Genomic DNA, 57,671 nt, shown 5'->3' with positions numbered 1-57,671 from the left:
CAAGCTTGTGCAGCAAATGCTTCGTTGGCTTCAATCACATCCATCTGCTCAAGCGTCAGACCAGCTTTTTCTAGCACTGCGCGTGATGCAGGCACTGGGCCAATCCCCATAATGCTTGGATCCACACCTGCATGAGCGTAAGCAACCAGACGCGCCAGTGGTTTGACACCACTCGACTTCACAGCTTCACCGCTCATCAACATCAGTGCAGCTGCACCATCGTTAATACCTGATGCGTTACCCGCAGTCACCGTACCGTTTTCTTTTACAAAGACTGTACGCAACTTGGCCAGCGACTCCATCGTGGTACCTGCACGTGGATGCTCATCTTTATCAAAGATCACTTCACCCTTGCGCGTTTTAATCACGACAGGCACGATCTGTGAATCAAAACGACCTTCTTCCACAGCACGCACAGCACGCTTGTGAGATTCAACGGCCAACGCGTCTTGATCTTCACGGCTGATCTCAAACTGTTTAGCTACGTTCTCAGCGGTCACACCCATATGCAAACGACTAAATGGGTCTGTGAGGGCTGCAACCATCATATCGCTGACTTTGGTGTCACCCATACGAGCACCAGAACGCATGGCTTCGGACAAATAACCGCCGCGGCTCATGTTCTCTGTACCGCCACCGATAGCCATTTCTGTGTCGCCCAACAAGATGGACTGTGCAGCTGAAACGACAGCTTGCAAGCCAGAACCGCACAAACGGTTGACGTTAAACGCCACGGATTCCTGAGGCAAACCAGCGTTCAGAGACACCACGCGTGACATATACAAATCACGCGGCTCTGTAGGCACAACTTGACCAAATGCCAGATGACCGACATCTTCACCAGTGACACCGCTGCGCTCAAGCACAGCCTTCACCACGGTTGTACCCAAATCAATTGGGCTTACATCTTTCAGACCACCACCAAAATCACCTACAGCTGTCCGTACGGCCGCCGTTACCCAGACTTCACGCATAATTTGCTCCTTGCCTTTAAGTTTTCAGACTCTGTCTATCGAGCGAAGACACTACTATATGACATCATAAAACATTCATCTGCTTGTCAGCAGACAATCCTTTCATTTCTGAATGCATTTCTTGATCTGAGCGTCGTCCTTGTCTTACTCTATCCAAATCAGATCGACCTCAGAGATATTTACAGATCGACATCATCATTCTCTGAGCATAACGCAACCTTTAATGTTTTTTAGGAAATTCATGTCCATTCCCTATTCAGTTCTGGATCTTGCACCCATCCCGGAAGGCCTGAATGCTGCTGATGCCCTCAGGAACACAAGAGATTTGGCCCAACATGCCGAAACACTCGGCTACAAACGATACTGGCTCGCCGAACACCACAACATGATCGGTATTGCAAGTTCGGCAACCTCTGTACTCATTGGCTATGTGGCCGCCGCTACGCAACACATTCGTGTTGGATCAGGTGGGGTCATGCTGCCAAATCACGCGCCTCTGGTCATTGCTGAGCAGTTTGGTACCTTGGCTACACTCTATCCAGATCGGATTGACTTGGGGCTTGGTCGCGCACCGGGGACAGACCCAGGTACCGCGCGCGCCCTAAGACGCGATTTACAGTCCAGCAGCGATCAGTTCCCTCAGGATGTTCTTGAACTCATGCATTACCTCGGCCCCGAAGAACCGGGACAGCGCGTTCGAGCCATTCCAGGTATGGGTACACAAGTACCTGTTTGGATACTTGGCTCTAGCCTATATGGTGCTCAACTAGCGGCGCACTTTGGGCTACCTTACGCCTTTGCATCGCACTTCGCACCCGCTGATTTGATGGACGCATTAACCGTCTATCGACAAACCTTTAAACCCTCGGCTTATTTGGATAAACCCTATGCGATGGTGCTTGTCAATGTGGTCGCAGCAGAAACTGATGAGGAAGCGCGTTACCTATACACGTCACTTCAACAACAATTTGTTCGGATGCGTCGCAATACCCGCGGAAAACTTTCACCACCGATCGACGACATCAATACTTTCTGGACCGATAGTGAGCGCGTCATGGTCGAGCGCATGTTGGCGTGTTCAGTGTATGGCTCACCGGAAACCTTAGAAACGGGCTTACGCAGTATCTTGGCGCAAACGTCTCCACAGGAATTGATGATCACAGGACAGATTTTTGATCATCAAGCACGTTTAAGATCTTTTGAAATTGCGGCTCAAGTGATGCAAAAAATCACCTGAACCGCAAAATTATATTAAGGTTTTGTATACATGTAATCACGACGCCACGGGTAAGCGAGATCAGTTGGCAGATCAAGCTCATCCGCGCGCGCCGTATGCGGTAAAGATTGACCAACAATTTGATACAGCGCCATCCAACCGTTTTCAAAACCAGCCGCACTACCCGCCAGATACAAACGATAAGCCCGCAATGATTTCAGACCTTGTGGTGTATTGAGTATCTCGCGTGCCGCATCCAGATTCTCTTCCAGCGCATCACTCCAAGCCCAGAGTGTGCGCGCATAATGAGGACGCAAGTTTTCAACGTCCACAGACTCCAGTCCAGCATTACCCATTGCAGTCAGAACGCGACCAATATGTACAAGCTCACCGCCAGGGAAAATATACTTCTCAATAAAATCCCCCATACCATGACCTAACTGGGTGTTTTCCACACCACCTGCGGTAATGCCATGGTTCAGGATGAGACCACCCGGCTTGAGTAAACGTCGGAGTCGATCAAAATACTCCACAAGTTGCGCACTTCCAACGTGCTCAAACATTCCGACAGACGCAATCTTGTCGAAAGGTTCGTCTTCGGGCAGCTTTCGATAATCTAGCAATTTCACCCGAACTCGACCTGATAAACCTTTCTCTTCAATGAGCTGTGAAACTCGGGCATGTTGGTTGCGTGACAACGTAATCCCTGTGGCATCGACGCCATAATTTTCCGCAGCCCAAAGTAGCAAACCACCCCAGCCAGACCCAACATCAATAAATCGCTCACCAGGCTGTAGGCGTAACTTGCGACAGATGTGATCTAGTTTGGCTTCTTGTGCTTGAGCCAGTGACATCTCAGGTTCTTGATAGTACGCACACGAATAAACACGACGCGGATCGAGCCACAACGCATAAAAATCATCAGACAAGTCGTAATGAAACTCAATCTGTTGTGCATCGCGCTCGATCGAATGACGCCAAACCGACACAAGTCTTTTAACCAGCTGTCCCCATGCGCCCTTACTGGCCGCCTCCACTGGCGAACTTGGTAGTATCGCAGCGGCAGCTGCCATCAGATCGCGCATGTTGCTCTGTATATCAATTCGACCCTCAACATAATCCTCGCCGATCTTACCGATATCGCCAGTCGACAAACTTCTTAGAGCCCCCATGTCATGAACAGCGATGACCACTTTGGCATCGGCTGGCCCCACCGTTGCCCCATCTTTGAGTATCAATCGCACGCCAACCGGCAATTCGGCAAGTTTCTTTTCAACTAAGCTGATCACGGGATTCAAAACACACCTCTCCAATTGAATGAAAATTGATGTCGGTCACGAAGAATCATCCTAAGTAACCTGTTTACAGTCACAATCCAGTCACATTCTACCTAGGCTTATCACTTTACCGACAAAAACAAGGTAATTACTAAACTCTTAGTCACTAAGTTTTATAACCATTCAAGCTTTAATGCAACCAACTTTGAACGAGAAAATCGAATTTTCAAATCAATTATTTGTCTCAAATGCGTAATTCGATATATACTTCTCTGTTTCCCGGATCTGCGGTTACGAGTAAACGCACACATCGTTTTGTGCTGAATTAGCTCTATCCCCTGTCAATGGCAGGTTTGACTACAGATCTGAAGCTCTAACGCATAGTGAATTCTTAGAAAGGTGCAACCATGGCACGAGTCTGTCAAGTTACTGGTAAAGGCCCCATTGTGGGCAACAATGTTTCCCACGCAAACAACAAAACAAAGCGTCGTTTTCTGCCAAATCTGCAGTCACGTCGTTTCTGGGTTGAAAGCGAAAACCGCTGGGTTCGTCTGCGTGTGAGCGCAAACGGTATCCGCACGATCGACAAACTCGGTATTGATACCGTGTTAGCAGATCTGCGCGCACGCGGCGAAATCGCGTAAAGAACAAACTGAAATTAGCGCACCTCGATCTGAACAAGAAACTGCGCTATTTCAACGTCGTGCTGAACCCAACACGACCGCCTATAAACATCGACCCAACGGAGTCATCAAATGGCCACAAAAGGTACACGAGAAAAAGTTAAGCTTGCTTCCACAGCAGGCACCGGTCACTTCTACACGACCACAAAAAACAAACGCAACAACCCCGACAAACTGTCCATGATGAAGTATGACCCGGTTGTCCGTAAGCACGTCGAGTACAAAGAAGCAAGACTCAAGTAATTTCAGCACAGCGGTCATCAGACCCGTCTGATATTCCTGTGCGAGAGGTCACCGAAGCCGATCATCCTTTAAAGATGATCGGCTTGTTGTGTTTGTCCTTACACTTCTCTCCTGAGTCTCTTCTGAATCTAAACGCATCCATCATCACCATCTGTCCACACAGGCATCCATCCATTTAAATCCATTCAGAACAAACAAACTGTTCGCATCTTCTATAATGACGGATTACTGTCTACCTTGATGTGGACAAATTCTTATTCCAACGATTACTGGTATCCATACGCATGCAGGAACGCTATCAGCCAAGCCTCGTTGAGGCTAACGCCCAGAAACACTGGTCAGAAAACGACGTCTATCGGGTCACCGAACACGCCAAAAACAAAGAAGGCCAGCCCAAGCCCAAATTCTACGCCTGCTCCATGCTGCCCTACCCTAGTGGGAAGCTGCACATGGGTCACGCTCGAAACTACACCATCAACGACATGATGGCGCGTCATCTGCGTATGAAGGGCTATAACGTTCTGATGCCAATGGGGTGGGATGCGTTCGGCATGCCCGCCGAAAACGCTGCCATCAAATCACAGGTCCCGCCTGCCCAATGGACCTATGACAACATCGAATACATGAAAGGCCAAATGAACGCCATGGGATTGGCAATCGACTGGTCTCGCGAGATGACGGCATGTGATCCCAAATATTACAAATGGAACCAATGGCTGTTCCTTAAGATGCTGGAAAAAGGCATTGCTTATCGCAAAACACAAGTAGTGAATTGGGATCCGGTTGACAACACCGTGTTAGCTAACGAGCAAGTGATTGACGGCCGTGGCTGGCGATCCGGTGCGCTAGTCGAAAAACGTGAAATTCCTGGCTACTACTTACGCATTACCGATTATGCGCAAGAATTGCTCACCGATGTTCATGAACGCCTTCAAGGCTGGCCCGATCGTGTTCGCGCCATGCAAGAAAACTGGATTGGTAAAAGTGAAGGTGTCCGGTTTGCGTTTAACCACACCATTCGCAATGCACAAAACGAGCTGGTTCAAGACGGCAAAATGTACGTCTTTACAACCCGTGCCGATACAATTATGGGTGTTACATTCTGCGCAGTTGCGCCAGAGCACCCATTGGCCGAGGTGGCTGCAGCCAACAATCCAGCCATTGCAGAGTTTATCGAACAATGCAAAAAAGGTGGGCAGACCGAAGCTGAAATTGCCACGCGCGACAAAGAAGGGATGGACACCGGTCTGGTGGTCACCCACCCGTTGACCGGCGAAGAAGTACCTGTCTGGGTCGGAAACTATGTCTTGATGAGCTATGGCGATGGCGCAGTGATGGGTGTTCCAGCTCATGATGAACGCGACTTTGCATTTGCCAACCGATATCAGCTGCCAATCCGTCAGGTCGTTCAGGTCGGCGATCAAGTATTTGATGACAAAGTCTGGCATGACAGTTATGCGGAAAAAACAAACAGCCACCTCGTCAATTCTGGTCGCTTCGATGGCTTAAGCTCTTCTGAAGCGATTGAGCAAATTGCACAAACATTGCAAGACATGGGGATTGGTGCTCGACAAACCACCTGGCGCTTGCATGACTGGGGGATTTCACGGCAACGCTACTGGGGCACTCCTATCCCCATTATCCATTGCGATCATTGCGGCCCCGTTCCAGTCCCTTATGAAGATTTGCCAGTTGTTCTACCTGAACAATTAATCCCAGATGGTTCCGGAAACCCGTTGACCAAAGACGAGGCTTTCTTATCCTGCAAATGTCCGACATGTGACCGACCTGCGCGTCGTGAAACTGACACCATGGACACATTTGTGGACTCCTCTTGGTATTTCATGCGCTACACCAGCCCAGACAACGATCAAGCAATGGTCGATGAGCGCAATGATTACTGGATGCCCATGGATCAATACATTGGTGGGATCGAGCACGCAGTCATGCACTTACTCTATGCCCGCTTCTGGACCAAAGTCATGCGCGACTTGGGCATGCTGTCGTTTGATGAGCCCTTCACACGTTTGTTGTGTCAGGGCATGGTGCTCAATCACATTTATTACGACCGCACTGAGAAAGGCGCTTTGGAGTATTTCTGGCCTGAAACCGTCCAAAACACTTACGATGAACGGGGAGCAATCACGGGTGCCAAACTCAAAGCCGATGGTCGTGAGATTTGCTATGGCGGCGTGGGTACCATGTCGAAATCCAAAAACAATGGCGTCGACCCTCAAAGTCTGATCGATACGCAAGGTGCGGACACAGCACGTTTATTCGTGATGTTTACCAGCCCACCCGAACAGACTTTGGAATGGTCTGACTCTGGGGTGGATGGTGCACATCGTTTCTTGCGTCGTTTATGGACCTGCGCATGGCGCAATCGCGAAGTGATTCAAGCGTCTGTTGATCAGTTTGAAAAAACAGATTGGTCGCAGATCGATCGTGAAGTCGCCAATATGCGTCGCGAAATGCACACCTGGCTTAAACAGATCAACTTTGACTACGACCGGATTCAATACAACACCGTCGTTTCAGGCACGATGAAGATGTTAAACACCATCGAAGCTGCAAAATTCAAAGATGAAAAAGGTGCTACCGCAGCGCTGACAGAAGGCTTTAGTCTCTTGTTGCGTGCGCTCTATCCAGTCGTGCCGCACATTACTTGGCAGTTGTGGCGCGATCTCGGATTTGAAGCTTTAATGGGCGACATCCTCGATGCGCCTTGGCCTGAAGTCGATGAGCAAGCATTAATTGCCGATGAAATCACCTTGGTGTTACAAGTCAACGGTAAAGTTCGTGGCAGTCTGCAAGTACCCGCACAAGCTGATAAAGCAGCCATTGAGGCTGCCGCTGTCGCACAAGAAGCTGTCCAAAAACACCTGAATAGCGGTGAAGTTAAACGTGTCATCGTTGTGCCTGGACGGCTCGTCAACGTTGTAGGTTAAGACCAATCAAAGCAGTCTGCTAGATCGCTTTGATCAATGGGAGAGAGAGTTTTATGGATCGTACGGACAACACGCCTCAAAGCAGTCAGACGCAAGATACAAAAGCAGTCCAGTCTGCACCAGACGAGATGACGGCGGTTTGTACGGGTGGCGCTTGCCCTGCCCCTAATCTCCCATTGCTTTGGCACTTGCCACGGGGCTGGTGTCAATGGCTCATGGTAGGAACAATGGTTTTATTGCTGAGCGCATGTGGTTTTCATCTGCAGGGGGCAACGCCCTTACCTTTTGACACTTTGTCGATCACGATCCCTGAAAACACACCGTTTGGTGCCAGTGTGCGTAGAGCTTTGCGTGCTAACTCTCCAAATACCGAGATTGTCACGGCAGAAAAAGGACCCGATGGCAAGGTCAATTACCAAGCTCAACTTCAAATGATTTCATTGGATGAAAACCAGCGAGAAGTGTCACTGAACCCGCAAGGTCGCGTCGAAGAGTACGAGCTCACTCTTAACTTTACGTTTCGCCTTGTTGATGCGAAAGGTGGCATTATTTTGCCTGACACGACATTAACTGCTGTGCGTGATCTGCCCTATGATGACTCGGTTGTACAAGCCAAAGAATCCGAAGCGCGCAGCATGTTTGATGAAATGTTACAGGGCCTCACAGACCGCTTGATTCGTCGAATCACGGCACCCGATGTCCGTGACAACTATCTACGTCTGCAACAAGCCAATGATTAAGCATTCTTCTCACCTCAAAACTAGACGCTTACGGGTATTGAGTTGAAACAGAACGCGCCGCTGCCTGCTCTGATTTTGATTGAAGGCGCCGAAACGCTTATGGTGCTTGAAGCCGCAGATGCTGTGCGTGCGCAGGCTCGTGAGCAGGGTTTTGTGGAACGTCATGCGTTTGTCATGGATGCAAGAAGTGACTGGCAGCCCGTGTTCAACAACATGAACGCAAACTCACTGTTCGGTGACAAACCGCTCATTGAGATCACTCTGCCCACCGGTAAACCTGGCCGTATAGGGGGTCAAGCAATCGAATCCATCGTCAAAACCATTGGTTCAGCGCCTGCGCACGATGTGATGATTGTTTTTAAATTGCCGGTTTCAGACCGTCAAACCCAAAACACGGCCTGGTATAAAGCCTTACGCGCACAAGCACATTTCGTAGCCTGCCCGTCGATCGGACGCCGCCAACTCCCCGATTGGATCGCACAACGCCTTGGCCAGCAGCAACAAAACATCGATGCTGAAGGACTGGCTTGGATGGCCGAACACGTTGAAGGCAACTTACTTGCTGCGCATCAGGAAATTCTTAAACTTGGTTTGCTGTATCCTGAAGGTCACATCGACACCGCCGCTGTCCAAAATGCAGTCATGAACGTCACACGTTTCGATATCAATGACTTACGTGAAGCAACGGTTCAGGGTGACAGCGCAAGACTATTGCGTATTTTGAATGGGTTAAAAGCCGAGGGGCAGGCATTACCGCTCGTAGTCTGGGCACTCACGGATGATTTGATCCAACTCGATGCGTTATTGCAATCAGTCGAAAACGGCACACCTCGAGATCAAGCAGTCAGAAATCTCCGTTTATTTGGGATCAGGCAACAAAACGTATTCACTTTAGAGCGTCGCTTAAACGCCCAACAAGTCAGTCGTTTACTTGAGCACGCCCACGAAATTGATCGCTTAATTAAAGGTTTTGCAACACACGGACGTTTAAATGATGCTTGGGCAGAGCTTGAACGTCTGGGTTTACGGATTAGCCAAAGCCGAAAGCGCTAAACTAGTCACTATGAGCAGACTCACTCTGCACCAACACCGTTCAGACGTTGTCTGAACATCCATCTGATTTTTGATCAGATCCTTATTTGGGTATTGTTATGTCAGATTTAAAACACACTCTGGATACCATTGGTCAACAAGCGCGTATTGCTTCACGTGAAATCATGAAAGCAAGCGACGCTGTTAAATCCAAAGCGCTGCTGGCCATCGCACAACGGCTAGATCAGTCTCATGAACAACTCCTGCAAGCCAATGAAAAAGATCTCGTGGCCGCACGTGCGCGTGATCTGGACGCACCACTTCTGGACAGACTGACCTTAACCACCAAAACTTTAAACAGCATGGCTGAAAGTCTTCGCCAGATTGCCGCAATGCCAGATCCAATTGGTGGCTTAGGTCCAACTCAAGTCCGTCCAAACGGCATGCGTGTCAGTCAAATGGCTGTGCCCTTGGGCGTGATTGGAATTATTTATGAATCCCGACCCAACGTCACAATCGATGCCGCCGCCCTGTGCATCAAATCGGGGAATGCCGCCATTTTACGAGGTGGTAGTGAAGCATTCCACAGCAATAGCGCTTTGGCTGCCATCGTCGCTGAAGGGCTGACTGAAGCCGGTTTACCCGCTCACACCGTCCAGTTTATTGAAACCACAGATCGAGATGCCGTTGGCTATCTGATTACAATGACAGAGTTTGTGGACGTCATTATTCCCCGAGGTGGAAAAAGCCTGATCATGCGCCTGTCCGAACAAGCACGCGTCCCGATGATCAAGCACCTAGATGGCAACTGCCACGTGTATATCGACGAAGCAGCTGATCTGCAAAAAGCGCACACGATTGCTTTGAACGCTAAAACCTACCGTTATGGCATTTGCGGCACCATGGAAACATTGCTCGTGCATGAAAACATTGCACAGGCTTTCTTACCCGCCTTTGCCCAGACACTGCTGGCCCATCAAGTTGAGATTCGAGGTTGTGAGCGCACCTGTAACATTGTGGCAGGTGCTACCCTTGCGACTGAAGACGACTGGGCAGAAGAATACCTTGCCCCTATTCTCGCCATTAAAGTCGTATCTTCCATCGATGAAGCGATTGATCACATTGCACGCTGGGGCTCTAGCCATACAGATTCCATCGTCACACAAGACATTGACATGGCAACCCGATTTGAGCGTGAAGTCGACTCCAGCTCCGTCTATGTCAACTTGCCCACTTGTTTTGCAGATGGGTTTGAATATGGTTTAGGCGCAGAAATTGGTATTAGTACAAACCGTTTACACGCGCGAGGACCGGTTGGATTAGAAGGACTGACCACGAAAAAATGGGTGCTGCGCGGTGAAGGCCAGTTAAGAGGCCAATAACGTATGGGTTATCTCTGGGTCAAAACCTTTCACATTCTGTTCATGGTGTCCTGGTTTGCCGGATTGTTCTATTTACCAAGAATTTATGTCAATTTAGCGCAAGCTACGGACCCCAAAAATCAGGCCCTACTGTTAGGCATGGCAGGTCGACTTTATCGCTTTATGACACCGTTGGGTGTATTAGCACTGATCTTCGGATTGTGGCTTTATTTGTATTACAAGATCGGTTGGGGCGACAATTGGATGCATGCAAAACTCCTGCTAGTCATTGGTCTGGTGATTTTTCATGGGGTTTGCCGCCACTATCTGCGACAGTTCGAGCTTGGCAAGATGCAACACGGCCATGTGTTTTTTCGGTGGTTTAATGAAATCCCAGTCCTTATCCTGCTCGCGATCACGGCATTGGTCGTCATCAAACCGTATTTCTGACTTTCACAGCAACCATTATGAGCGACACTGACTCTAAAAAAACCCTGCGCTTATCGATTAAGAAAACGCCGGAAACGACCACAGGTCGCCCCAAAAAAAGTCTGGCAAGTGGTGCCAGAGCGCACCGTAAAGCTCGTCAAGCGCTTGAGGAACAAAAGCAAACGCCTGCACCACTAGCAGAAAGGTCTGGCGGTCGTACGCGTACCGGTGCGCGTGATGATGCGAGAACTGGCTTTCAGCGTAGAGATCGGCCACATACACGCTCCGAACAATCACCTCGCCGCAATGGACCACCCCATTCAGGCACAAGACAAAGACCAGACCGAACTTCGACACGCCCCACACCACAAACATTTAATCCTTACGCAGGACGGCATAAAGCCTTTGCATCCTGCCCACGAGGTTTAGAAGCCGTTCTTGAAGAAGAACTCATCCAGATTGGTTTGGATCGAGTGCAGGCTGCTAGTGGTGGTGTGCAGTTTGAGACCGATTGGCCAGGTGTCCAGAAAGCCAATCTCTGGAGCCGAATTGCCACTCGCATTCTTGTTCAAGTCGCTCACGCACCCGTACGCTACGAATCAGACATTACCCGACTGACATTAGCGACCCCTTGGGAAAACTGGTTTGGCCCAGACCACACCTTGAGAGTGGATACATCGGCCATCCGCAGTCCCATGAAGAGCCTACAGTTCTGCAATCTTCTGGTTAAAGATGGCATTTGTGACCGATTACGCGATCGTGAAGGCGCTCGCCCTTCAATCGATACCGTTCGCCCCGATGCTCGGGTTCACCTCTTTCTCTCTGAAACTACCGCGACCTTGTATCTAGACACATCGGGCGAATCTCTGTTTAAACGGGGTTGGCGTTTCAATAAGGGCGAAGCCCCCATCCGAGAAAACCTAGCAGCAGGCTTACTTGCGCTTGCTGGTTGGACACCTGAGGTCCCTTTGCTCGATCCATTCTGTGGCAGTGGCACAATTCTTGTTGAAGCCGCCTGGCAGGCTTTAAATGTCGCACCAGGCATTAACCGACCATTCGCTTTTGAACGACTGCGTCATCACGATCACGCCCAATGGCAAACGATGCGCCAAGAGGCCACAGAAGCGATTCTGACACCGCAAGACATTCCTCACGTTCAAATCAGTGGCTATGAGCTTGATGTGACGAGTCTGGACAACGCCAGACGGAATTTAAAGCGTGCCCATGTGCCCGATGGCTTGATTCGTTTAAAGCAAGCTAATGCCTGCCGTGAACCCGCACCGGGCGCGAGCGGTTTAATTCTGACCAACCCACCCTATGGCATTCGTTTAGAAACCGAAGACACACTGATGACCGATTGGGCAGCACAACTCAAACAACATTTCTCTGGTTGGACAATTGGCGTGATCAGCGCAGATTTAGACTTACCCCGTAACCTGCGCCTAAAAGCAAAACGACGCATCCCCGTGTTTAACGGTGCGCTCGACTGTCGCTTATTTATGTTTGATCTCGTCAGCGGTCAGTATCGCAACTAGCCGCAACGAGTCACAATGGCCTTCATAATGAAGCCCACTGAACAACATCCCAGTGAGCTTCATTTTTTCTTTGTTAGAAAACGCAATGACCGATTACTGCAAATATTTAGAAAAATCTGTGTTCAGCTTTTGTTGAGCCTGATCAATCGCTTGTCGGCTTTGAGTAATCCAGACTTGATCGCGTGCAAGGGCCTCACGGCTACTGACTAGCATACGCTGCATTTCAGAGAGTTGTGGTCCACCTGCTGTCGCACGACTCTCCACAATGCTCTGGGGGTTCAAGGCATTTCTGAACTCCACTTCTGTCATTGGAAGGGTTTGCGGATAATTCGTTCCTTGAACGATTTCAGCATAAATACGTTGTGCTTCGCTATACGGGAAATCTAAGGGTTTGATGTTATTGGCCTTGGCGTAGCTCGTGACTTCAGACGCAAAATGGTGGCCTGTTCGAAACGGCAACAAATGTCTTTGCATCAGTTCATCGGCCAACTCTTGAGACGCTGTCCAGTCACTGTTTAATTCTTCCAGCGCGCGCTCCTGACTGATCACGAGCGCTTTCAGAACCTTGTCCCAATTTTTAAGGGCGGTGGTTCCACTTGCCACCATGGTGGAGTTGGTTTTGACATTCTTGGGATCGACCATGCCTGGCGTAATGTTGTGTGCTTGAATTACAGGTCCAAGCGCTAAGCTCACCGCGGTTGATGCACTGCTACGTGTGTTGTTGAGCAAACCTGGATTGCGCTTTTGTGGCATGGCGCTGGACACATACGTGTTGTCACCGCCTTCTTGTAAAAGAATCCACGGTCTGGGCTGAGCGTACTGCGTCAACAAATCTTCCACAAAATGCCCTGTATGCAACCCAATGCTCGTCACAATCGAACCGACTTCAACAGGATGCTCCATGGAAGAAATTTGCGAAGCATCATACGCATTCTCCACTGGCTTCGCAAACCCCAGATAATCAGACATGCGTTCACGGTTCAAAGGCCATCTCGTGCCATTTAAAACCGTTGTCCCCATGGCCGATCGGTTGATTCGATCATAAGTCTGCTGAATTCTTTGTGCATCTCGGGATAGGCCTGCAGCATGACCTAACAAGTAGTGGCCATAACTATTGGGTTGAGCAGCCACACCATTGGTGTAGTTAGGCACAACCGTTTCTGCATGTTTTTCTGCCAGATCAACCAGCGTCTTGCTTGTGTCGTGCAACTGCTGCGCAAGCGTCAGCAAATCGTCACGCAAAATAGCCGCTCTATATGTGGCGTGCATATCTTGACTGGAGCGACCCGCATGCAACAATGTAATTTCTGGCCCAGCTTCTTCGATCAATAGTGGTTCAAACCGAATGACCGCCGCAGGCCGTTTTCCGCCTGGTTGGTTGCCCTGATCAATCACAGCTTGAATGGCTTTGGCAAACTTTGGAGCATCTTCTACATTTAACAGCCCTTCATCTGTATTGATCACCAGAGTCGCTTTATTGATCTCGCCCAACCAATAGAACTGATCCCGAACCTCATCGGCCGCCATGGCCGTCGAGGCCGATACAGCCGTGGCCAAGGCCGTACACCGTAATGCTTGCTTCATTCTCATGGTCTTCTCCTTTTTGACTACATAGAACAACCTAGCCAAACCCAACCCACGCAATGACGCATCCCGGTTCGTGAATGATCATCGAATGCGCCCAGTTCCGCACATTAATTACACATTGAATATCGTACAAACTGCACTTTTATCACAGAAACTCACAGGTCAATTTGATCTTTAGTGAATTGGGGCTTGAAATATCCTAGGGTTTTCCCTATAATAAGGGTATTCCCTAGGTCGGAAAGAAATGGAAACGAATCAGACACACGGATCGAGTCACGCAAATTTAGCTAGACAGATTTTTCACCGTGTATTTGCTTTCAGACCTCAATCAAAAATTTTAAAAGGTCAAATTTCATGAACTACGAATACTTTAATTACGATGTGCAACCACAAATTTCTGCCACCAATGTCGCGTACCGCGTCAACCCACACTTGGCAGAGCGTCTCATTCGTGCCAAAGCACAAAAGCATTTGATTCAATCAGTTGCGCGCTCAGTGCACTCAGGCTTGAGATTCATTCGTGCTGTGCTGTCTGATGCTACTTTGCTGCAAAGAAAACACGGCACACAGATGTATCACAGCATTTAAGCTACTCAAAGAAATAGACAATGGGCGCCCTGTGGGCGCCCATCTGTTTTTAGCGTGCTTTTGCTTGGCAAGCAAGAATTATCCGAATCGCCGATAATGCTCTATTAACCAGTCACATTATTGGAACGTTCTACTTCATGACAACCCTCTCATCTGCGGATCAAACGCCTTTCATCAACGCATCACGTCGCAAACGTTTTGCCGCCATGATGTATGAAGGCGCACTCTTGTTTGGCGTTGTTTTTATTGCTGATTATTTATTTGATGCACTCACGCAGAGTCGTCATGGTCTTGTTTTACGTGAGGCAAGACAGCTGGTTATATTTTTAGCAATCGGTCTTTACTTTATGGCGTCATGGCGACGCGGCGGTCAAACTTTGCCGATGCGAGCATGGCACATTCAGTTAGTACGACCCGATCAAAAACGGTTAAATTTTGGTCAATTGACATTGCGATATATACTTAGCTGGATTATACCTCTGGTTGGTTTCGGAATTCTCCACTGGATTGTCATGGAAACGAACTTTAAAGCCGCATATATGCTGGCTGTTGGCGCGCCGTTTCTGATTTTCATTCCAACCTGGTTCCGACGCGATGGTCAGTTCTTACACGATATTTTCAGTGGAACCCGCATCGTTGACATCCGTCATCTGACCAAACGCTGACATAGCGCGCTGTAATCGAAGCATAGATGCAATTGTAAGTTGCTAAGTGACTCAAACTGCGTCATGCTACAAAGAAACTTAAAAGGACATCGGCATCAGGCTCACCCGAATGACAGATCAGTATCGCTCACTTGTAGACGAATATGCATGGCATATACCCCGAGATTTCAATCTGGCGCACGCCTGTTGCTTTCAATGGGAAGATCTCCCATCGCACAGCAAATCCGTCGCCATCGAAATCGTTGGACCAGACGGTTATGCACAAACATTAACCTTCCAAGGTTTGGCTCAACTCGCCAATAAACTTGCACTCGGACTTGACCGAATGGGCGCCCGTGTCGGCGACCGAGTCGGCATTATCATGCGTGAACGCACAGAAGCGCTCGCACTACTGATGGCATGTTGGCACCGTCAATGTATCGCGGTCCCGCTGCCATCGACGGAGCACGGTGATATTCTGACGCAACGGATTCGTCAGGCTCGCTGCCGTTTGGTCTTTATCGATGACAGTGAACCCGATAAGGTTTTAGGTGCATTGCAACGCTGTCAACGTGTTCAGCAAATTGTTGGCCTGGATGTACGTGCCGACAATGTCATGGATTGGCACGGTTTGCTATCACGACAGTTGCATCGGATCTCTTCCGAACCAACTCGCCCACAGCAACCTGCGTTGCTGGTCTGGCCTAATCGGGCTGATGACATCTACCCACCCCAGACGGCTTATCTGCTAGCGCACCAATCCTTAATTGGTAATTTGCCAGGTTTTGTTTGCACAAACAACTGGTTTCCAGACAATGCCACTGGCATGCTGACAACGCATGCAATGATGTCTGAGTCTGGGCTTTTAGGGACTATTTTGCCATCACTGTATTTCGGAGTTGGAGTGCGCGTACAAGCCACTCTGCCGCACGACCCAGAAATTCTAGAGTCTAGTCACTTCGAACTCTCGCACCTCAACACCAACGTCGGATTGTTGTGCCACTGGCTTAAACATACAGAACCGTCGGAACCCTTTGCATTTACTGGCGTGGGTATTTTAGGCGAACACCTGTCAGAACACTGGCGAGAACGTGCGAAGGAACGCCTAGGCGTTGAAATTAATCTATGTTCGTTTATTTCAGGTTGTGGTCTACTTTGGGGAGACAGTCAGGTCATGTGGCCTGCAAGCTCACACCACAGTGGACGGGTCTTTCCAGGTCATCAGATTACACAGGCACCTGAACCAGAAACTGACGAACCAGAGATTCATCTCGCAAACTGTGACGCAATCTATGCGCATCGAACCGATCCAGCTGGTGATACCGATCCAGCCATGTATGTCGGTGTCTGGCCCTTGAAAGAGCCTGCTGACATTCTGGAACCCATTGAGATTGCAACCCGCCATCCTGTGGGACTCTTTGGCAAGCTCGAAAAATCCGGTGATATCCAGCTAATTGGCTGGAAAGAAGACGCCTTACAAGTCAATGGGCGTTGCACGCATCCGCTCGTCATTGAACAAGCGGTCATGGCGATGCCCGAGATTTCAATGGCAGCAGCCATTCAGCCACAGACAAAAGAAGACCCTCAAACCATTGAGTCTCGTGAACTTTGGTTGATTCTGGAGCTTGATGGCTCTCTAAATTTTGCGCAAGCTGTTCGGCAGAACTTGGCGACTCAAATACTGGAACAAATTGCACCGCTCATTGAAACGCAACCGATACAAATCGGTGTAATTTCACGGATCTCCATTGACAATCAAGGTCACCCCCGACGCGATTTATTGCGACTGCGCCATGGTCTCAGTGGCGTACAACTATTACCGATCGGCGAAGACGACGACGCCGACTCTTGAGGTTTTGATATGGCTCTCTATCAGCTTGATGATTTGATTCCACAAGTTGACCCCGAAGCATGGGTTTTTGAAAACGCGATTCTTATCGGTGATGTACGTGTGATGGCAGGCGCCAGCATTTGGCCTAATGTCACAATTCGCGCTGACAACGCACCGATTCATATCGGTAAAGGCAGCAACGTTCAGGAAGGCTGTGTCATGCACGTTGATCCAGACACGCCTCTCACAGTTCATGATCGAGTCACCGTAGGCCATCAGGCGATGCTACATGGCTGTACGATCGGTGAGGGCTCACTCATCGGCATGCAGGCCATCATTCTAAACAATGCCGTTGTCGGCAAGAACTGCTTGATCGGTGCTGGCGCAATTGTGCCTGAAGGTCGTGTGATTCCAGACGGCAGTCTGGTGCTCGGTGTCGGTAAAATTGCTCGCACCTTATCGCCAGAAGAAATTGCGCAAATGCAGCGCAACAATCGTACTTACGAAGAGCGTGGCAAGCATTACGCCAAAGTTCTGAAGCGCATCGATTAAGCAAACGACCGATCTAATCATCTGATTCCGAGTTACGCCCTATATTCCAAAAAATTTGTCACATGTCCGATCAAATCAAAAAATTTCTACTTGAAGATCGTAGCGTGCGTGTTAGCGCTGTCGAACTTCAAGACGTCTGGCAAGCTGCCCTTTTGCGCCAAACCCATGCGCCTGCCATTGAACACTTGCTAGGTGAATTGATGGGTGCTGCAGCACTCCTGACCTCTAGTATCAAATTTGATGGTTCACTGCTTTTGCAGCTTCAGGGTCAAGGATCTGTTCGATTGATCGTTGTTGAATGTCGGGCTGACATGAGCATGCGCGCAACCGTACGAGCTGGTTCTGAACCACTAGCCGACGAAGAAGGTTTGCGAGATATTATCAATCCAGATGGTCAGGGTCGGTTTTCTGTGATCATTAATCCACCTAAAACCGAGGCAGGACGCCTTCAGCAACCTTATCAAGGTATCGTTTCAGCGGACACAGAGAACGTCGCTCAGGCAATCGAGCAATATATGACCCAATCCGAGCAATTGGATACTCGTTTGTGGTTACACGTGAGTTCCGAATGCGTTCGAGGTTTGATGCTTCAACGCATGCCAGTCTCAGGTGGGATCGACAGCACCACTGCAGAACAGGCACTCGAAACTTGGGAGCATGCACTAGCACTGTGCTCAACACTCACGCCTCAGGAAATGGCAGAAACAGACATCGAAACACTACTGCAAAGACTCTTCTGGGAGCGGCCTGTTATCAGTCTTGAAACTAAGGACGCGCACTGGCATTGCGGATGCACCCGTGAGCGAGTTCAGACGATGCTGAAGTCTTTAGGACGCTCAGAAGTCGATGACATTCTCGATAAAGAATCCATCGTCGAGATTACCTGCGAATTCTGCGCCGAGCGCTATACATTTGATGCACAGCAAGTCGCAGACCTATTTGCGTCAGACACGCCTATTTCAGGCACACTGCATTAAATCGCACATTCATGGAGCTTTAACAAAGCTTCAAAAAGCTTTAAGCGGGACAAAGCTGTCTCGCTGCCACCACCTGTTCTCTTAAAACACACGTAATATCGCTGGACATTGATCTGTCCAACGAAGTGCAGTTACGTCACTGTCAGAGTTCACGTTGAAGCCCCTCTCCCACTTATCACCTTTTCATCGACCCACAAACAAACCTGTTATTTTGTCGTGCCAAGGCCAAGCCATCGTCGAATGGTTGGTCACCGCAGCGTCGGTTCTAATGCTCTTGTCTGTCTTATTTGAGGTCACGCACTGGTTTGTGCTGAAAGAGCATCTACTTTTACATAGTCAACGGGCAACTGAACACGCCGCCATGCTTGGTGGTCAGCCCAGTGCTGCACAAGCACATTTACGCAAACACCTGAGGCCACGCACATTACGACTTGGTACGGTATGTGTCCTCGACAATGTGAACCTACTCATGCAAGACTTTAAAGATCCTGCGCTCAGTCAGCGACTCAAACGATCTGTCATTCGTCATAACCATGTCGCTGCACAACATCAGCACTTTGTCGCAAGGGGATGGTCAGGCGGTCGAGGTAGACAGTCCAAACGCACAATTTCTGAAGCCAACATCCTGTCATTAGAGACTCGGGTCAATTACCCTTTGGTTCTGCCCTGGCTACAAGCCATTCTCGGGCCGAACCTTACAATCCGAACTCGGACTAAGGCTGTCATGCAAAGTCCCCGCGAAGAGCCTGATAAGCAGTGTGCGGGTGCAGGAATGATACACAATCACTTCATACCGACTGATTGGCGTCGTTTAAAATGATCGAACTTTAATCAGCTGGTGCGATTTGTATAAAAACTTCGCGTTCGTGCATCAAGCCCAATTCGGCACGAGCTCTTTCTTCTGATGCTTCAGTGCCGCTGCGCAAATCTTCGACTTCAGCACGCATGGCTTCATTTCTAGCCCGCAATCCTTCATTCGTCTGATGTTTTTGTGCAACTTCTTCCCTCAACTTCAGCACTTCAAACCAGCCACCACGACCCATCCACAGAGGATACTGAATCAACACAAACAAGATTAGTACACCGATGAAGATGAGTCGCATGGGCTTGGCCTGAATTAACGCAAGTTGTAGAATGCGTCTCGACCTGGATAGGTCGCGACTTCAGACAACTCTTCTTCAATTCTCAGAAGCTGATTGTATTTAGACATGCGATCTGAACGCGACATTGAACCAGTTTTAATCTGCATGGCATTGGTGGCCACAGCAATGTCGGCAATGGTGGAATCCTCGGTCTCACCTGAACGATGTGAAATCACCGATGTATAACCAGCACGCTTAGCCATTTCGATCGCTGCAAAGGTTTCGGTCAACGTACCAATCTGGTTGATTTTAATCAGAATGGAGTTTGCGATACCTTGGTCAATCCCTTGCTTCAGGATTTTTGTGTTGGTCACAAACAAGTCGTCACCCACCAACTGAACTTTCTTGCCCAAGACATCGGTCAGTGTTTTCCAGCCCTCCCAGTCATCTTCGGCCATCCCGTCTTCAACAGAGATAATCGGGTACTTGTCACACCAGGTGGCCAGCAGATTCGCAAAATCTGTCGATGACAGCCTCAAGTTACCTTCACCACGCAAGTGGTACAGACCGTCGCGATAGAATTCGGATGCGGCGCAATCCAGCGCAAGCGCCATTTGTGTACCGGGCTCATAGCCTGCGCGTTCAATGGCTTGCAAGATCAATTCAATGGCGGCTTCATGGCTGGCCACGTTCGGCGCAAAACCACCTTCATCACCCACGGCAGTCGACATACCTTGTTCGTCAATCAAAGCTTTAAGCGCATGGAATGTTTCTGCACCCATTTGCAAAGCCTGACGTAAAGAAGTTGCACCGATCGGCATGATCATGAACTCTTGCATATCCAGTGAGTTATTGGCGTGCGCACCCCCATTGATGACGTTCATCATGGGCACAGGCAGACTCATAGGACCACTGCCACCAAAATAACGATAGAGCGACATACCGCTTTCTTCTGCTGCTGCTCGGGCAATGGCCATACTGGCAGCCAAAATAGCATTGGCACCTAAACGCTCTTTGTTCTCTGTACCATCGAGCTCAATGAGAACATGATCCACAAACGTTTGTTCTTGTGCATCAAGACCGATCAGCGCTTCGGAAATTTCGGTATTGACATTTTCAACAGCCTTTAGCACGCCCTTACCCAGATAACGGCTTGCATCACCGTCACGAAGCTCAACCGCTTCACGGGTACCTGTGGATGCACCGGACGGTACGGCTGCGCGACCCATGGCTCCAGACTCTAACAAGACGTCACATTCAACGGTTGGATTACCACGTGAATCCAGAATCTCACGTCCAATGATGTCAACAATAGCGCTCATAAAAGAATTCCCAGAAGTAAAAAACAATCAAAATACAAATTAAACAATCAATCGAATTGCAGACCCGTTTGCAAAGCCCCTGAAGACTTAACCACCTGATCGATGGCCTGTAAAGACTGCAACAAGGCTTTCATCTGATGCAAAGGCACCGCATTGGGCCCATCAGACAAAGCCTCTTCGGGGTTGGGATGGGTTTCCATAAAAAGCCCAGAAATTCCGGCTGCCACAGCTGCTCGCGCCAAGACAGGCACAAATTCACTTTGACCACCTGAAGACGTCCCTTGTCCACCGGGCAACTGAACCGAATGCGTCGCATCAAAAACCACCGGGCAGTCTGTCTCGCGCATGATGGCTAATGAACGCATATCGGATACAAGGTTGTTATACCCAAAAGAGACGCCACGCTCACAGACCATGATTTGTTCAGGCAAATTTGCTCGTTGCGCCGCCGCACGGGCCTTCGCAACGACTTGCTTCATATCACCAGGTGCCAGAAACTGCCCTTTCTTGATATTGACCGGTTTACCACTCACTGCACAAGCTTCAATAAAATCAGTCTGGCGGCACAGAAATGCTGGCGTTTGAATTACATCCACCACATCTGCTGCGGCTTTCACCTGTTCGATATCATGCACATCTGTTAGCACTGGCACATCAAATGCTTCACGCACATCGGCCAAAATACGTAGACCTTCGTCCATCCCAGGCCCTCGATAGGAAGCACCCGAACTGCGATTGGCTTTATCAAACGAACTCTTGTAGATAAAAGGAATGCCCAATTCGGCCGTCAGTTCTTTAAGAGCCTGCGCGGTTTCAAACGCCAATTGGCGAGACTCAATCACACATGGCCCAGCAATCAAGAAAAACGGCTGGGTTAGACCCACTTCAAAACCCGCTATTTTCATGATGATTGACCTTTTTTCAAATGATAAGCAGTAGCCGCCTCCACGAAGCTGCTAAAGAGTGGGTGCCCATCACGAGGTGTTGATGTGAACTCTGGATGGAATTGCACGCCCATATACCAAGGATGCTCAGGCAGCTCCACAATTTCAGGCAGATTCTCAGTCGGTGTGCGTGCACTAATCACCAGTCCAGCCTCTTCCAAACGAGGTGCGTAGACGTTATTCATTTCAAAGCGGTGACGGTGACGTTCATTGACCTCATTGCCATAAATACGATGTGCCAATGTGCCAGAAACGACTGGACAACGCTGCGCGCCTTTGCGCATCGTGCCACCGAGTGCGGAATCCTCATCTCGAATCTGTATTTGACCTTCACCATCTTGCCATTCAGAAATAAGCGCAACAACTGGGTGAACTGTATTCGGTTCAAATTCGGTACTGCCTGCACCTTCCAGACCGGCCACATGGCGTGCGAACTCCACCACGGCCAATTGCATGCCCAGACAAATCCCCAGATAAGGCACTTGATTTTCTCGGGCGTATTGAATCGCTGAAATCTTACCTTCTGTCCCACGCTTACCAAATCCGCCAGGCACTAGAATCGCATCAAAACCACTCAGTAAATCAGTCCCCTGTGCCTCGATATCCTCCGAGTCAATGTAACTGACATTGACGCGTGTGCGTGCATGAATCCCTGCGTGCACCAAGGCTTCGGCCAGTGATTTGTAAGATTCTGTCAAATCAACGTATTTACCGACCATCGCTATCTGAATTTCACGCTCGGGATTATTTAAGGCCTCAACCAGCTCTTCCCAGACGGTCAGATCAGCAGGTGGTGGACTCAAGGCCAGCGCATCACAAATCAAACTGTCGAGTCCTTGCTCATGCAACATGCCTGGAATCTCATAAATCGAGCCTGCATCCCAGACAGAGATCACAGCATCCAATGGCACATTAGAAAACATGGAAATCTTGGAACGTTCATCGTCCGGGATAGGACGATCTGCACGACACAACAAGGCATGTGGCGTGATTCCTATTTCACGCAATTTCTGAACAGAATGTTGCGTGGGCTTGGTTTTGAGTTCACCTGCGGTGGCGATATAAGGTACCAATGTCAGATGTACAAAAGCAGCTTGATTACGTCCCAAACGTAGACTCATCTGGCGCACGGCTTCCAAAAACGGCAACGATTCAATGTCACCAACCGTACCACCAATCTCAACAATCGCAACATCTGCCTCACCGTCCCAGGCCGCGCTAGCACCACGAACAATGAAATCCTGAATCTCATTGGTAATGTGTGGAATTACCTGAACCGTTTTACCCAGATAATCGCCACGACGTTCTTTACGCAGCACCGATTCATAAATCTGGCCTGCTGTAAAGTTGTTAGATTTGCGCATCTTGGCGGAGATGAAACGCTCATAATGCCCTAGATCCAGGTCAGTTTCTGCACCATCTTCGGTCACAAAAACCTCACCATGCTGGAACGGGCTCATGGTGCCGGGATCTACGTTGATATACGGATCCAATTTCATGAGGGTGACATGCAGTCCGCGCGACTCTAAAATCGCGCCTAAAGAAGCTGCTGCAATCCCCTTACCCAGTGAAGAAACCACTCCACCGGTTACAAAAACATATTTGGTCATAGAAGGCACGCCACTTAAGGGCGCTCGTGGGAAATTGAAATTATACCGATAGTGGCTGCGTTCTTTCCAGCAACCACTCTAAAGCATCATCACTCACTAACGATTCAAGCTGACCCCGTACTTCAGCATGATAGGCATTTAGCCACTCAATCTCATCAGGGCGCATCAATTCGGGCAATAAACAGCGCGTATCAATTGGGCAAAGCGTCAGCGTTTCAAACTCAACAAAACTACCAAACTCACTGTCACCTGCAGCCTGGCAGTGCAGCAGATTTTCTATCCGAACACCCCAATGGCTCACCCGATAAAGACCAGGCTCATTGGATGTCACCATACCTGGTTGCAAACCTGCCTCAGGCACGATCGGTGCCCGATACGAAATACTTTGTGGTCCTTCATGAACATTCAGGAAGTAACCGACACCATGACCCGTTCCGTGACCATAGTCCACCAATCGTGCCCATAACGGTGCACGCGCAACGGCATCGATCAATCCAGCCGGTGTGCCTTGTGGTACTCGCAAACGTGACAACGCAATCATGCCCTGCAAAACCGCTGTGCAGTCCTCTCGCTGCGCGCGAGACAAATTGCCAACAGGCACCATCCGTGTGATGTCAGTTGTACCGCCCTCGTACTGCCCACCGGAATCGATGAGCAACAAGCCATGGCCGTGAATACGCGTATTCGACTTCTGTGTCGCCATGTAATGAGGCATCGCAGCATTGGCCCCAAAAGCCGCAATCGTCGCAAAGCTTCTAGACACAAAGCCAGGCTGACTCGCCCGACAAGATGTTAAAACCTCATCCACCATGATTTCGGTAAGCCACTGTTGACTACGCTCAGCAATGGCATGCTCGAGCCACGCAAAAAACTCACACAGTGCCGCACCATCGTGACGCATCACACGTCGCCAATTGGTCATTTCAGCCGTTGTTTTACGGGCCTTGAGCGTGGTTGTTGGGTTTAATGCATGCACTGTTTGCGCACAAACCGCGTTCATGAGCGATGCCACAACCTTATTCGGATCGACCAGCAACACGTCATCAGCCAATAACTGTGACAAAACCGAATGAATGTTTTCATAGGGCTGCACTTGAACACCATCAGCCGCCAATTGCTCAATCAACGCCGGACTCAATTTACTGAGCTGGGTAAACAAAGTGGCCGATTGCGCATCAAGCAACACGTGTGACAGAAAAACTGGATTAAATGGCACATCACGGCCACGCAGATTCATCAGCCAGGCGATATCATCCAACGCGCTGATTAAATGATGTGTCGCACCTTTAGTCTGCATTTTGGTGCGCACCAATGCAATTTTGTCTGCGCGACTTCGCGCGGCCACTTCTGGCGTTAAGGCATAAATCGGCTGCTGCGGTAATTCAGGACGATCAGTCCAGATGTCAGCGAACAAATCCACATCTTTGATTTGTCCCTCGATTGGCTTTAACTGATCGTTTAAATGAATTTGTTGCGCAAGCGTCAGGGTTTGCGCATCAATTGCCACAACCCCTTGATTGCCAAGAGACTGCGTTAACCATTCAATCGCAGCTTGTTGCGGATTGCCTTGGGCTTTTTCCATCACAAATCCGCTACCTGATAGGGCTTTTTCAGCTGCAATCCAATAACGGCTATCGACCCACAAGCGGGCTTCCTGCTCAGTTACAACGGCAGTTCCTGCCGAACCGGTAAAACCTGTTAACCAAGCGCGGTTCTGCCAAAACTCAGGCAAGTACTCTGATGCATGTGGGTCAGCAGACAGGATCAGACAGGCATCAGCACCTGCCTGAGCCATCGCCTGACGTAAACAAGTCAGGCGCTCACGGTACAGATTTACGTTGGGCATACTGAATTAGGCCACCGCACTAACATCTAGTTTTGCGGACGTTTTTTGTTGAATTTCTTCAACCGTCACGCCTGGCGCCAATTCGACCAATTTCAAACCATTGTCTGTGACTTCCATCACCCCCAGATCCGTAATGATGAGATCCACAACACCCAAGCCAGTCAAAGGCAATGTGCATTCGGGCAAGATTTTAAGATCAACTGTGCCGTCTTTTTTCGCGGCCACATGATCCATTATCACCACCACACGACTGACACCAGCCACCAGATCCATGGCACCGCCCATGCCTTTAACCATCTTGCCAGGAATCATCCAGTTGGCCAGATCGCCTTTTTCTGAGACCTGCATACCGCCCAGAATCGCCAAATCAATCTTGCCACCCCGGATCATGCCAAACGAATCGGCTGAAGAAAAAAGTGACGAGCCAGGTAAAGTCGTCACTGTCTGCTTACCGGCATTAATCAAGTCCGCATCAATTTCATCTTCAGTTGGGAATGGGCCAATCCCCAGCAAACCATTTTCCGATTGGAGCCAAACCTCAACCCCATCAGGTACATGGTTTGCCACTAACGTTGGCATACCGATTCCTAAGTTGACATAAAACCCATCTTCCAACTCACGGGCTGCACGTGCAGCCATTTCATCCCTTGTCCATGCCATGTTCTTTACTCCTGTGAATTGCCAGTCCGAATCGTGCGCTGTTCAATGCGCTTTTCAGGATTGGAGTTCAGCACAATTCGATTGACATAAATACCTGGCAAATGAACGTGATCCGGGTCAATCTCGCCGTTCTCCACAATCTTCTCGACTTCAACGATCGACACTTTGCCAGCCATCGCCACATTCGGGTTGAAGTTACGCGCTGTTTTACGGTAAATGAGGTTGCCACTGCGATCAGCCATGTAGGCTTTTGACAAAGACACATCAGGCACGAGTGCACGTTCCATCACGTAGGTCTCACCATCAAACTCTTGCGTGGGCTTGCCTTCTGCCACAATGGTTCCGACCCCAGTCTTTGTAAAAAAAGCAGGAATCCCACAACCTCCGGCTCTGAGCCGTTCAGCCAATGTGCCTTGTGGATTAAATTCCAGTTCAAGCTCACCGGCCAGATATTGACGCTCGAACTCTTTGTTCTCGCCCACATAAGAAGCAATCATCTTACGAATCTGGCGCGTTTGTAGAAGAAGACCTAAACCAAAATCATCCACGCCCGCATTGTTACTGATGCATGTCAGCTCTTTGACTTGAGATTCTTTTAAAGCTTCAATCAGTGCTTCAGGAATCCCACACAATCCAAATCCGCCGACTGCAATGGTTTGCCCATCACGAACCACATCCGCCAGTGCTTCAGCCGCACTACCATACACTTTATTCATACAGCGCTCCAGTTGGCTCAGAAAGACCGATCTCGATGTCGATAGTCTGACGCGTGATCACATCACTCTGAGCAAGTTCTATCCTGAACATTGAGTTCAGATTCTAGTGTAGCTTGATCCGTCAGAAATCATTCGAACAAGCCTGTGTACGCAAGACTTAAGCTGTCGGTTGCATTAGTCGACCCAAACGAGTCAGTAAAGATTCCGGTAATGCAACTGAGCGTCCAGTCTCTTTTTCAACCATCACCATCACCACGCGACCCGTGGCGTAGAGCGTGTTTTCAGGATCATCTGCTAGGCGCATTTCAACTTGATGGTCAAAGCTTGAACGTCCAACGCGTTCAATCACCATGCGCACACGGATCGTAGCCGGATATAAAACGGGTTTCAAAAAATCACAGGAACAATGCGCCACCACGAAGCCATACTGAGGCGTTTCGCGAATCCCGCAGATGTCGACCAATTCAACTCGCGCTTGCTCCATATACCGAAAATACATGACGTTATTCAGGTGCTGCATCATGTCCGCATCCGCCCAGCGCATCGGCACATCGACTTCGTAACTGTCACCCACCTGCATCAATCGCTCACTCATGTCTTGCATTCTCCTTATAAGCTCATTGGTTTTAGTTTTTCAAATTGATTTCAAATTGACTGATCACTCATTCTGACCTAAAAACGGACTATAAAGATTGCTTTTATACTCTGATGGCACATTGAGCACCTGTACAGCAAAACACGCGCTTAAGAAGATAACAAGGCTCTTTCTGCACACTAAGGTGATTTCGTGCCATACAATCAAACACTTGTGTATCTTGAGACAAGAACGGGGAAATCTCGATGACAGATAGAGAATCGATGGATTATGACGTGGTTATTGTGGGCGGTGGTCCTGCTGGACTAGCCACAGCCATTCGTCTGAAACAACTCGCCGAAGAGAAAGAACAGGAAATCAACGTCTGTGTTCTGGAAAAAGGGGCTGAAGTCGGCGCGCACATTCTTTCTGGTGCCGTCATGGACCCCGGAGCGTTGACAGAATTAATTCCGGATTGGAAAGAGAAAGGCGCACCGCTCGATACGCCAGTGACTGAAGACAAGTTCATGTTTCTCAGTGAATCCGGTGAAAAAACCACACCCAACTGGCTGCTGCCCCCTTGCTTTCACAACGTAGGTAACTACATTGTGAGCCTGGGTCAGGTCACACGCTGGTTAGGTGAACAAGCCGAAGCACTGGGTGTTGAGATCTTCCCAGGCTTTGCGGCAACCGAAGTCCTCTATGACGATCAAAACCGCGTCATTGGTGTGGCCACCGGTGACATGGGTGTGGGTCGCGATGGTGAACCAGGCCCCAACTATCAACGTGGTATGGCACTTTTAGCCAAATACACCATTTTTGCGGAAGGTGCGCGTGGCCAACTGGGTCGTCAACTCATCGAAAAATTTGATCTCGATAAAAATCGCGATCCTCAGAGCTACGGTATTGGGATTAAAGAACTGTGGGAAATCGATCCTGCCAAATCCCAGCCCGGATTGGTCATTCACACCGCCGGCTGGCCGCTAGATGCAGACACCTATGGTGGCTCTTTCCTATATCACTTGAAAGACAATCTGGTCGCAGTGGGTATGGTCGTTGGTTTGGATTATGCCAACCCATGGCTCTCTCCTTTTGAAGAGTTCCAGCGCTATAAAACACATCCAGCCATTCGTGGCACATTTGAAGGCGGTAAGCGCATTTCATATGGTGCTCGCGCCATTACAGCGGGTGGCTTGCTGTCATTGCCCAAACTGGTCTTCCCAGGTGGCGCGATGGTGGGCTGTGAAGCCGGTTTCTTGAATGCATCCCGAATCAAAGGAAGTCACGCTGCCATTAAAACTGGCATGATGGCGGCAGATGCTGCGTTTGAAGCTTTGCAAGCGGGTCGCGAATACGACGAACTCAGTGCATACCCAGTTGCTTTTGAGCAATCTTGGTTGCACACCGAACTCAACAAAGCACGTAACTTCAAGCAATGGTTTAAGAAAGGTCGCACGGTCGCCACCGTGATGACGGGTATTGAGCAGTGGCTGTTGCGCGGCAATATTCCTTGGACAATTCACCGCGACAAACCTGATCATGTTTACCTCAAGCCTGCTGATCAGTGTGTGAAGATTGAGTATCCAAAACCGGATGGCAAACTCACATTTGATCGCTTAAGTTCCGTGTTCATCTCAAACACCAACCATGAGGAAGATGAGCCCATCCACCTGACGCTCAAAGATCCCACAGTGCCTGTACGCATCAACCTGGCAAAATATGCTGGACCTGAGCAGCGCTACTGTCCGGCCGGCGTCTACGAGTTCATTAAGAACGAAGGCGGTGAAGATCAGTTACAGATCAATGCACAAAACTGTGTGCACTGTAAGACCTGTGACATCAAGGATCCGACACAAAACATCGTCTGGGTTGCGCCACAGGGTGGTGAGGGACCGGTCTACAGCAACATGTAACCATCCGATACCATTATTGAAAAGCCACGCAGCCAGTTTGCGTGGCTTTTTTATCTGATGGATTAAAAGCCTTTCACCTTCATTTCACATTTTGTGGTACTTTTACCTTAAATTTCTGAGCCCAGCTGTTAACTCAACAGCCTTGGGTCATACGCTTACCATCCAGTACCGTATTGACGATCAATTCGGTGAGCTTGGTGGTCTGCGCTTTTTCTTTTGGTTGTTACAGTGTCACGTCAAATATTTAACGCGTGGTTTTATCAACCAGACGGAGCCAAACATTGTTTACGAACGCATCTCAACTGACTACACATCGCCCTAAAACACTCGGGCGTTGGATTTATCCGCTTCTCATCGGTGCAGCTGCCTTGTTGTCAGGCTGCGCTTCCACAACAAGCGAGACTACAACCGCTCAGTTTGGCGCTCAACAAAACAAGCTTTCGCTCAACAATGCTGCAAACGACGCTATCGATCCGATTACGCTGATTCTGGCATCGCAACATCCAATCAGCCGACAGGCTCTGCAACAAATTGGTGTGAAATACCGCTACGGTGGCTCTTCACCCAACAAAGGATTTGACTGTAGCGGCTTAGTCTTTTATTCCACCAATGAGGCCTTTGGTCTGAAACTACCTCGACGTGCTGCAGAGATTGCTCGATCTGGACAGAACATCTCACGCAATGATCTGACAGCAGGTGATCTGGTGTTTTTCAATACGTTAGGCGCAAGATTCTCTCATGTCGGAATCTATCTAGGCAGCGATCTATTTGTTCATGCACCCTCTTCGGGCGGCGCCGTGCGGGTAGAGAACATGACGAAGCCGTACTGGAAAAAACGCTTCACCGGTGCGCGCCGTATCGAGCCTGTCACCATCGCTACACGTTAATTAAACACAGCCCCTCTATCGCTCTTACATACCTCACAGAAAGATCCACAGTTGCATTTGAAATCAAAAATGCTTGTGGGTTTTTTGTGTGGGCAAATCAACTTAAGAAGCCATTCTGTTTTTGGGGCACATCGCACGATTTGCGCACACCGATGTATCTGAAGGCTGTGCACCACACAAACCGCACTGCGTTAATGCCTTTTGCATATCACACACCGAACGCCTGCATGCCATGACCTTCGCACCTGCACGTTGGGCCGCCTGACGAAATGATTTCATCACATTGTGCCCTAAAAAATCAGTCAATAAAATCACTAATTCCGTATCGGAAGGTAACTGCATTGCGCGGCGCTGATGGGAAGGATGGCGCCCGCTCACATGATGTGTGATCCGAATATTGTGCAGACTCAATAGGTCAGGAATATTTCCCAGACGATCTGCACCGACAACAACAGCGTTCAGAGTGGACATAGAAACCTCACTTATTAATTGAACGCTAATGATAATCATTCTTATTTATATTTGCAAGCACTTTGTGACAAATCTACCAATTGTCAGAATTACGATCAATTAATCCGGATTGTTTTGCGACAACAACTTATTTAATGCATCGGTTTCTTCCTGCCGAGTCATCATGCGAATGAACGTGCGGACAAAATCCCTTAAAAATGCCCCCTGTCGTACCGCAAGCCGTGCGGTTTGACGGCCAAATAAATGACCAACCGGAACACTACAGAGTGGCGAATCATGCAAGGGATCAAAAGCAACGGACGCGATGATACCCACACCCAAGCCCAGATCGACATACGTTTTAATCACATCCGAATCAACAGCGGCCAACACAATATCAGGCTTCAGATCATGATCAGAAAACACTTGATCAATCTGACGTCGACCCGAAAACGCCGTATCGTAAGTCACAATCGGATAACACACTAAATCCTGTAAGCCGACGGCGCCCTCAGACCGATAAATGGCATAGAGTGGATGATCGGCATGGCAAACCAGCACATGCTCCCAGTGATAGCACGCCAAGCTCACAAGCCCAGGGGTTTTAGCCAGCGTCTCTGTCGCCATTCCGACATCGGCCTCATCATTCAACACCATTTCCGCAATCTGTGTAGGACTGCCTTCAGCCAACGACAAATGAACCTTGGGAAACTGCTGACGAAACATCGGAATGACTTTGGGTAAAGCGTATCTGGCTTGCGTATGTGTACAGGCAATCACGAGGCGCCCTGCATCATGCTGCGCATAATCTTCGCTTAAGCGACGTAGGTTTTCGATTTCTTGGTTGATGCGTTCAACGATTTTAGCGACATCAGCACCCGGGCGAGTTAAGCCTCGAATGCGTTTGCCATGACGCTCAAAAATCTGAACACCCAATTCACTCTCAAACTCCATAATTGCTTTAGAAATACCGGGCTGAGACGTGTGTAAATGATTGGCAGCCTGTGTCAGATTGAAGTTTCGGCGAATCACTTCACGCAAAAAACGAAATTGCTGTAGATTCATATAACCTCCAAATCTGGCAAATACAGTCGATAGTTTGCCGCCTTATCCAAGCCGACTCGCGTCAAATCAATCAGAAGGGTTTTTAGGCGCTCGAACCCGAACCCGATGCCAGAATAAGAAAACCGTAAGGGATAAAAAGACCAAGTGAACAAGCCACACACCAACCCCAAACGGGAGCGTTTGATTATTAATCCAGCTATGTGACAGATTAATCAAGTTGAAATACAAAAGCGCAATCAAACCTGCCACCAGCATATCGAACGAACGGCCTGCACGCGGGTTCACCGCGCCCATGGGAATTGCGAGTAAAGCCAGATTAATCGTGGCAATTGGAATGGCCAAACGCCACATCAGTTGCCCATCGGAATGACTCTTACCATCCGTCAAGAGCAAGCCCGTTGGACGTCCTTTGTGGTTCAGAAGAGCATGTTCCCTAGACTGTCTTAAAGTTTGCTCGGCATCCTTAGAATCTAAACGCACCGCAAACTCATCAAAATCCCACAATCGCGTCACTAATCCGCCTGGCGTCAGGTCATAACGCATTCCCTCTTCCAACACCAAAAATCGATCACCGTTGGGAGCCACTTCAGTTTTAGCGTGATCAGACACTACAACCGAATGCCAAGGATCGTCTTTAATGCGCACAAACACTTGACCAAGTTTTTCTGGATCGTTTTCATTGGCTTCAACCAGAATCACTCTGGCACCATGCTCAAGCTCCAAAAACTCGCCTGTTGTCACTTGAGAGATCGCTGAACGTAACTCAAACCTTGCTCGATACTCTTGAATTTGTCGATGAGACCAAGGCGAAGCAAAGATTGTCAGCAACCCAACCACGATTGCCGCAGGCACTGCGATGCGCAACGCAGGCCGAATCCAGCTTAACAACGAAAGACCGCTGGTGAACCAGACCACCATTTCGCTTTCTCGATAGCTTCGGGAAACTGTTGTCAGCACACCAATAAAAACGGCAGCAGCCAGCACAGTTGGCAAAGCGGCAATGGTCGTGAGCCCTGTTAAACCCAGCACCACGTCGGCACCAATCGTGCCATTGGCCGCTTCACCCAACAGGCGCACAAGCACAATACTGAGCCATATAATGATCAGTGTCGAGAACACCACACTGGCATTACTGGCAAATTCTGACACGGCAGCACGCTTAAATAACGACATATCGTTCCGAATGCGGGATAATGATGAATCCCGAGATATCAATTGATGCGAGAGAAAATCACATGGAATTTAGCACAAGGCTGGATACATCATTACACCAGACTAAAACAGAGGCACTAGCGGTTGGGGTTTTTGAGGCATCAAAACTCACGCTAGAAGCTCAAAACATCGACCGCGCTAGCGATGGACAACTCACTAAAGTTCTTGGCGAAGAATTCACAGGTAGCGCAGGCCAAACACTGGTGCTGCGCGAATTGCCAGGCGTTCATGCCAGACGAGTGGTCCTTGTCGGGCTGGGCAAAGAAGATGAATTCGACGACAAAGCATTTTACAAAGCAGAACTGGCATTTGCCAAACTTTGTGCACAAATGAAAGTAAAAGATGCATGTTCTGCATTGTTGTCTATCTGCGAAGATGCCAACAAGCTAGAAGATCGTGCCCGCTTAAGCGCACAAGCTGTTCATGATGCCACTTATCGCTATACAGAGACATTTGGCAAGCCCGATCCTAAAAAAGATGTTTTGCTCAAAAAATTCACCGTCACTTGCGCACGTTCTAACCAGGCCAATGTGAAAGCCGGTCTAGCACAAGGCGATGCCATCGGTCAAGGCATGAATTTCACCAAAACACTGGGCAACTTGCCAGGCAATATTTGCACGCCGACCTATCTGGCCAACCAAGCTAAAGATTTGGCTAAGGCCTTTAAATCACTCAAAGTGACCGTTCTTGATCAAAAACAGATCGAGGCACTGGGCATGGGCTCTTTTCTGTCGGTTGCTCGTGGCTCAGAAGAACCACCCAAATTTATCGTGCTCCACTACCGTGGTAAAGGCGAATCATCCCGCAAGAAAACCGCACCCGTCGTTCTAGTCGGCAAAGGGATTACATTTGATACCGGCGGCATTTCATTGAAGCCCGCAGCCACCATGGACGAAATGAAATACGACATGTGTGGTGCCGCTTCTGTGCTCGGCACCATCAAGGCCTTGTGTGAAATGGCCTGGGAAGGTGAGATGGTTGGCTTAATCCCCACCTGCGAAAACATGCCAAGTGGTCGCGCCAACAAACCTGGTGACATCGTCACCAGCATGTCCGGTCAAACCATTGAAGTTCTGAATACCGATGCGGAAGGCCGTCTCATTCTGTGCGATGCGCTGACCTATGCAGAGAAATTCAAACCGGATGCCGTGATCGACATCGCCACCCTCACAGGTGCTTGCGTTGTGGCACTGGGTAGCGTGAATACAGGTTTGTTCTCACCCAACGATGCATTGGCTGATGAATTACTGGCAGCCAGCCGTAAAGCACTTGATCCAGCTTGGCGCATGCCCGTCGAAGACGACTATCAAGAGCAACTGAAATCAAACTTTGCCGACATTGCCAACATTGGTGGCCCCAAAGCAGGTGCAGTCACTGCCGCATGCTTTTTGGCACGCTTCACCAAAGCCTATGACTGGGCTCACCTGGACATCGCCGGTACGGCTTGGAATGGTGGTCAAAACAAAGGTGCCACTGGCCGCCCTGTCCCATTACTCGTGCAATTCTTACTCGCACGCGCAGCAGGACAGAACGATTAATCCACATGCGAGTTGATTTTGCATTTAACGCCCCGAACCGAATTTCACAGGCGGTTCAAACCACCGTCAAACAAACCAGTCGGGGCGTTCAGATACTGGTGTACTGCCCAAACCACGACATGGCAAAGCGGTACAGCCAGCAACTATGGGCCACCCCAGGGACCGCGTTCATTGCCAACGACTGGTTTGCGGAAACCCAGCAAACCGAATTGCCCGTTTATCTATTCAACGATGACAATTGGCACCTCGCTTCCCCAGAATTACTTGAGAAGCGCTGGTTGTTAAATTTGCATCTTGAGTGTCCACCCATCAAAGAATCGCCCGTACAGCGAATTTTAGAGTTTGTCAGTAGCCAAGAGCAGGATCGGGAATTCGCACGCAAACGCTGGTCAGATTACAAAAAGATTGGCTATCAAATCGTTGGGCACGATCTGGCTGCGCGATGAAATAATCCGTAAAAGTGCAAGGCTGCGCGGAACTATTCATTGAAAAAAATCTCTAATCTTCAACTCAGTGTGGTAAAACAGACCGAGTTGTACTCAAAGTGATCCCAACTCAACTTTGTAGCGACACACTTTAAACAGAAATTAAAAGGACGACATTTTTATGAGCGACTATCGCAATACGATGCCAGGCCGCTTTTCTCAAACATCCACGGCCAACGCACAAAACAAAGTACTACGCAATACGTACTGGCTTCTGGCCATCTCAATGGTGCCTACCGTTTTAGGAGCCGCACTCGGCTTATATACGGGACTCAATCAGATCATGGCCACAAGCCCTGTCCTGAGCGTCGTGATCTTTTTGGTCGGCGCTTTCGGTCTGATGTTTGCCATCGAGAAAAACAAAAACAGTTCAGCTGGTGTAGGCCTGCTCCTATTATTCACATTCTTTATGGGTGTCATGCTCTCCAGAATGCTCGGCTTCGTTCTGGGCTTTGGCAATGGTTCGCAATTAATCATGCTGGCATTTGGTGGCACGGCTGCGGTCTTTGCCACCATGGCGACGATGGCCTCTGCCGTTAAACGCGATTTAAGCGGTCTGCAAAAATGGTTGTTTACCGGTGTTGTGGTGATTCTGGTCGCAGCGCTAGCCAACATCTTTTTGCAGTTACCTGCTTTGATGATCACAGTCAGTGTATTGGCCATTGGTATTTTCTCGGCCTTTTTGCTGGTTGATTTGCAGCGCATCATCCGCGGTGGCGAAACCAACTACATCACAGCCACGCTGGCGGTGTATCTGGATGTCTACAACATTTTTGCTAATTTACTGGCTTTGCTGGGCATCTTTGGCGGGCGTGATTAATCCGAACGCTTGACCCAAACACAGCCTTTAAAAAACACCCGATTGCATCAGTGCATCGGGTGTTTTTCTTGGTCAGATGGATTCTGGCTCATAAGGCCAAATCAACTGTTTAATCGATTTGAGCGAATTGCTTGCGCAACCTCGTTCATTCATGTGCGAGTCAAGCAAGCGAGTTGGTTTTTGACTTGTTAGCGGCTTTAGCCGCTCTCAATGACTTTTCGCTAGGAGGGGCGTTTTGCTCACAAGGTTTCATGAATATACCTGAAAGGTACTCTGGCATTTCTTTTGTTAAAATTTTCCGTCTGTGTTTCATGGTAAATGCTAGATGCGCATAATTCTTATAATCACATGATATGACTGTCCTTTAGTTGCATTTCTTTGCATAAGGGTTGATTGAATGATGCGTAATATTTTAGTAAAATGATGCGACTGAGTCAGCTAAAGAAAGAGGATCATGCTTGTTGGTATCAAACTTCACGCCCATCCAACGCCTGAGCAAAAGAAAGTGCTTAGCCAATGGATGGGTTGCGCGCGTTTGATCTGGAATGCAAAAGTGGATGAAGAGCTATATCATCGTACTTTTGCGAACAAGTATTATCCAATAGGAACTTACGCCCCGATTGATAAAAAGGCAGCCCACTTCAAGTCAAAAGAGCTCACGCCTTGGCTCTATGACTGCCCTAGCCAAATCATTCGAAATAGTGCGACCAATTGGTGCAATACTTATTTCAATTTTATGAAAGGCTTGTGCGGCAGACCCAAAAGAAAGTCAAAATCAGACAGGGGGAGCATTCACCTCACAAGAGAATTATTCCGTTTTGAATATTGCTCCGACGGGAATATCCGTCTTTTCATTGGCTCAAAAACCAATAATATTGGTTACCTATCATTCAAAAAGCATGCCAATTTCAACACCCCTAAATCCATCTACATCCGTAAAGAAAGAGGACGTTACAGCATTTCCTTTTGCTATGAGGATGGCTTTGATGCGGTTGGTTTAAAAACCAATCAGCAGCATTTGGATTACCTACGTGATGAATCAGACGAGTATTTAGAGCAAAACACCATCGGCATTGATCGAGGTGTTGCGATTCCTGTCCAAGCCGGCGAAAAGTCGTTTGATTTCAGCGAAGGGCAAAAGAAAAACTTAAGCGAGTCTGAACGATATATAAAGCGGCTACAGCGTAGGCTCTCTAGGCAAACGAAAGGCTCGAACCACAGAAACGAAACGAAGTCTAAGCTCTCAAAGTCTCAGGCTAAGAAAGCCAATATCCGCAATGACTTTGCGCATCAAACGAGCAGAGCCATCGTCGATGGAAAAGAAACAGTGATTGTGCTAGAGGACTTAAAAACTTCTAACATGACTCGCAGACCAGCCCCTCAGCAAAATGAAGCCGGTCAATATCTGCCGAATCATGCCAGTCAAAAAGCAGGCTTAAATCAGGCGATCTTAAACGTCGGCTGGCATCAAATCGAAGTCTGCATTAGTTACAAAGCACACAAAGAAGGTAAAGCAGTTTTTAAAGTTGCTCCCCATTACACCAGTCAGGAGTGCGCCCAGTGTGGCTATACTCACCCAGACAACCGCAAAACTCAATCAAAGTTTCAATGCGGTCAATGTGAACATGCTGACAATGCCGATCAAAACGCATCGATGGTGATTAAGAAAAGAGCAATCAGGTTAATTAAGGACACTGGAACGGTGTTGTCAGAGAAAGGGGTTCTAATGCCGCTCTCTGATACTGGGCGTGGAGGAAAGCGTCAGACTAACAAAGCGCAAAGCAATGTTAGCCGCATCCAAAGAAGCGTCAAAAAAGAAAAAATAGCAGCTTAGCTGTTGTTTTGGAAGCTCGCTGCTTTAGCGGCGAGTAGTTCACCACCTGCAGCTTTCACAATCTCGCCCCATTTTGTGAATTCAGCGCGGTTGTACGCATCAAACTCCTGAGGTGTTGAGCCGACAGGTTCAGCACCCATTTGCAGGTAGTTTTCAGCAACCTTCGGGTCTTTCAGTGCTTTTTGAGCAGCTTGCGAAAGTGCTTCGACAATCTCATCGGGTGTATTTTTTGGTGCCCAATACCCATACCAAGTGGCCATATCAAAGCCTGGGTAGCCACTTTCATCAATTGTGGGCAAATCAGGCATTGCTTGCGCACGTTTCAGGGTTGTCACCGCAATCGGACGCAACTTACCCGCTTTAATCAAAGGTGTCGCTGAAGGCATCGAGTCAAACATCAGATCGACCTGACCACCGACCAAGTCTTGTAGCGCTGGGGCACTCCCTTTGTAGGGGATGTGTTTGATCTCAATATCTGCCAAACGCTTAAAGGACTCACCTGCCAAATGAGGCGCGGACGCATTACCCGATGAAGCAAAGTTCAGACCATCAGGTTTGCTCTTGGCGTATTCCACCAAATCCTGTACGGTTTTAATCGGAGAAGACTCAGGCACGACCAAGACTAATGGCACCTGGGCCAGTTGCGTGACAGGTTTAAAATCTTCCAGAGCATCAAACGTCGTTTTCGAATAAACGCTTGGATTAATCACGTGAATCGACGCATTTGCTAAGAAGGTGTAACCATCAGGCTGAGCTTTTGCAACCACATCACTGCCAATCATGCCGCTCGCACCAGCCCGATTATCAATCACAATCGGTTGACCCAAGATATTGGCCATTTCCGCCGCTGCCACACGTGCTGTTAAATCCGTAGGGCCACCAGGTGGATATGGCACCACCAGACGAATCGGTTTATTTGGGTAATCACCCGCAGCTTATGCCAAGGTGGTTAAAGCTGGCATCACTGCCAGTAATGCACCTACGCCCAGCAACATGCTTTTGCGAACATTTAATTTAAATACGTTCATTCAAGGTCTCCATTGATTGTGATTGCTATTTTTCCGGTTACACGGCGTTCGTTTAAATCATCTAGCGCAGCACACAACGCATCGATTTCATAAGTTTTGACAATCTCGGGTCGGATCCGACCATCGATTGCCAATTGCTGGAGTGCGCGCATCATGCCGCGCATTTGCGTTTCATACCGCACACTTTGATCGGTAGGTGTCCAACCAATATATTGGCCGTAGAAAAAACCATGCAAAGTCAGATTTTTTACGAGCATGATATTTTGTGGGAGTTTGGGAGGACGACCCGCAGCAAAACCAATGCTCAGAATCTGGGCACCTTGAGCCGTGCTTTTAAACACTTGCTCCATGAGTTGTGCGCCTACGGGGTCAAAAATAATGCTGGCACCCCCTTCTGTTTCTGTTTTGATTTTCTGTACCAAGTTCTCATCAGCCGAAGACAAGGCAAGATGTGCACCATGAGCTCTGGCCAGTTGACGCTTTTCCTCGGAGCTGGCCACCGCAATGACCTGTGCACCAAGTGTGCTTGCAATTTCAACTGCAGCCAGACCCACACCTGAACCAGCACCTAGAACAACGATTTGATCTTGTGGTGTGATCTGGGCCTTCCATACTAGGGCTGAATACGCAGTCCCATAAGACAGTGGAAGCGGCAAGGCTTGTTGCCAACTCAAAGCTTCAGGCACTCGATAAACCGTTGTTGCACGACAGTTAATTCGTTGCGCGTATCCACCCCAGCGTCGCATCGCGACCACACGATCGCCTGGCTTCAAACCCACGACATCCGCACCGCAGGCAACAATCCGTCCGTAGACTTCCGTCCCGGGGCTAAAAGGAAGCGGTGGATCTGATTGATACGTGCCACGGATCAGCAACTCAGTGGCATGACTCACAGTGGCATAAGCCACATCGATCGTGACTTCGTTGTGCGCAGGCGCACCTGGCATCGGAAGCTCTTCAACCTTAGCAACTTGCCTAGGATCCCCAAAAGACTGACACACTATCGCTTTCATCACAATGCTGCTCCTTGTTTTAAGATGCCCGCTTCACATAACGCATCCAAATGTTGCGCATCCACACCTAGACGACTCAAGACTTCGAGCGTGTGTTCACCAATCACGGGGGCGATTCCAAGCGCCTCAGCTCGATAAATTGCTAATGGCGAAGCCACCACTGGAATCGCCGGCAAACCTGTAATATGCTGCCAATGAAATGGCTGCAGATGTTCAATCTGAGCATGCTCAAAAATAGAGTCATAGTCCTGAATAACGGCATGCAAAACCTCATGCTGATTTAGGCGTTCAACCCAAGACTCAGTCGATGCTTGACTCAGCACTTCATCAATCAAACCGTCTAAAACCGCCCTGTGCTGCATGCGAACATCATTTGTCATAAAACGCACATCTTTAATCCACTCTGGCTTATCAAGCGCGTGGCAGAGCTTTTCAAATTGCGAGTTATTGAGTGTCACGACACTCAGTTGACCTGTCGCTGTTTGAAATACACCATTGGGTGCACTAACCGCTTCGACTGGACGTGGTCCAGCCATCTTGTGCTCAGTGAGCCCCATGGCCTGAAACGCCAGCATTGCTTCAAACAGACTCGTTTGCACATGAGAGCCTTTACCCGTTTCTAGCCGAACGTACAGCGCAGCAGCCAAAGCTTGCGCGGCATACATGCCCGTCGCGGCATCAACCATCAGCATCCCAACACGGCGCGGTTGACCATCGGGAGTGCGGTTCATATACATCAGACCAGAATCTGCTTGCATGACTGAATCCGTCGCAGGCAATTCCGCCGCAGGCCCTTCATCTCCGTAACCACTAATTGATACACAGATCACGTCGGGCTGCGTCTGACTCAAAGTTTCATAATCAACACCCAGACGTTTTGCGACACCGGGTCTGAAGTTTTGCACAACAACCTGACAGCTTTGTACCAATTTCTTTAAAAGCGCTTGCCCTTCAGGGTGTTTGGCGTCCAGAGCGACACCTAATTTGCCTTGATTAAACTGCAGCGATAATGCACTGTGATCACCATGTGAGGCACTCACAAAACGTCCCCAATCACCACTCGGTGGCTCAACCTTGATCACTTCGGCGCCTTGTGAGGCCATAATTTGCGCGCAATAAGGGCCTGCAATACCTTGACTCAAATCAAGCACACGAATTTTTCGCCATGGTTTAACCATGCTGATGTCTCCTTATATGTCGTAAATCATCTTAATATGCAATACTTCTTATGACAATACGCTAATTTTTATACTGACTGTCAAATGAAATTTGCCAATAATCTGGATTGGTCACGTCTACAACTCTTTGCACTCATCGTGGAGTCTGGTTCGATGGCACAAGCCGCACGTGATAGTGGAATGACTCGTGCCAATGTGTCACATCAACTTAAGATGTTAGAAACAGCACTTGGCGTTGAGCTAATTCATCGAACAACTCGTAAGCATGCACTCACACCAGCTGGCCAAATTCTGTTTCAACATGTACTTAAAATGCAGCAAGAGTCTCGTGAAGCATTCACGGCTATTGATGAACTTGGTAAACAAATTCGAGGCGAAGTACGGGTACGAATGCCTACAGGTCTAGGGCACTTATATCTCGCTCCGCTTTTACTCGATTTTGCCCGCGAACATCCTGAAATTCGTTTACGCGTCAATATTAATGATCATATTGCGGATCTGATCAGCAGCGATGTGGATATCGCATTAAAAATCGCCACCAACCTCAAAACCACCGAAATTGTGTCAGAAATCGGCCATATTCAATGGTGTTTGTGTGCGAGTGCCGCGTATTTCCAAACAATACGGCGTGTTGAGACGCCTGAACAACTCACTCAGAAAGCCTGGATTACGCCAGCAGCTTTTGGTAAAGAGGTCACCCTGCACTTTGGTCGCTACGATCAGAGCATTCCAATCAAATTCGTCCCACGACTACAGTCAGGTGACTATCCGTTTCTGGTGCAATCCGTTCAGGCCAGCATGGGAATCGCGGTTCTACCGCGATACGCCATCTGGGAAAAACTGCAATCGGGTGAATTGGTTGAAGTCTTGCCACACTATCAAATCTCGGGTGCCGATGCAGGCAATTCACTTTATCTGATGGCTTCTCGAGGACGATATCCAAGCCTAGCCGCACAAGCCCTCAGTGACTTTATCATTCGACATTTGCAGGCTCATATGAAAGACTGGTCAGCCTAAAAAGTGAACTGCCAGTCTTTCATACAACACCAGTCCAAATAAATCCTAATTGGCAGCCTGACCCACGGACAATCCACCGCAGGTATATATCACCTGTCCCGTGGTATAACCAGCCCGATCATCGAGCAACATAGCGACGATGTGCGCAATCTCTTCCGGTTTACCAATCCGTCCCAAAGGAACCGCTGCTTTAAGCGCCTGCGTTTGGGGTGAATCGTCTGGATTGGAATCACGAAACAACTCGGTCGCAATCGCACCAGGCGCAACCAAATTCACCGTCACACCATAAGCGGCCAGTTCCAATGCCCAAGTGCGTGTCATGCCGATCAAACCTGCTTTTGTAGCGCTATAAACGGTTCGCCCAACCTTACCTAACCCCGCCCGACTACCGATATTCACGACGCGTCCCATCCCTTGCGCTTTAAAAGCTGGAATGAGTGCCTTCGTCAAAATCATCGGTGCCAACAGATTCAAATTCACCATATCCTGAACTTCGGCAACCGTGACATCCTCCACAGCGGCCACATGAATCATGCCGGCATTGTTAACCAAGCGCACAATTTCACGCTGATCCCGCCAATGCTCAATCGCCTGTTGAGTAGCATCGGCATCCATCAAATCAACCGATTCAAAAAATTCACCCTTCAATGGCGTTTCACTCGGTGTGCGACTAAAGTTCAGCACTTCATAGCCATCATCGATGAGTCGCTTAACGATTGCGCGACCAATTCCGCGACTCGCGCCTGTTACTAATGCAAAAGGTTTTTCCATGAGTCCCACCTCCTCCGATAGGTTTTGATGACATCTTACAGGCTGGGCGCACTAACCATTCGGTTATTTCTATCAAAGTCACTAAGTACACCGTCAATGATGTATTGTGAGCAATTGAGATACATTACAAACAACAGACAATCACCCCAATTCGGTATTGCTGTTTAAAACGACGATTCAAAGGAGAAAACACTACAATGAACGGTTCACAGGCTATGGTCAAGACGTTGCTAGCCGGCAATATCGATGTCTGCTTTGCAAACCCAGGCACTTCTGAAATGCATTTTGTGGCAGCGCTTGATGAAGCGACCGAGATGCGCTGTATCCTTGGTCTTTTTGAAGGTGTGGTGACGGGTGCTGCTGACGGTTACAACCGCATTGCTGAAAAACCTGCTGTCACACTGCTGCATTTAGGACCTGGATTAGGCAATGGACTGGCCAACCTTCACAACGCCAAACGCGCACGTTCTGGCATTGTGAATGTGATTGGGCAACATACGCTGGATCACTTGCACAACGATGCACCGCTTAACTCTGATGTAGAAGCCGTCGCACGCCCCATGTCACACTGGGTTAAGACCTCAGTGACTGCGAATGAAGCTGCCGCTGACACAGCTAGGGCAATTTCCATTGCAAAAAGCCAGCCGGGTCAAATCGCCTCTCTAGTTTTACCCGCAAACTGCGCCTGGGAGGCGGCTGATCCCGGACACTACACGTTTGAACCTGCTTTCACTTATGCCGCACCTCTGGTGCAGACCATTGAAGCACTGGCTAAGCGTCTGTCTGATCCTGTTCAGGCAAAACAAACTGTGCTCTTTCTCGGTGGCGAAGCCATGTATGAGAAATCGACTTGGTTAGCGGGTCAGATTGCCGCAAAAACCGGTTGTCGCTTATTTGCTGAACAACGCAGCCGCCGTAGTGAGCGAGGACGCGGACGTGTCAACGTTCGACCGATTCCATTTCCTGTGGATGGTGCCGTTGAGGCGCTCGCTGGCACCAAAGAACTGGTTTTAATTGGCGCTGTGGAACCCGTTGCATTCTTTGGTTACCCTGATAAGCCACGCCGACTCGCACCTGCTGATTGCACCATCACACAAATGGCCAGTCCCGCCCACGACGCCTATGCTTCACTTGAAGCGCTGTGCGATTTAGTCGGTGCCGCCTCAGAAACTCCCGCACAACTGGCTACTGATCTACCAGCACCGACATTTACCGACGGTAAACCTGATGCAAGCAATATCGGCATGGTGATTGCAGGCGCCATCCCAGAGAATGCCATTTTGGTTGATGAAGCCATCACATCCGGACGCTCATTAGCCGCTGCAATGCCATATGCACCCGCGCATGATTGCATCGACATCACGGGTGGTGCCATTGGATTTTCATTGCCAGCAGCCGTCGGTGCAGCCGTTGCAGCGTCAGATCGACGCGTCGTGGTGATGGTGGGTGACGGGTCTGCCATGTACACTGTGCAATCACTCTGGACCATGGCTCGTGAGCAACTCAATGTCACGGTCGTCATCTTTGACAATAGTTCATACCGCATCCTTCGTGGTGAACTCAACAACATGGGAGGCCCTGAGCCCGGTGAAAACGCTGCGCGAATGCTAGATTTATCAGGTCCCGGACTGGATTGGGTCAGCATGGCCAAGTCACAAGGTGTGCCCGGTGTCGTCGCCAATACCCTTTCGGAGTTTGATCAAGCACTCAAACGAGCAAACAATACACCTGGACCAAGCTTAATCGCATTGCGAATCTAGTTGACTTAGTTAGAAATAAATCACTAAGCTGCCTGCATCAACTATTAGGTGCAGGCATTTTTTACGCCTATCAGTTTCTAATTTGATGCAACCCCTGCATCACAATTCGACTCTGTAACGGGGCCTCTGCGAGCGAATCATCCAACCGCGCACGGATCTGAGGTCGAATTATTTCCAAGTCAGCTGCATCCGTAAAATCAGGCATCGGACCATCCAATCCGTATCCCACCTCTCTGAGTAAAATCCATTCGAATCGTCGCAAAGTTTGATTCAGAGGCGCTTTTTGTGAAAGCAAACCTAGCGTCTGCTCGTAAGCATCAAACAATAAGGGATGCGGATCTTCTCGAGGCACTAAGCGCAAGATCAATTCATTCAAATACCATCCAGACATCAAATTAGACGCTGGCATTCCCAAAAAGCCTGCAATCTCAGCTTGTGTTAGAGTTCTGACCTCATTACGCCCCGCCCACGACAGTCGCAATGGTTGAAACGTTTGTAGAATCGTGCGCAATCCAGAATAGGGTCGTTTGGCCCCTTTAGCTGCGGCCAGAATCAGTCCATATTCACGCGACCAGATTTTAGCGATCACGGAAGTTTCGCGCCAAGGTGTCACATGCAAAACAAATGCCTGTGCGTCGAGAATTCGTGTTGAACCGCGTCGATTACTCATAACCTAGATCACGAAGACTGGCTTCACGATCTGACCAGCCTTTGCGAACTTTAATAAACACTTCCAGATGTACAGATTTTTCTAGTAAGCGTTCAATTTCTTGACGAGCTTCGGTGGCAATACGTTTCATGTGTACGCCCTTTGCACCCAGTAAGATGGGTCGATGACTTTCACGCTCCACAACCACACAAGCTTTAATCACCGCACGTGCATCAGTCTCATCCCACTCTTCAATCACGACCGTACAGCCGTATGGCAATTCATCACCCACTAGGCGGAAAATCTTTTCTCGAATCATCTCCGCCACTAAAAAGCGAACAGGGCGGTCAGTAATCGCATCTTCTTCATAGATGGCTTCACCTTGCGGCAAATGTTGACTCACTTCCTGAAGCAAGGCATCTAACTGCAAACCAGACTGTGCGCTTACAGGCACAATGGCTGAAAAATCGAATTTCTCTGAAACCTGTGCGATAAATGGCAACAAGGTTTCGCGGTTTTTAACCGCATCGACCTTATTGAGCACAAGAACCACGTCCATACCGGGTTTAAATAATTCCAGAAGCTTTTCATCCGCAGGTCCCCAGCGACCTGCTTCAACAACAAACAGAATGACATCGACCTGAGACAAAGTTTGCGTCACCACGCGATTCATCATTCGATTCATCGCACCCCCATGACGAGTCTGAAACCCTGGTGTATCCACAAAAATGAACTGAGTGTCATCCGTGGTCAATACGCCATGAATCCGGTGACGAGTCGTCTGGGCTTTGCGTGACACAATCGAAATCTTGGCACCAATCAGGGTATTCATCAGGGTCGATTTACCCACATTCGGGCGTCCAACCACAGCTACAAAACCGCAACGTGTCACAGAAGAAGTATTCATTAAATTTTTTAGTGATCGATTAAGAAACAAATGACTAGCACTTAAATTACTGATGCTTAGCTTACTTACGCTTTCGTTTTTGATCAGACTGTTCAGTCTCTCTCAAAATCAGTGCCATCATGTCTTGAGCTGCGCATTGTTCTGCCGCACGCCGACTCGGACCTGTCGCACCCACCTTGAGATTCAGTGCTTGTATTTCGCACACCACATCAAACAGTTGTTCATGGGCGACTCCCCGTGTATTGAGCACACGATACACCGGAATCGCCATCTTGCGAGCTTGTAAGTATTCTTGCAAATAGGTTTTGGCATCTTTGCCAACTTTTTTAGGATCGAGTGTATTAATTAGTTGGGTATACAGACGCGCAATCACTTGATGCGCCGCTTCAAAACCGCCATCCAGATAAATCGCCCCCAAAATCGCTTCAAATGCATCCGCCAAAATGGAAGGACGCCGAAATCCACCGCTTTTAAGCTCACCTTCGCCGAGCTTTAAAAAGTCAGAGAGTTTTAACTCAAGTGCCAAATCAGCCAGCGTTTCTTTTTTCACGAGACTGGCTCGGATTCTGGATAAATCACCTTCATCCAAACCTATAAATTGATGGTACAGCAAATCGGAAATCGAACTGTCTAAAATGGCATCTCCAAGAAATTCCAGACGTTCGTTATTTTTAAAACCTACGCTACGATGTGTCAGAGCTTGCTGCAAAAGACTAATATCAGCAAACGCATACCCCAAAGCCTTTTGTAAAGAAGAAAGTTTCATGACAAAGTCCTAACAGATTAATTCGACTTAATGAAAGCTTCCAATACGGCTGGGCTCAGAGAAGTTCATCCAGATAAAAAATGCTTTTCCGACAATGTTTTCAGCAGGCACAAATCCCCAGAAGCGACTGTCTAAACTGTTGTCGCGATTATCGCCCATCATGAAATACATATTCTCTGGGACGGTACACACCATGCCATCAATCCGATACTGACACTGATCCCGATACGGGTAACGCCAGATGGGTCTGAGATCTTGTCGGCTGCGCTGATCAACCAGAATCTTGTTTTCGACAGGCCCTAAGTTCTCGATAAACTGTGAGGCATACGCCAAACGATCCGGCTCATAATACTCGCCATCACGCTGAACCGGCACTTCTTTACCGTTGATGTAAAGACGCTTATTCAAATACGCCACTTCATCACCAGGCAATCCAATCAAGCGTTTGATGTAATCCACATCGGGTTCAACCGGATAACGGAAAACGATGACATCGCCTCGCTCAGGTTTATTAAACTCCACCAGTTCGGTATGCAAAATTGGCAGGCGCAGGCCATACGTAAACTTATTGACCAAAATCAAGTCGCCTGACTTCAAAGTCGGCAACATCGAACCAGACGGAATTCGAAACGGTTCCACCACAAATGAGCGCAACACAAACACAAACACGATGACTGGAAAAAAACTCGCGCAGTACTCAACCCACCAGGGCGTTTTAGCATCAGCAGCGCGTTTTGAGCGTAAAAACAAACGATCAACCAGCCATACGATGCCCGTGATCACCAACGCAATAAACAGCAATAATGAAAAATTCCAACTCATACGTGCTCCAGCCCCTATTACTTATCGTCCACTTGCAGGATGGCCAGGAACGCTTCTTGTGGAATCTCCACGCTACCGACTTGTTTCATGCGCTTTTTACCCGCTTTTTGTTTTTCCAGAAGCTTTTTCTTACGTGAGATATCACCGCCATAACATTTCGCCAAAACGTTTTTACGCAAAGCCTTCACGTTTTCACGGGCGATAATTTCTGCACCGATGGCAGCCTGAATGGCGACATCATACATTTGGCGCGGAATTAACTCACGCATCTTAGACACCATTTCCCGACCGCGGAAACGGGCATTGGAACGGTGACAAATGGTTGATAGCGCATCGACTTTGTCACCATTAATCAAAACGTCCACTTTCACCACATCGGCTGAGCGATACTCTTTGAACTCATAGTCCATCGACGCATAACCGCGTGAAACTGATTTAAGCTTGTCAAAAAAGTCTAAGACGATTTCAGCCAACGGGATATCATACTGCAGGTGAACTTGGCGACCGTGATAGGACATATCTAACTGAATGCCACGCTTTTGATTGCATAAAGTCATCACCGCACCCACGTAGTCTTGCGGCATAAACAAGGTGACATGGACAATGGGTTCGAGAATTTCTTGAATTTGTCCCACATCCGGCATTCTGGCTGGACTTTCAACCGTAATCGTTTCACCTTGATTCAGCGTCACTTCGTAAATGACTGAAGGCGCCGTTGTAATCAGATCCATATCGAACTCGCGCTCGAGTCGCTCTTGCACGATTTCCATGTGCAAGAGGCCCAGGAACCCACAACGGAATCCAAAACCTAAGGCCTGTGACACTTCAGGCTCAAACATCAATGCGGCATCATTGAGCTTTAGTTTTTCCAATGAATCACGCAGTTGATCATATTCACTACTTTCAACGGGATATAAGCCTGCAAAGACCTGAGGTTTCACCTCTTTAAAGCCTGGCAAAGGTTCTTCAGCAGGTTTGGCCGCCGTTGTCAATGTGTCACCGACCTTGGCATGCTCCAGTTCTTTAATCCCAGCAATCACAAATCCAACTTCACCCGCACTTAACTGGTCGCGTGCGACAGATTTTGGGGTAAAGACACCAATCTGATCAGCTGGGTGTGTTGCACCGGTTGCCATCAGTAAAATACGATCGCGCGCTTTCAATGTGCCATTGACAATACGCACCAGCATGACAACACCGACGTAATTATCAAACCAGGAGTCAATGATCAGCGCCTGCAGTGGGGCTTGCGGATCTCCGAGCGGCGCGGGCACTTTGGCTACGATGGCTTCTAGAATCTCATCGATCCCCTGCCCTGTTTTGGCACTGGCCTCAATCGCTTCTGAAGCATCAATTCCCACAACGTCTTCAACTTCTTCACGTGCGCTATCAGGATCGGCCTGTGGCAAGTCCATTTTGTTTAGGACTGGGAGCACTTCAACACCCAAGTCAATGGCGGTGTAGCAGTTGGCCACGGTCTGCGCTTCGACACCCTGCGATGCATCCACCACTAGCAACGCACCTTCACATGCAGACAAGGAGCGACTCACCTCGTAGGAGAAATCAACGTGCCCTGGGGTATCAATGAGGTTCAGATGATAGGTCTTACCATCCTTGGCTTCATAAGACAAAGAGGCAGTTTGCGCTTTAATCGTAATACCCCGTTCTTTTTCAATATCCATTGAATCAAGAACTTGAGAGGACATTTCCCGAGTCTGTAAGCCACCACAACGGTGAATCAGACGATCGGCAAGCGTAGACTTACCGTGATCAATGTGAGCAATAATTGAGAAATTACGAATATGCTGCATAAACCCGTATTCAAAACAAGTGAACTGTCGCATAAAAATATGTCGCGACATAAAAAAGGAGCGCCTGGACGCTCCTGACGTTGCGTGCCTGCGATCGGTTAGCTGACTATTTTAGCCGCTAACCGATCGCACACGGATCAATCCTTCTCTGGACGCACAAGTATCCATTGCGCTTGTCCATCGCGCTCAATCATCATACCAACTGATTTAACTGATTTTAGAGCCTTCACAAGTTCGACAAACTGCTTTGCAGAGGTCACATCATCATTACCAATCGTCACAATAATATCACCCGCATGAATTCCTGCTTGGGCACCGACACCTGTACTCTCAATCACACGCACACCTTGCTGCGGTTCTGCGCCATCTTTATCTTGACGTGTTTTATCGTCCAGATCAACGACGGTCAAACCTAATGCCGTGTTTTGAGCATCAGCAGAAGTTTTGTCGTCTGACTCATTTTTCTCTGTTGCCGTTTGTGTCCCTGGAATCTCTTCAACGGTGACTTTAAGTGTCACACGCTTGCCTTTGCGCCAGACCTCCAGTTTTGACTTGCTGCCGGGTTTTGTTTGACCCACAATGCGTGGCAAATCAGACCATTTTTCAATTTTCTTGCCATCGTAAGACAAAATAATATCGCCTGCTTGGACACCTGCTTTTTGTGCTGGGCTATCAGGCATGACACGCGTCACCATGGCACCTTTGGCTTCATCCAATCCGCTGGCTTCGGCCACGTCTTTATTCACATCGCCAATTTGCACACCGATTCGTCCGCGAGAAACACGACCTTGTTCACGCAACTGGCTCACGACTTTCATGGCTTCATCAATCGGAATAGCCAAGGAGATGCCCATAAACCCACCGCTTCTGGACACGATTTGTGAGTTAATACCAACCACTTCGCCTTCTAAATTCAGCAAAGGGCCGCCCGAGTTTCCAGGGTTGACAGCCACGTCAGTCTGAATAAAGGGTAGGTAATCACCCGTATCACGACCAAGCGCAGAAATAATGCCAGCCGTCACAGTGGACTCCAGACCAAATGGTGAACCAATCGCTAACACCCACTGGCCTTTGCGCAGATTCTGATCTGAACCAATAGGCAGACTCGGCGTATCTTTCGCATCGACTTGGATCAGCGCAACGTCGGTACGCTCATCACTACCGATGACCTTCGCTTTCAATTCGCGCCCATCCGTCATGGTCACCAGAATTTCAGAAGCGCCCTCAATCACATGGTGGTTAGTCAAAATCGAGCCATCATCTGAGATAAAAAAGCCTGAACCGACACCACGGGGCACTTTTCGCTCTCCGCCCTCAGGGGCGCCACGACGCTGTTCGGGCGCGGGCATGCCTGGTCCTTGGAAGTCAGGTCCAAAAAACCAGCGAAACATTTCAAAAGGATCTTGTGGGCCATGTGGACTTTGTCTGCCCTGCGGCATAGCCGGCACAGTCGAAGAAGTTCGAATATTCACCACCGCACTCTCAGAAGCCTCAATAATGCTCTCAAAGTTTGGCAAGCCTGCTAATTCCGCACTACGCGCCATCACGCTCATGCTCGATAGCATCAAAGCAATCGCCACAAGGCATGCACTAGCCATGGCAAACCAGCGATTGCGTGACGTTTTGTTCGTCACAACTTCTTTAGATTCAAAAAATAAAACTTCTGACATGATCAACTCCGTTCTGATCTTGTTTTGTGACAACATACATTGGTTGGTTATTTGCGTCGAATCGAATCAGCAACCCATAAAAGACTTTTTTCAGGTACATCACCCACAACCATGACCCAAAAGTCTTCTAGACGCTTGCCATACAAATAACCGGAGCGGCCTTGTCGCAGACCGGTAATTTGGTGTTGACTCAAATCACCCTGATAAGGTTCAATAAAAACTGAAATACTTGCTAAGCCATCTGTTAGAAGCAATTGATCGACTTCTCGACCGTCCTGGAACAAACGGCGTGTCTGTTGCGAAACATGGAAACCTGGTGGGGCATCGTAGGTCCAACCTAAACGTTCCAAATCAACAGGTGTTCGTTCTTGGGTGATTTTCTTCCAATCATGCGTCACCCAGTTCGACTCAAGCGCCGCATCACTCACATCTTCATTAATCACAACCTGCGTAAAAACCACTTGTTGTGCAACCAAACCCTGCTCATCAAGGACCTGCGCTTTTAACAACAGCCCAGTTTCTTGATCTGCACAAATGCGAACACCCGACCGATACGCATCTTTAGGGACTAGTTCGAGTTCCACACAATCACGTCCCGCCACACGCCCAGGTGCTGGCTTACGGACCAATTCATAAAACTTTGAAAAGTCTGATGGCATGGACATCAATAAAGCTGGAAATCTGGCTCGCTTACGCGCCTCTGTCAACACGACTTTTCGATCAGGGAGCACACACGTCACGACATTATCGTGACGGATAAACTCCCGCACAAAATTATCCAAGGCTTCTAAACGCTCACGTTCCGAATCGCCATCCAGTCGATGTGCAATCCGGTATGAATGCATTTGATCGTTGAAATAGTACGTAAAAACACCTTCATAATCCAAGTTACGAGCCGCATCTTGGATGTTCAATAAAATTTGCGCTGTATCGTCCTGCTTAGCAACCACTGGTGCCGACATCAACGCAGTCAGACTAGTCACTAATATGGATACCACCCAAGCGCGAACAAGATGTTTCACTGACCCACTCCAGGTACATACGAAGCCATCTGCACATTGATCGGTCCTGCCAGCTGACGATGGGCATCTAGATAATCATCAATCGCAACTTTGGGTAAAGGCTGCACCGAATGGCTCGATGCTTGTAAGTTCTGCACGGGTGAAACTGTACCTAATGAATCGCCAATCATAGGTTGTACGATCCAAACAACTGAAGCCACAGCCGCTGTAATTGCCAATGTTGGTAGTGAAAACCAACGACGCCAGCCATTTTGTGAAGGCGACGTTTCAACGCTCGGGTGCTGCGCTTCTGGAGTAACCGCAATTTCTGGCCTATGCACGGACTCACGCTCGAGTGCTGCTGACATCCGTATGGCAAACATTTGTGAAACAGGTGTTAATGCATCTGATTTGCGCATTACCTCACCAATCAGGTGGTAAGCCACCCAATCTTGCGTCTCGGCGTGCGAAACCGTTAACGTCATTTCCTGAGTCTGGATTTCACCATCGACCATCGCACAAAGCGATTCCCTGATTCCCAGCACCTGAACTGGTGCCTGATTTGCACCGTCTTGCTCAATCATGTGCTCATTGTCAGACATATTTCACCTTCAGATTACCAACGTCGATCACCATGCTGCTGCAGCAATGGTCGTAATTTTTGCGCAATGGCTTCACGCGCCCTAAAAATGCGAGAACGTACTGTTCCGATTGGACAATCCATCGTCTGCGCAATTTCCTCATAGCTCAGCCCCTCAATCTCGCGCAGCACGATGGCTGTTCGCAATTCTTCAGGTAGTTGCTCAATCGCTTCGTTGACGCAGGCTGCGACTTCTTGTCCCGCCAGAATAGATTCTGGCGTATTACTGTCTGTTAGGTTCTCAATTTCGTCAAAAGTTTCATCTGAATCACTTTGTGACAAATTAGGGACACTTGGGCGACGAGTTTGAGCTGTCATCCAGTTGCGTGCAGTGTTGATTGCGATACGATACAGCCAGGTATAAAAGGCACTGTCACCACGAAACTGTGGGATTGCGCGGTAGGCTTTGATGAACGTCTCTTGCATGACGTCTTCAATTTCATTTTGATCGCGCATCATGCGTGATAAGAGACGCAAAATCTTGCGTTGATATTTTAAGATCAGTAAATCAAACGCTTTTTTATCGCCATTCTGAACGCGCGCTACCAGTTCAGCATCGGCCTGACGTTCACTCATACCCTGATTCCTGACCAGACAGCCATACAAGCACCAGCGTCAGCTGACGCCATGCGGTCTGTGTGAAATGGTGACGCCACAAAATTAAATACCACGAATGCTTCCTAGATGCGCTTGTTAATTCAGAGAACTCCACGACAATACACCATGGATAGCGCCACATCGCTTGCAGCAACAATGGCATTTGCCCGTGATGATGGTGACAGACGCCTAAATGCGTTAATCGCACGCTTTTTGAAGGCTGATTTTTAAAATAGTGATAGTACAGCCAAAAAACAAGGCTAATCGGCAAGGCAAGGCTAAAAACCCACCATTCTGTCATCAACCAGCCAGAAATTAAAACTGCTGACAGTCCCAACATCTGAACCATCAGCAGTATACGCTGAGAGATCTGACGTGATAGCTGATCATCAATATCGAAGATCCAACCAGTCACCTCATCGTCTCTCAAAATCACACGCGTTTCACGATCATCGATCCGTTTGTACCACCGAAACCAAATGAGTTCGACAAAGCCACGTCAATTTGCATATCTCTGGCTTCATTGGCACAGTAATCCAGATCACACTCAGGATCTTGATTCTGAAGGTTGATCGTGGGTGGGGAGATCTGGTTGTAAACAGCAAGTGCTGTAAAAACCGCTTCGACCCCACCAGCTGCACCCAATAGGTGACCTGTCATCGATTTGGTTGAGTTCACAACCAAGTTCTTGGCATGCTCACCAAACACAAGCTTAAGTGCTTCTGTTTCGTTCTTATCACCCAATGGCGTTGAGGTGCCGTGCGCATTCACGTATTGAACCGAATCAGGGTTGATGCCACCGTTGCGCAATGCCATTTCGACACCGCGACGTGGACCATCCTGATCAGGCGCTGTGATGTGATGCGCATCTGAACTCATTCCGTAACCGGCAAGCTCACCATAAATTTTGGCGCCACGGCGACGTGCATGCTCATACTCTTCAAGCACCAACACACCAGCACCTTCACCCAACACAAAACCATCGCGATCGATATCCCAAGGACGTGATGCGGCCTGAGGATCATCGTTGCGCGTGGACAATGCACGCATTGCTGCAAATCCACCCACACCCAGCGGAGTGACTGAAGACTCAGTACCACCGGCAATCATCACATCAGCATCGCCATATTCGATCAATCGACCTGCGTCGCCAATCGAGTGCAAGCCCGTGGTGCAAGCGGAGACCACCGCATAGGTTGGACCTTTCAGTCCCAAACGGATTGACAGTTGACCAGAGACCAGGTTAATCAAACTGGCTGGCACAAAGAACGGAGAAATGCGCCGGGCACCGCGCTCGAGATACTCTTTTTGCATCTCTTCAATACGCTGCAGACCACCAATACCAGAACCGATGATGGAACCGATTCTGTCTGCGTTCTCTTCTGTCACTTCCAACCCACTATCTTGCCAAGCCAGCATGCCAGCGGCAACACCATAGTGGATAAACGTGTCCATCTGCTTAATTTCCTTTTTAGGAATAAAGTCAGACACATCAAAATCTTTGACTTCGCCCGCAATGTGCGAATTCAATTCACTGGGATCAAATCGTGTAATACGATCAATGCCACTTCGGCCATTGATGATATTGTCCCAAACAGTCTTCAGATCATTGCCCACAGGGGACACAATACCAAGACCGGTAATGACGACTCGTCGTTTCAAGAGATACTCCTGAGTGTTCAAAAGACAGCACAAACCAGCGCAATAGCAGGTTGTTAAATAACCTACTATTGGCTGCTAAGGTCTGTCCGTTTCTTATGCAAACCTGACGATTTGCATAACAGACAGGGTGACGACTTACTTAGAATTGGCTCCGATGTAGTCGACAGCTTGTTTCACATTCGTGATTTTTTCAGCTTCCTCATCGGGAATTTCACATTCAAACTCTTCTTCCAGTGCCATGACCAGTTCGACCATATCGAGGGAGTCTGCACCCAGATCATCCAGAAATGAGGATTCGCTTTTGATTTCAGCTTCGTTGACACCAAGCTGTTCAGCCACGATTTTCTTGACGCGCTGTTCGATGTTTTCCATTCATGCTCTCCAAAGGGGAAAATTTTGAGAATTATAGCTAAGCAAAAAAAATCAGGACATGTACATGCCACCATTGACATGTAACGTTGTACCTGTAATGTAACCTGCTTGATCGCCAGCGAGAAACGCCACTGCTTTCGCAATGTCTGTTGCTTCCCCAAGTCGACCAAGCGGAATCTGGGTCATTAAACCTTGTTTTTGCTCATCACTGAGCACACGGGTCATGTCCGTATCAATAAATCCAGGTGCTACGCAGTTTACCGTGATATTACGACTTCCGAGCTCACGAGCCAAGGCGCGAGACATTCCGGCTACGCCAGCCTTTGCTGCGGCATAGTTGGCTTGTCCAGCATTACCAATCGAACCCACGACAGAAGTCACGTTAATAATACGACCTTCACGCGCCTTCATCATAGGACGTACAACCGCGCGACACAAACGGAACACACTGTTCAAATTGGTCTGCACTACCGCATCCCAATCTTCGTCTTTAAGACGCATCGCCAGATTATCACGCGTAATACCGGCATTATTCACCAGAATATGCGGACCACCTTCTTTCGTTAAAGTTGCCATCAAAGCATCGACAGCGGGCACATCGTTAACATCTAGCGCCACGCCGTGACCTTTAAAAGGCTCCAGATAGGCCTGAATCGCTTGCGCGCCACTTTCCGTGGTTGCGGTTCCATAAACTGTCGCACCACGCTGTGCAAGCTCAAGGGCAATCGCTTTCCCAATACCTCGTGATGCCCCTGTAACTAGCGCAATTTTTCCAGCAAGTTCCATTCCAATTCCTATTTCGTTGTCTGCTCAGCGTCCAGTTTAAGCTTCTTCTCGAAGCACATCGATCGCTTTTTGCATGCTTTGCGGATCATTTACGGACAGACCAACCAGATCACGATTAATACGTCTGACCAAACCCGACAGTACTTTACCAGGTCCACATTCAACAATATGCGTCACACCCTGACTGGCCATGGCTTCAATCGTCTGTGTCCAACGCACAGGATGCCACGCTTGATCAACCAGCGCCTGACGAATTGCATCAGGACTTTGATGAGTTTGAACATCGACATTATGAATCACAGACACTTTTGGAGCCTGAATATCAATTTTATTGAGTGCGTCTTGTAAAACCACTGCTGCAGGTCGCAACAAACTGGAGTGAAACGGTGCGGACACTGGCAAACGAACTGCACGTTTTGCGCCTGCTTGCTTAGCTGCTTCCATGGCGCGCTCAACCGCATCCACATGGCCCGCAATCACAACTTGTGCTGGGGCATTAAAGTTCACAGCCTCGACCACTTCAGATTGGGCGCTTTGTTGGCAAACCGCCAACACTGCATCATCTTCTAATCCCAAGATCGCCGCCATCGCGCCAGTCCCAACAGGCACCGCTGCTTGCATGGCGTCCGCGCGTACTCGAACAGCGCGCACGGCATCTTGTAAATCCATCGCGCCCGCCGCTGTCAAGGCCGCATATTCACCCAAGCTATGGCCAGCCATCACGCTGGCTTGTGGACCACCAGCGGCTTGCCAAGCTTCAAACATGGCGACAGAGGCCGCCAACATCGCAGGTTGCGTAAAGGTTGTCAGATTCAACTGCTCGACTGGACCATTGGCAATCAGTCCAGTCAGATCTTCATTCAGGGCTTCATTAGCCAGTCGCAACACCTTATCACTGGCTGCGTTGCCTTCCCAGGCTTGCATCATGCCAACTGTCTGAGAACCTTGGCCTGGAAATACGAATGCAAACTTCTTCATGTAAAACGTTCCGTCTCTACGTAATTAGAATAATCGTCAGTCAGGGCTTTTTTTCAGCCCATCGTTGCAACCACTGAGCCCCACGTAAATCCGCCACCAACCCCTTGCAGCAGCACGCGCTGGCCATCCTTAATTCGACCATCACGTCGAGCCGCATCGAGCGCCAAAGGCACACTGGCTGCTGAGGTATTTGCATGCTGATCCAAAGTCACAATCACTTGTTCCATCGGCATGGCGAGCTTTTTAGATAAAAACGCAAGAATTCTCAAATTCGCCTGATGTGGAATCATCCAATCCAAATCAGCAGTTGTTAATCCTGCATCGGCAAGCGTATCACGGGCCGAACGTTCCAGCACAGAAACCGCTTGTTTAAAAACGGCTTGTCCATCCATTCTGAGGAACGGATCACCTGTCACCGCCCCATCACGCACCTGACCAGGCACGTTCAGAATCTGATTCAAACTGCCATCCGCATTGAGCCTTGCGGCTTCAATACCTGGCTGATCAGAAGCTTGCAAGACAACAGCCCCGGCTCCATCACCAAAGAGCACGCAGGTTCCCCGATCATTCCAATCCAGAATCCGCGTAAAGACTTCAGCACCGATCACCAGTGCATTTTTGGCGCGACCCGCACGAATAAAACTATCAGCCGTTGTTAAGGCATACAC

Annotated in this window: 56 protein-coding genes (2 of these 56 cut by a window edge); 23 read left to right on the top strand and 33 right to left on the bottom strand. The window is 48.8% G+C overall.

The annotated features are described in order from the left end of the window. Positions 1-974 carry the 5' portion of an acetyl-CoA C-acyltransferase family protein gene (locus tag ACOI06_RS06050; protein ID WP_420661629.1) on the bottom strand. The gene continues 208 nt to the left of window position 1, outside the view, so only the first 974 of its 1,182 coding nucleotides appear in the window; its start codon is at positions 972-974; its stop codon lies off the left edge, out of view. A 241-nt stretch (positions 975-1,215) separates the two neighbouring features. Here ACOI06_RS06050 and ACOI06_RS06045 point away from each other — a divergent pair, with 241 nt between their 5' ends. Further along, positions 1,216-2,211: an LLM class flavin-dependent oxidoreductase gene (locus tag ACOI06_RS06045; RefSeq protein ID WP_420661628.1), complete on the top strand. Its 996-nt coding sequence runs from the start codon at positions 1,216-1,218 to the stop codon at positions 2,209-2,211. A gap of 14 nt (positions 2,212-2,225) precedes the next feature. On the opposite strand, the gene ACOI06_RS06040 is transcribed toward ACOI06_RS06045, so the two are convergent. Beyond that, positions 2,226-3,488: a class I SAM-dependent methyltransferase gene (locus ACOI06_RS06040; RefSeq protein WP_420661626.1), complete on the bottom strand. Its 1,263-nt coding sequence runs from the start codon at positions 3,486-3,488 to the stop codon at positions 2,226-2,228. A gap of 386 nt (positions 3,489-3,874) precedes the next feature. On the opposite strand from ACOI06_RS06040, the gene rpmB reads away from it, so the two are divergent. The 8 genes from rpmB to ACOI06_RS06000 all read left to right on the top strand — a co-directional run bounded on the left by rpmB (position 3,875) and on the right by ACOI06_RS06000 (position 12,438). After that, positions 3,875-4,111, top strand: a complete 237-nt coding sequence (rpmB, locus tag ACOI06_RS06035) for a 50S ribosomal protein L28 (RefSeq protein ID WP_420661625.1) — start codon at positions 3,875-3,877, stop codon at positions 4,109-4,111. A 111-nt stretch (positions 4,112-4,222) separates the two neighbouring features. Continuing rightward, positions 4,223-4,393, top strand: coding sequence for a 50S ribosomal protein L33 (gene rpmG, locus ACOI06_RS06030; protein ID WP_420661624.1), 171 nt, complete (start codon positions 4,223-4,225; stop codon positions 4,391-4,393). A 284-nt stretch (positions 4,394-4,677) separates the two neighbouring features. Continuing rightward, positions 4,678-7,341 carry a leucine--tRNA ligase gene (gene leuS / locus ACOI06_RS06025; protein WP_420661623.1) on the top strand — a complete coding sequence of 888 codons (2,664 nt, stop codon included), beginning with the start codon at positions 4,678-4,680 and terminating at the stop codon, positions 7,339-7,341. Between the two features lie 53 nt (positions 7,342-7,394). Continuing rightward, on the top strand, positions 7,395-8,081 hold the full coding sequence (gene lptE, locus ACOI06_RS06020; RefSeq protein WP_420661622.1) for an LPS assembly lipoprotein LptE: 687 nt from the start codon (positions 7,395-7,397) through the stop codon (positions 8,079-8,081). Positions 8,082-8,123: 42 nt separating this feature from the next. Then, positions 8,124-9,134, top strand: coding sequence for a DNA polymerase III subunit delta (holA, locus tag ACOI06_RS06015; protein ID WP_420661621.1), 1,011 nt, complete (start codon positions 8,124-8,126; stop codon positions 9,132-9,134). 98 nt (positions 9,135-9,232) lie between these two features. Then, positions 9,233-10,495, top strand: a complete 1,263-nt coding sequence (locus tag ACOI06_RS06010; RefSeq protein WP_420661620.1) for a glutamate-5-semialdehyde dehydrogenase — start codon at positions 9,233-9,235, stop codon at positions 10,493-10,495. A gap of 3 nt (positions 10,496-10,498) precedes the next feature. After that, positions 10,499-10,924, top strand: a complete 426-nt coding sequence (locus ACOI06_RS06005; RefSeq protein WP_420661619.1) for a CopD family protein — start codon at positions 10,499-10,501, stop codon at positions 10,922-10,924. Positions 10,925-10,941: 17 nt separating this feature from the next. Beyond that, positions 10,942-12,438, top strand: a complete 1,497-nt coding sequence (locus ACOI06_RS06000; protein WP_420661618.1) for a THUMP domain-containing class I SAM-dependent RNA methyltransferase — start codon at positions 10,942-10,944, stop codon at positions 12,436-12,438. A gap of 93 nt (positions 12,439-12,531) precedes the next feature. On the opposite strand, the gene ACOI06_RS05995 is transcribed toward ACOI06_RS06000, so the two are convergent. Continuing rightward, positions 12,532-14,022: a lyase family protein gene (locus tag ACOI06_RS05995; RefSeq protein ID WP_420661660.1), complete on the bottom strand. Its 1,491-nt coding sequence runs from the start codon at positions 14,020-14,022 to the stop codon at positions 12,532-12,534. 357 nt (positions 14,023-14,379) lie between these two features. Here ACOI06_RS05995 and ACOI06_RS05990 point away from each other — a divergent pair, with 357 nt between their 5' ends. The 6 genes from ACOI06_RS05990 (at position 14,380) to ACOI06_RS05965 (ending at position 19,437) form a co-directional block, all read left to right on the top strand. Beyond that, a complete protein-coding gene (locus tag ACOI06_RS05990; protein ID WP_420661617.1) occupies positions 14,380-14,613 on the top strand; it encodes a hypothetical protein in 234 nt (77 codons plus the stop codon). A 137-nt stretch (positions 14,614-14,750) separates the two neighbouring features. Then, positions 14,751-15,278, top strand: coding sequence for an RDD family protein (locus ACOI06_RS05985; protein WP_420661616.1), 528 nt, complete (start codon positions 14,751-14,753; stop codon positions 15,276-15,278). Between the two features lie 109 nt (positions 15,279-15,387). Further along, positions 15,388-17,109 (top strand): AMP-binding protein, encoded by a 1,722-nt coding sequence (locus ACOI06_RS05980; RefSeq protein ID WP_420661615.1) that lies wholly within the window; start codon positions 15,388-15,390, stop codon positions 17,107-17,109. Positions 17,110-17,118: 9 nt separating this feature from the next. After that, on the top strand, positions 17,119-17,640 hold the full coding sequence (locus tag ACOI06_RS05975; RefSeq protein WP_420661614.1) for a gamma carbonic anhydrase family protein: 522 nt from the start codon (positions 17,119-17,121) through the stop codon (positions 17,638-17,640). 62 nt (positions 17,641-17,702) lie between these two features. After that, positions 17,703-18,617: an Hsp33 family molecular chaperone HslO gene (locus tag ACOI06_RS05970; protein ID WP_420661613.1), complete on the top strand. Its 915-nt coding sequence runs from the start codon at positions 17,703-17,705 to the stop codon at positions 18,615-18,617. A gap of 154 nt (positions 18,618-18,771) precedes the next feature. Beyond that, positions 18,772-19,437: a hypothetical protein gene (locus tag ACOI06_RS05965; protein ID WP_420661612.1), complete on the top strand. Its 666-nt coding sequence runs from the start codon at positions 18,772-18,774 to the stop codon at positions 19,435-19,437. Positions 19,438-19,444: 7 nt separating this feature from the next. On the opposite strand, the gene ftsB is transcribed toward ACOI06_RS05965, so the two are convergent. The 8 genes from ftsB to ACOI06_RS05925 all read right to left on the bottom strand — a co-directional run bounded on the left by ftsB (position 19,445) and on the right by ACOI06_RS05925 (position 27,392). Next, complete coding sequence (gene ftsB / locus ACOI06_RS05960; protein ID WP_420661610.1) at positions 19,445-19,720, bottom strand: cell division protein FtsB; 276 nt, start codon at positions 19,718-19,720, stop codon at positions 19,445-19,447. Between the two features lie 14 nt (positions 19,721-19,734). After that, a complete protein-coding gene (gene eno / locus ACOI06_RS05955; RefSeq protein ID WP_420661608.1) occupies positions 19,735-21,021 on the bottom strand; it encodes a phosphopyruvate hydratase in 1,287 nt (428 codons plus the stop codon). 47 nt (positions 21,022-21,068) lie between these two features. Next, positions 21,069-21,929: a 3-deoxy-8-phosphooctulonate synthase gene (gene kdsA / locus ACOI06_RS05950; protein WP_420661659.1), complete on the bottom strand. Its 861-nt coding sequence runs from the start codon at positions 21,927-21,929 to the stop codon at positions 21,069-21,071. Beyond that, complete coding sequence (locus tag ACOI06_RS05945) at positions 21,923-23,575, bottom strand: CTP synthase (protein WP_420661606.1); 1,653 nt, start codon at positions 23,573-23,575, stop codon at positions 21,923-21,925. Before ACOI06_RS05945 ends, kdsA begins: the two co-directional genes overlap by 7 nt. A 40-nt stretch (positions 23,576-23,615) precedes the next feature. Next, positions 23,616-25,421: an aminopeptidase P family protein gene (locus ACOI06_RS05940; RefSeq protein ID WP_420661604.1), complete on the bottom strand. Its 1,806-nt coding sequence runs from the start codon at positions 25,419-25,421 to the stop codon at positions 23,616-23,618. Positions 25,422-25,427: 6 nt separating this feature from the next. Further along, positions 25,428-26,081, bottom strand: a complete 654-nt coding sequence (locus ACOI06_RS05935) for a CoA transferase subunit B (protein WP_420661602.1) — start codon at positions 26,079-26,081, stop codon at positions 25,428-25,430. Positions 26,082-26,086: 5 nt separating this feature from the next. Then, a complete protein-coding gene (locus ACOI06_RS05930) occupies positions 26,087-26,797 on the bottom strand; it encodes a CoA transferase subunit A (RefSeq protein ID WP_420661601.1) in 711 nt (236 codons plus the stop codon). 157 nt (positions 26,798-26,954) lie between these two features. Then, positions 26,955-27,392 carry an acyl-CoA thioesterase gene (locus ACOI06_RS05925; RefSeq protein ID WP_420661600.1) on the bottom strand — a complete coding sequence of 146 codons (438 nt, stop codon included), beginning with the start codon at positions 27,390-27,392 and terminating at the stop codon, positions 26,955-26,957. Positions 27,393-27,637: 245 nt separating this feature from the next. Here ACOI06_RS05925 and ACOI06_RS05920 point away from each other — a divergent pair, with 245 nt between their 5' ends. Both ACOI06_RS05920 and ACOI06_RS05915 read left to right on the top strand, forming a co-directional pair. Further along, complete coding sequence (locus ACOI06_RS05920; protein WP_420661599.1) at positions 27,638-29,284, top strand: electron transfer flavoprotein-ubiquinone oxidoreductase; 1,647 nt, start codon at positions 27,638-27,640, stop codon at positions 29,282-29,284. Positions 29,285-29,565: 281 nt separating this feature from the next. Beyond that, complete coding sequence (locus tag ACOI06_RS05915) at positions 29,566-30,171, top strand: C40 family peptidase (RefSeq protein ID WP_420661598.1); 606 nt, start codon at positions 29,566-29,568, stop codon at positions 30,169-30,171. Positions 30,172-30,273: 102 nt separating this feature from the next. Here ACOI06_RS05915 and ACOI06_RS05910 read toward each other — a convergent pair whose 3' ends face one another. The 3 genes from ACOI06_RS05910 to lptF form a co-directional block, all read right to left on the bottom strand. Next, on the bottom strand, positions 30,274-30,642 hold the full coding sequence (locus ACOI06_RS05910) for a DUF2325 domain-containing protein (RefSeq protein WP_420661597.1): 369 nt from the start codon (positions 30,640-30,642) through the stop codon (positions 30,274-30,276). Between the two features lie 99 nt (positions 30,643-30,741). Continuing rightward, positions 30,742-31,686 (bottom strand): CysB family HTH-type transcriptional regulator, encoded by a 945-nt coding sequence (locus ACOI06_RS05905; protein ID WP_420661596.1) that lies wholly within the window; start codon positions 31,684-31,686, stop codon positions 30,742-30,744. 66 nt (positions 31,687-31,752) lie between these two features. After that, on the bottom strand, positions 31,753-32,859 hold the full coding sequence (gene lptF / locus ACOI06_RS05900; protein WP_420661595.1) for an LPS export ABC transporter permease LptF: 1,107 nt from the start codon (positions 32,857-32,859) through the stop codon (positions 31,753-31,755). A 62-nt stretch (positions 32,860-32,921) separates the two neighbouring features. On the opposite strand from lptF, the gene ACOI06_RS05895 reads away from it, so the two are divergent. The 4 genes from ACOI06_RS05895 (at position 32,922) to ACOI06_RS05880 (ending at position 37,575) form a co-directional block, all read left to right on the top strand. Continuing rightward, on the top strand, positions 32,922-34,436 hold the full coding sequence (locus tag ACOI06_RS05895) for a leucyl aminopeptidase (RefSeq protein ID WP_420661594.1): 1,515 nt from the start codon (positions 32,922-32,924) through the stop codon (positions 34,434-34,436). A 5-nt stretch (positions 34,437-34,441) separates the two neighbouring features. Next, a complete protein-coding gene (locus ACOI06_RS05890) occupies positions 34,442-34,882 on the top strand; it encodes a DNA polymerase III subunit chi (protein ID WP_420661592.1) in 441 nt (146 codons plus the stop codon). Positions 34,883-35,063: 181 nt separating this feature from the next. Beyond that, the gene (locus ACOI06_RS05885) at positions 35,064-35,741 is read left to right on the top strand and encodes a Bax inhibitor-1/YccA family protein (RefSeq protein WP_420661658.1); all 678 of its coding nucleotides are present in this window, start codon (positions 35,064-35,066) and stop codon (positions 35,739-35,741) included. A gap of 454 nt (positions 35,742-36,195) precedes the next feature. Further along, positions 36,196-37,575: an RNA-guided endonuclease InsQ/TnpB family protein gene (locus ACOI06_RS05880; protein ID WP_420661591.1), complete on the top strand. Its 1,380-nt coding sequence runs from the start codon at positions 36,196-36,198 to the stop codon at positions 37,573-37,575. On the opposite strand, the gene ACOI06_RS05875 is transcribed toward ACOI06_RS05880, so the two are convergent. From ACOI06_RS05875 to ACOI06_RS05865, 3 genes are all read right to left on the bottom strand, one after another. Continuing rightward, entirely contained in the window at positions 37,572-38,471 is a 900-nt protein-coding gene (locus ACOI06_RS05875) for a Bug family tripartite tricarboxylate transporter substrate binding protein (RefSeq protein ID WP_420661590.1), read from the bottom strand. The two genes, ACOI06_RS05880 and ACOI06_RS05875, sit on opposite strands and share 4 nt — an antisense overlap. A 128-nt stretch (positions 38,472-38,599) precedes the next feature. After that, positions 38,600-39,616 (bottom strand): NADPH:quinone oxidoreductase family protein, encoded by a 1,017-nt coding sequence (locus ACOI06_RS05870; protein WP_420661657.1) that lies wholly within the window; start codon positions 39,614-39,616, stop codon positions 38,600-38,602. Next, positions 39,616-40,794 (bottom strand): CaiB/BaiF CoA transferase family protein, encoded by a 1,179-nt coding sequence (locus tag ACOI06_RS05865; RefSeq protein WP_420661589.1) that lies wholly within the window; start codon positions 40,792-40,794, stop codon positions 39,616-39,618. The genes ACOI06_RS05870 and ACOI06_RS05865 overlap by 1 nt, the downstream gene beginning before the upstream one ends. Positions 40,795-40,878: 84 nt before the next feature. Here ACOI06_RS05865 and ACOI06_RS05860 point away from each other — a divergent pair, with 84 nt between their 5' ends. After that, the gene (locus ACOI06_RS05860; protein ID WP_420661588.1) at positions 40,879-41,811 is read left to right on the top strand and encodes a LysR family transcriptional regulator; all 933 of its coding nucleotides are present in this window, start codon (positions 40,879-40,881) and stop codon (positions 41,809-41,811) included. 45 nt (positions 41,812-41,856) lie between these two features. Here ACOI06_RS05860 and ACOI06_RS05855 read toward each other — a convergent pair whose 3' ends face one another. Further along, entirely contained in the window at positions 41,857-42,582 is a 726-nt protein-coding gene (locus ACOI06_RS05855) for an SDR family NAD(P)-dependent oxidoreductase (protein ID WP_420661587.1), read from the bottom strand. A 197-nt stretch (positions 42,583-42,779) separates the two neighbouring features. Between ACOI06_RS05855 and ACOI06_RS05850 the strand changes: the two genes are divergently transcribed. Continuing rightward, positions 42,780-44,342 carry an acetolactate synthase large subunit gene (locus tag ACOI06_RS05850; protein WP_420661586.1) on the top strand — a complete coding sequence of 521 codons (1,563 nt, stop codon included), beginning with the start codon at positions 42,780-42,782 and terminating at the stop codon, positions 44,340-44,342. A 70-nt stretch (positions 44,343-44,412) separates the two neighbouring features. Here ACOI06_RS05850 and recO read toward each other — a convergent pair whose 3' ends face one another. From recO to ACOI06_RS05775, 15 genes are all read right to left on the bottom strand, one after another. Further along, positions 44,413-45,012, bottom strand: coding sequence for a DNA repair protein RecO (gene recO / locus ACOI06_RS05845; RefSeq protein WP_420661585.1), 600 nt, complete (start codon positions 45,010-45,012; stop codon positions 44,413-44,415). After that, positions 45,005-45,898, bottom strand: coding sequence for a GTPase Era (era, locus tag ACOI06_RS05840; RefSeq protein WP_420661584.1), 894 nt, complete (start codon positions 45,896-45,898; stop codon positions 45,005-45,007). The genes recO and era overlap by 8 nt, the downstream gene beginning before the upstream one ends. A 61-nt stretch (positions 45,899-45,959) precedes the next feature. Next, complete coding sequence (rnc, locus tag ACOI06_RS05835; protein WP_420661583.1) at positions 45,960-46,664, bottom strand: ribonuclease III; 705 nt, start codon at positions 46,662-46,664, stop codon at positions 45,960-45,962. Positions 46,665-46,691: 27 nt separating this feature from the next. Next, entirely contained in the window at positions 46,692-47,486 is a 795-nt protein-coding gene (gene lepB, locus ACOI06_RS05830; protein ID WP_420661582.1) for a signal peptidase I, read from the bottom strand. A gap of 17 nt (positions 47,487-47,503) precedes the next feature. Further along, positions 47,504-49,297, bottom strand: a complete 1,794-nt coding sequence (lepA, locus tag ACOI06_RS05825) for a translation elongation factor 4 (RefSeq protein ID WP_420661656.1) — start codon at positions 49,295-49,297, stop codon at positions 47,504-47,506. Positions 49,298-49,434: 137 nt separating this feature from the next. Further along, positions 49,435-50,967 carry a DegQ family serine endoprotease gene (locus ACOI06_RS05820; RefSeq protein WP_420661581.1) on the bottom strand — a complete coding sequence of 511 codons (1,533 nt, stop codon included), beginning with the start codon at positions 50,965-50,967 and terminating at the stop codon, positions 49,435-49,437. 47 nt (positions 50,968-51,014) lie between these two features. After that, positions 51,015-51,989 carry a MucB/RseB C-terminal domain-containing protein gene (locus ACOI06_RS05815; RefSeq protein ID WP_420661580.1) on the bottom strand — a complete coding sequence of 325 codons (975 nt, stop codon included), beginning with the start codon at positions 51,987-51,989 and terminating at the stop codon, positions 51,015-51,017. Continuing rightward, a complete protein-coding gene (locus ACOI06_RS05810) occupies positions 51,986-52,570 on the bottom strand; it encodes a sigma-E factor negative regulatory protein (protein ID WP_420661579.1) in 585 nt (194 codons plus the stop codon). Before ACOI06_RS05810 ends, ACOI06_RS05815 begins: the two co-directional genes overlap by 4 nt. A gap of 14 nt (positions 52,571-52,584) precedes the next feature. Continuing rightward, positions 52,585-53,184: an RNA polymerase sigma factor RpoE gene (rpoE, locus tag ACOI06_RS05805; RefSeq protein WP_420661578.1), complete on the bottom strand. Its 600-nt coding sequence runs from the start codon at positions 53,182-53,184 to the stop codon at positions 52,585-52,587. Beyond that, on the bottom strand, positions 53,177-53,641 hold the full coding sequence (locus ACOI06_RS05800) for a hypothetical protein (protein ID WP_420661577.1): 465 nt from the start codon (positions 53,639-53,641) through the stop codon (positions 53,177-53,179). The genes rpoE and ACOI06_RS05800 overlap by 8 nt, the downstream gene beginning before the upstream one ends. Beyond that, positions 53,638-54,867 (bottom strand): beta-ketoacyl-ACP synthase II, encoded by a 1,230-nt coding sequence (fabF, locus tag ACOI06_RS05795; RefSeq protein WP_420661576.1) that lies wholly within the window; start codon positions 54,865-54,867, stop codon positions 53,638-53,640. The genes ACOI06_RS05800 and fabF overlap by 4 nt, the downstream gene beginning before the upstream one ends. 135 nt (positions 54,868-55,002) lie before the next feature. Next, complete coding sequence (gene acpP / locus ACOI06_RS05790; protein ID WP_420661575.1) at positions 55,003-55,239, bottom strand: acyl carrier protein; 237 nt, start codon at positions 55,237-55,239, stop codon at positions 55,003-55,005. Between the two features lie 51 nt (positions 55,240-55,290). Beyond that, positions 55,291-56,025, bottom strand: coding sequence for a 3-oxoacyl-ACP reductase FabG (fabG, locus tag ACOI06_RS05785; RefSeq protein WP_420661574.1), 735 nt, complete (start codon positions 56,023-56,025; stop codon positions 55,291-55,293). Between the two features lie 36 nt (positions 56,026-56,061). Then, entirely contained in the window at positions 56,062-57,003 is a 942-nt protein-coding gene (fabD, locus tag ACOI06_RS05780; RefSeq protein WP_420661573.1) for an ACP S-malonyltransferase, read from the bottom strand. A gap of 53 nt (positions 57,004-57,056) precedes the next feature. Beyond that, positions 57,057-57,671 carry the 3' portion of a beta-ketoacyl-ACP synthase III gene (locus ACOI06_RS05775; protein WP_420661572.1) on the bottom strand. 375 nt of this gene lie beyond the right edge of the window, so only the last 615 of its 990 coding nucleotides appear in the window; its start codon lies beyond the right edge, outside the window; the stop codon is at positions 57,057-57,059.

Origin of the sequence: Orrella sp. 11846 (assembly GCF_048820935.1) — a bacterium.
Lineage (GTDB): Bacteria > Pseudomonadota > Gammaproteobacteria > Burkholderiales > Burkholderiaceae_B > Algicoccus.
This window is presented reverse-complemented; position numbering and strand designations above follow the sequence as displayed.

What these genes read in the sequence shown, in the direction of transcription:
- ACOI06_RS06045 (WP_420661628.1), top strand. Translation starts at nt 1,216, where the DNA reads ATGTCCATTCCCTATTCAGTTCTGGATCTTGCACCCATCCCGGAAGGC.
- rpmB (WP_420661625.1), top strand. Translation starts at nt 3,875, where the DNA reads ATGGCACGAGTCTGTCAAGTTACTGGTAAAGGCCCCATTGTGGGCAAC.
- rpmG (WP_420661624.1), top strand. Translation starts at nt 4,223, where the DNA reads ATGGCCACAAAAGGTACACGAGAAAAAGTTAAGCTTGCTTCCACAGCA.
- leuS (WP_420661623.1), top strand. Translation starts at nt 4,678, where the DNA reads ATGCAGGAACGCTATCAGCCAAGCCTCGTTGAGGCTAACGCCCAGAAA.
- lptE (WP_420661622.1), top strand. Translation starts at nt 7,395, where the DNA reads ATGGATCGTACGGACAACACGCCTCAAAGCAGTCAGACGCAAGATACA.
- ACOI06_RS06010 (WP_420661620.1), top strand. Translation starts at nt 9,233, where the DNA reads ATGTCAGATTTAAAACACACTCTGGATACCATTGGTCAACAAGCGCGT.
- ACOI06_RS06005 (WP_420661619.1), top strand. Translation starts at nt 10,499, where the DNA reads ATGGGTTATCTCTGGGTCAAAACCTTTCACATTCTGTTCATGGTGTCC.
- ACOI06_RS06000 (WP_420661618.1), top strand. Translation starts at nt 10,942, where the DNA reads ATGAGCGACACTGACTCTAAAAAAACCCTGCGCTTATCGATTAAGAAA.
- ACOI06_RS05995 (WP_420661660.1), bottom strand. Translation starts at nt 14,022, where the DNA reads ATGAAGCAAGCATTACGGTGTACGGCCTTGGCCACGGCTGTATCGGCC.
- ACOI06_RS05990 (WP_420661617.1), top strand. Translation starts at nt 14,380, where the DNA reads ATGAACTACGAATACTTTAATTACGATGTGCAACCACAAATTTCTGCC.
- ACOI06_RS05985 (WP_420661616.1), top strand. Translation starts at nt 14,751, where the DNA reads ATGACAACCCTCTCATCTGCGGATCAAACGCCTTTCATCAACGCATCA.
- ACOI06_RS05980 (WP_420661615.1), top strand. Translation starts at nt 15,388, where the DNA reads ATGACAGATCAGTATCGCTCACTTGTAGACGAATATGCATGGCATATA.
- ACOI06_RS05975 (WP_420661614.1), top strand. Translation starts at nt 17,119, where the DNA reads ATGGCTCTCTATCAGCTTGATGATTTGATTCCACAAGTTGACCCCGAA.
- ACOI06_RS05970 (WP_420661613.1), top strand. Translation starts at nt 17,703, where the DNA reads ATGTCCGATCAAATCAAAAAATTTCTACTTGAAGATCGTAGCGTGCGT.
- ftsB (WP_420661610.1), bottom strand. Translation starts at nt 19,720, where the DNA reads ATGCGACTCATCTTCATCGGTGTACTAATCTTGTTTGTGTTGATTCAG.
- eno (WP_420661608.1), bottom strand. Translation starts at nt 21,021, where the DNA reads ATGAGCGCTATTGTTGACATCATTGGACGTGAGATTCTGGATTCACGT.
- ACOI06_RS05945 (WP_420661606.1), bottom strand. Translation starts at nt 23,575, where the DNA reads ATGACCAAATATGTTTTTGTAACCGGTGGAGTGGTTTCTTCACTGGGT.
- ACOI06_RS05940 (WP_420661604.1), bottom strand. Translation starts at nt 25,421, where the DNA reads ATGCCCAACGTAAATCTGTACCGTGAGCGCCTGACTTGTTTACGTCAG.
- ACOI06_RS05935 (WP_420661602.1), bottom strand. Translation starts at nt 26,081, where the DNA reads ATGGCATGGACAAGGGATGAAATGGCTGCACGTGCAGCCCGTGAGTTG.
- ACOI06_RS05930 (WP_420661601.1), bottom strand. Translation starts at nt 26,797, where the DNA reads ATGAATAAAGTGTATGGTAGTGCGGCTGAAGCACTGGCGGATGTGGTT.
- ACOI06_RS05925 (WP_420661600.1), bottom strand. Translation starts at nt 27,392, where the DNA reads ATGAGTGAGCGATTGATGCAGGTGGGTGACAGTTACGAAGTCGATGTG.
- ACOI06_RS05920 (WP_420661599.1), top strand. Translation starts at nt 27,638, where the DNA reads ATGACAGATAGAGAATCGATGGATTATGACGTGGTTATTGTGGGCGGT.
- ACOI06_RS05910 (WP_420661597.1), bottom strand. Translation starts at nt 30,642, where the DNA reads ATGTCCACTCTGAACGCTGTTGTTGTCGGTGCAGATCGTCTGGGAAAT.
- ACOI06_RS05905 (WP_420661596.1), bottom strand. Translation starts at nt 31,686, where the DNA reads ATGAATCTACAGCAATTTCGTTTTTTGCGTGAAGTGATTCGCCGAAAC.
- lptF (WP_420661595.1), bottom strand. Translation starts at nt 32,859, where the DNA reads ATGTCGTTATTTAAGCGTGCTGCCGTGTCAGAATTTGCCAGTAATGCC.
- ACOI06_RS05895 (WP_420661594.1), top strand. Translation starts at nt 32,922, where the DNA reads ATGGAATTTAGCACAAGGCTGGATACATCATTACACCAGACTAAAACA.
- ACOI06_RS05890 (WP_420661592.1), top strand. Translation starts at nt 34,442, where the DNA reads ATGCGAGTTGATTTTGCATTTAACGCCCCGAACCGAATTTCACAGGCG.
- ACOI06_RS05885 (WP_420661658.1), top strand. Translation starts at nt 35,064, where the DNA reads ATGCCAGGCCGCTTTTCTCAAACATCCACGGCCAACGCACAAAACAAA.
- ACOI06_RS05880 (WP_420661591.1), top strand. Translation starts at nt 36,196, where the DNA reads ATGCTTGTTGGTATCAAACTTCACGCCCATCCAACGCCTGAGCAAAAG.
- ACOI06_RS05870 (WP_420661657.1), bottom strand. Translation starts at nt 39,616, where the DNA reads ATGAAAGCGATAGTGTGTCAGTCTTTTGGGGATCCTAGGCAAGTTGCT.
- ACOI06_RS05865 (WP_420661589.1), bottom strand. Translation starts at nt 40,794, where the DNA reads ATGGTTAAACCATGGCGAAAAATTCGTGTGCTTGATTTGAGTCAAGGT.
- ACOI06_RS05860 (WP_420661588.1), top strand. Translation starts at nt 40,879, where the DNA reads ATGAAATTTGCCAATAATCTGGATTGGTCACGTCTACAACTCTTTGCA.
- ACOI06_RS05855 (WP_420661587.1), bottom strand. Translation starts at nt 42,582, where the DNA reads ATGGAAAAACCTTTTGCATTAGTAACAGGCGCGAGTCGCGGAATTGGT.
- ACOI06_RS05850 (WP_420661586.1), top strand. Translation starts at nt 42,780, where the DNA reads ATGAACGGTTCACAGGCTATGGTCAAGACGTTGCTAGCCGGCAATATC.
- recO (WP_420661585.1), bottom strand. Translation starts at nt 45,012, where the DNA reads ATGAGTAATCGACGCGGTTCAACACGAATTCTCGACGCACAGGCATTT.
- era (WP_420661584.1), bottom strand. Translation starts at nt 45,898, where the DNA reads ATGAATACTTCTTCTGTGACACGTTGCGGTTTTGTAGCTGTGGTTGGA.
- rnc (WP_420661583.1), bottom strand. Translation starts at nt 46,664, where the DNA reads ATGAAACTTTCTTCTTTACAAAAGGCTTTGGGGTATGCGTTTGCTGAT.
- lepB (WP_420661582.1), bottom strand. Translation starts at nt 47,486, where the DNA reads ATGAGTTGGAATTTTTCATTATTGCTGTTTATTGCGTTGGTGATCACG.
- lepA (WP_420661656.1), bottom strand. Translation starts at nt 49,297, where the DNA reads ATGCAGCATATTCGTAATTTCTCAATTATTGCTCACATTGATCACGGT.
- ACOI06_RS05820 (WP_420661581.1), bottom strand. Translation starts at nt 50,967, where the DNA reads ATGTCAGAAGTTTTATTTTTTGAATCTAAAGAAGTTGTGACGAACAAA.
- ACOI06_RS05810 (WP_420661579.1), bottom strand. Translation starts at nt 52,570, where the DNA reads ATGTCTGACAATGAGCACATGATTGAGCAAGACGGTGCAAATCAGGCA.
- rpoE (WP_420661578.1), bottom strand. Translation starts at nt 53,184, where the DNA reads ATGAGTGAACGTCAGGCCGATGCTGAACTGGTAGCGCGCGTTCAGAAT.
- acpP (WP_420661575.1), bottom strand. Translation starts at nt 55,239, where the DNA reads ATGGAAAACATCGAACAGCGCGTCAAGAAAATCGTGGCTGAACAGCTT.
- fabG (WP_420661574.1), bottom strand. Translation starts at nt 56,025, where the DNA reads ATGGAACTTGCTGGAAAAATTGCGCTAGTTACAGGGGCATCACGAGGT.
- fabD (WP_420661573.1), bottom strand. Translation starts at nt 57,003, where the DNA reads ATGAAGAAGTTTGCATTCGTATTTCCAGGCCAAGGTTCTCAGACAGTT.